Origin of the sequence: Streptococcus sp. Marseille-Q4154, assembly GCF_916700545.1 — a bacterium.
GTDB classification, from domain to species: domain Bacteria; phylum Bacillota; class Bacilli; order Lactobacillales; family Streptococcaceae; genus Streptococcus; species Streptococcus infantis_I.
Map to the genome: position 1 here is coordinate 576,715 of NZ_CAKAKN010000001.1, position 57,671 is coordinate 634,385.

Genomic DNA, 57,671 nt, shown 5'->3' on the forward strand with positions numbered 1-57,671 from the left:
AAAGATTCAACAAAAAGCAGAAGAAGCTGGCATCACGCCTCAAGCCTATGTTGACGGAATGGCAGTTGGAGTTAAAGAACTCTGGAAATTGCTTGATATCTCATACGATAAATTCATCCGTACCACAGATGACTACCATGAAAAAGTAGTAGCACAAGTTTTTGAACGCTTGCTAGCTCAAGATGACATCTACTTAGGTGAATACTCTGGCTGGTACTCAGTATCCGATGAGGAATTCTTTACAGAAAGCCAACTTGCGGAAGTTTTCCGTGATGAAGATGGAAATGTGACGGGTGGTATCGCTCCATCAGGTCACGAGGTTGAATGGGTTTCAGAAGAGTCTTATTTCCTTCGCCTCAGCAAATACCAAGATCGCTTGGTCGAATTTTTCAAATCACATCCTGACTTCATCACTCCAGATGGTCGCCTTAATGAAATGTTGCGTAACTTCATTGAGCCAGGTTTGGAAGACTTAGCAGTATCTCGTACAACCTTTACCTGGGGTGTACCAGTCCCATCAAATCCGAAACACGTCGTCTACGTTTGGATCGATGCACTTCTTAACTATGCGACAGCTCTTGGTTATGGTCAAGATGAACATGGTAACTTTGATAAGTTCTGGAATGGAACAGTCTTCCATATGGTTGGGAAAGACATCCTTCGTTTCCACTCCATCTACTGGCCAATCCTTCTTATGATGTTGGATGTTAAATTGCCTGACCGTTTGATTGCCCACGGTTGGTTTGTCATGAAAGACGGCAAGATGTCTAAGTCTAAAGGGAATGTCGTTTATCCTGAAATGTTGGTAGAGCGCTATGGTCTCGATCCACTTCGTTACTACCTCATGCGTAGCCTTCCAGTTGGTTCAGATGGCACCTTCACTCCAGAGGACTATGTAGGTCGTATCAACTATGAATTGGCAAACGACCTTGGAAACCTCCTCAACCGTACGGTTTCAATGATTAACAAGTACTTTGATGGTCAAATCCCTGCCTATGTAGAAGGTGTAACAGACTTTGACAATGAACTTGCTCAAGTGGCAGAACAATCAATTGCTGACTACAATACCTACATGGAAGCAGTTGACTATCCACGTGCACTTGAAGCAGTCTGGACTCTTATCTCACGTACTAATAAATACATCGATGAGACAGCTCCATGGGTACTGGCTAAGGATGAAGCTCACCGTGACCAATTGGCAAGTGTGATGAGTCACTTGGCAGCTAGCCTTCGTGTCGTAGCTCACTTGATTGAGCCATTTATGATGGAAACCAGTCGTGCAGTCTTGACACAACTTGGTCTAGCAGAAGTTTCTAGCCTTGAGAACTTGAGCTTGGCTGATTTCCCTGCAGGTGTATCCGTAGTTGCCAAAGGAACACCAATCTTCCCACGTCTGGATATGGAAGAAGAAATCGCTTATATCAAGGAACAAATGGAAGGCAACAAGCCAGCAGTCGAAAAAGAATGGAATCCAGATGAAGTCGAACTCAAACTAAACAAGGAAGAAATCAAGTTTGAAGACTTTGACAAGGTTGAAATTCGTGTTGCTGAAGTAAAAGAAGTTTCTAAAGTAGAAGGTTCTGATAAGTTGCTTCAATTCCGCTTGGATGCTGGAGATGGTGAAGACCGTCAAATCCTTTCTGGTATTGCAAAATACTATCAAAACGAACAAGAATTGGTCGGTAAGAAAGTACAAATCGTTGCCAACCTCAAACCACGTAAAATGATGAAAAAATATGTCAGCCAAGGGATGATTCTCTCAGCTGAACATGATGGAAAATTAACCCTTCTAACAGTTGATCAAGCTGTACCAAACGGAAGTGTGATTGGCTAAGATTTAAAAAGAACCAGTTTAAACTGGTTCTTTTCTTTTGTAAGGTATCAGTTGATAAAAGTGGCATTCTACTTTATAATGAAGAAAAACGGAGGAAATTGCCATGAAATATATTCCATTTGGTCAAGAGAAAAGAGAATTGTCCGAAATCGTTCTAGGCATGATGCGAATCAGTGACAAGTCGGTTAAAGAGGTTGAGGAGTTGGTTGAAACAGCCCTATCTGTAGGAATCAATGCCTTTGACTTGGCAGATATCTACGGTGGAGGTCGTTGCGAAGAATTACTGGGTCAAGTGTTAAAGCATCGTCCTGACCTGCGAGAAAAGATGTGGATCCAGTCCAAGTGTGGCATTCGCATAGAAGAATTTACCTATTTTGATTTTTCAAAAGATTATATTTTAGAATCAGTAGACGGGATTCTAAAAAGATTGCAGGTTGATTATCTAGATAGCTTGCTTCTCCATCGTCCAGATGCTTTGATGGAAGCTGATCAAGTGGCCCAAGCCTTTGAAATTCTACACAAATCAGGTAAAGTTCGAGACTTCGGTGTGTCCAATCAAAATCCTATGATGATGGAATTACTGAAGAAAGAGGTCAAACAACCTTTATCTATCAATCAATTACAACTAAGCGCAGCTTTCACGCCAGGATTTGAATCAGGTTTCCATGTCAATATGGAAGGTGACAAGGCAGCTTTGCGTGATGGTAGCGTCTTTGAATACTGCAAATTAAATGACATGGTTATTCAGGCCTGGTCAGTCTTGCAGTTCGGATATTTCAAAGGGAATTTTGTCGGCAATGAGAAGTTTCAACAACTAAACCAAGTCCTAAATCGATTAGCCTTAAAATACGGTGTGAGCCCATCGGCTATTGCTATCGCTTGGGTGTTACGCTATCCAGCTAAGATGCAGGCAGTAGTGGGAACAACTAACCCTAAACATTTGATAGAAGCCAGCCAAGCAAGTAATGTTAATCTAACTCGAAAAGAATGGTATGAGATATACCTAGCAGCAGGAAATGATTTGCCATAGAAATTAAAACGTAATCCATTCAAGAGCGAGGTTCTATCTCTCTCTTTTTGTTTTAAAAATTTATATAATTGTTTGAAAAAGCAAACTATATATGGTAGAATTTTATAAAATAACAATATAATAAATATTTTAATAAAATAGGGGCATTTGAAATGAAAAGAATAGTTTTGACTTCTGTTGTTTTTCTCTCGCTGCTGACATCAGTTGGTTGCTCGAAACATAAGGAAGAGGCGAAAGTAACTGAACCTGTAACGACTGTAGTGACTACGCAGGATAATACAAAGTTGTACAAGAATGCTGGTTTACTTACTTTTAGAAACGAAAAGCAGCTTGAACTTGGAGAACTGGATTCCAAATCTCGCGCAACTTATGCCCATATTCAGCTGAAAGATAGTGATGAGCCTAAAGAAAAGAGAGAAGCTAAATTAACCTTTGATCCAGTTGGTTGGCATAACTATAAATTTTATTATGGTGATGGAACAAAGGAAGCCTGGCTAATGAATCGAGGTCATTTAGTTGGTTATCAATTTAGCGGACTAAACGATGAAGGTCGTAATCTAGTTCCTATGACAGCCTGGTTAAATACAGGGGCCTTTACTGGAACAGATGACAAAAATCAAAGTAGCATGCTTTATTATGAAAATGGTCTAGATTCATGGCTTGCAAATCATCCAAACTATTATCTAGATTATAAGGTAACAGCAGTCTATAAGGATAATGAATTGATTCCAAGACAGATTATCTTACAGTATGTAGGAATTGATCAGGATGGAAAATTGCTTGAAATTAAATTAGGTAGTAGCAAGGAAAAAATTGATAAGTATTCTGTAACCCATGTCGCCTTGGATAATGTTTCAGAAAATGCTGAAATAAATTATGCTGATGGTACTGCAAAAAATACGGTCAAATCAGCTGAAGAACGCGCTGCTGAAGTTAAAGCAGCCGAGGAAAAGGCTAAGAAAGAGGCTGAAGAAAAAGAAGCACAAGAAAAAGCTAAAAAAGAGGCAGAAGAGAAGGCTAAAGAAGAACAGACACAGCAGGAAACTGAAGCCCCAGCAGAAGAATCACAAAGCAGTAATTCAGGTGGTTACTTTAGAGATAGAAAAGGAAGATGGCATCGACCAAATGGGAAATATGCCTCTAAAAAGGAAATCAGAGAAGCGGGTTTGCAGTGGTAATCTACTAAGACTTAAGAAATCATGAAAAATAATTGTCAAAAAGCCGTTGAAAAACGGTTTTTTGTTATAATAAAACAAGAAAACTATAAAGGAGAATATCATGACATTTGAAGAAATCTTGCCGGGGCTAAAGGCTAAAAAGAAATACGTCCGTACTGGCTGGGGTGGGGCTGAAAACTATGTCCAGCTCTTTGATACTATCGAGCAAAACGGGTTTGCCCTTGAAGTGACACCTTATTTCCTCATCAACGTATCTGGAGAAGGGGAAGGTTTTTCTATGTGGAGTCCAACCCCTTGTGATGTCCTAGCAACAGACTGGGTGGAAGTCCATGACTAAACGTGTACTCATTACGGGTGTTAGCTCAGGGATTGGCCTAGCACAGGCTCGACTCTTTTTAGAAAAAGGTTATCAGGTTTTCGGAGTGGATCAGGGTGAAAAGCCTGACTTACAAGGCGACTTTCACTTTTTACAACGTGATTTAACGCTTGACTTGGAACCAATTTTTGACTGGTGCCCTCAGGTGGATATTTTGTGTAACACAGCTGGGGTTTTGGATGACTACAAACCTATACTAGAACAAACAGCTCAAGAAATCCAAGAAATTTTTGAAATCAACTATGTGACACCTGTGGAGTTAACTCGCCATTATTTAACACAAATGCTGGAGAATAAAAAAGGGATCATCATCAATATGTGTTCCATTGCTTCAAGTCTAGCAGGCGGGGGTGGTCACGCCTATACCTCGTCCAAACATGCCTTGGCAGGCTTTACCAAGCAGTTGGCTTTAGACTATGCTGAAGCTGGGATTCAGGTCTTTGGCATTGCTCCTGGTGCAGTTAAGACTGGTATGACAGCAGCTGACTTTGAGCCAGGTGGTCTGGCAGACTGGGTAGCAAGTGAAACACCTATCAAACGCTGGATTGAGCCAGAGGAAGTGGCAGAAGTCAGCCTCTTTTTAGCAAGCGGAAAGGCAAGCACCATGCAAGGACAAATCTTGACTATTGATGGTGGCTGGAGCTTGAAGTAGGAGAATCTGATGGAAATCAAAAATCACTTTGGGGTATACGGAGTCTGTCTTCAAGAGGGAAAACTGCTCTGTATTGAAAAAACAAGAGGCCCCTATCAGCATCGTTTTGACCTACCAGGTGGTAGCCAGGAAGTAGGGGAGGGACTGACTGAAACCCTCAAGAGAGAAGTTCTGGAAGAGACGGGTTATATGCTTAGTCAGTATTCAAATCCTAGGATTTATGATGTGCTGGTTCATGAAGAAGGGCAAGACTTCGCAGTACACCATATTATGGCCTTTTATGATATCGTACTCGATTTCGAAGGCTCTCAAAAATTCCTACCTCATGAAGTTCTTGATGGAAGTAATGATTCAGCAAATGCCATTTGGCTTCCTCTTGAGCAGTTGACCGAAGAAAATGCCTCACCCTTAGTATTGAAGGTGAAGGCAGAGTTACTAGGATTTCCAGAATTAGAACTGATAAGCTATAAGAATTGGAAGGTAAAACATGCAAAATCAACTGGCTTTTAGTGGCGAAAGAATTGATGAAAAAGTTTATCCACATTTATTGCACCACGTCGGCTTGATTCGTGGGGAATACTTGCTAAGAGAGCTCAATCAAAACATACTATTACCAAATTGTCAGCAATTTGTGAAAGATTATCTAGACACTATTTGTCATTTGTACTCATATGAAGAAGTTTGGTATCGCTTTTCAGAGTTAACAAATGCAGAAGCAAATAGTCTAGACGGGACTAAAGAGTATTTTGACGAACGCCACCCCTTATTTGGATACAGAGGTATCAGGCGTTTGTTGGCGTGTCCAGATGAATTTCAGGCTGAGGCAAATGTCGTTACAGATGTTTATCAAAATAATCCCAATTTGTCTGTTATTTTTTCTTTTGTTAATGATGCCGACCAATTAAAACGAGCTATTACATTGTTACGTCAGCATGGTTTTACTGGAAAAGTTGGCACAATGATTGAATTGCCTTCAGCTTATTTTGACTTGGACAGGATACTGGAAACTGGCATTTCAAAGATTGTAGTGGGAATGAATGATTTGACTTCATTTATTTTTGCGACTGTAAGAAACAGTCAATGGCATGATATGGAAAGTCCCATTATGTTAGAAATGCTGAGACAGATGCAGGATAAAGCAAGGATGAAAAAGATAGATTTCGCTGTAGCAGGCTATCTGAATCCTTCTTTCATACAAAAAATGAATCAGATGGGGATTGAGTGCATTATCCACTACAGTTCTATTCCGGAGATTTTTAATTTAGATATTGACTATCCAGATCATCTCAAACGTGTAAAAGAAGAAAGTAAAAAAATACAAAGGAGAACTCATGACACCGCAAGAAATGTGGAATGCATACAAGAAAATCAATCCCTCTATCGGTGATGAGATAGACGCCTGGGCTTTTGGAGTAGAGGCAGATCTCTTGGCTGATTTGGTTCTAAGAGGCAAAAAAACAGCAACAGCCTCAGCTTACGATCTCTACGCATTAGAGGACGAACCTCTTCCACAAGAAGGGACCTTTGATATTATTTTAGACAGCCAAGACCAGGCTGTCTGCATTGTCGAAATTACAAAGGTTTCTGTTCAGCCTTTCTATCAAGTGTCAGCCGACCATGCCTACAAGGAAGGTGAAGGCGATAAATCCTTAGCCTACTGGCGTCAGGTTCATGAGGAGTTTTTCACGGAGTGGCTGGAGGAAGCTGGTCTGACTTTCACACCCGAAAGTAAGGTTGTTTTAGAAGAATTTCGCAAGGTTTACCCTCTGTAGCCTGCTATAAGGAAGAAAGTTTTGGGAATCATTGTCCAGGGCTTTTTTCAATCTATCAAGTGAAGTTGTGGATAAAGTATTTCAAAGATGTTTATCTTTTGAATCCCTATTCAGTCACTTCTACATTGGTTGATTATTTTTCTATAAAAAAGAGAGAGCGTTGCTCTCTCTTTTTTATAGAAAATTATCTAATATTATTTAGAAAATTTGCGTTTCATGATTACAGTACCTGACAAGATTACCACACCTGCCAATACAAGTACTAGGCTTGTAGCTTCACCAGTAAATGGAAGAGTTGGTCCTTCTTCTGTTGTAGTTGAACGACCTGGTTCTGGAGTTGTAGTTGTTCTACCAGCACCATCTCCATCTCCGTTTCCTGGACGACCTGGTTCTTCAGTAGTAGTGGTTGTTGTAGTTGTTGTAGTGCCACCGTCACCACCACCGTTTCCATTATTTGGAACATATGGGTAAGGCGGTGTAGTTGGTTCTGGTGTTGTAGTAGTCGTTGTAGTAGTTGTGTCTTCTGAAGGAGCTACAGTTGTAGTAGTTGTAGTAGTTGTAGTAGTTGTAGTAGTTGTAGGAGCTTCAGTAGACTTAGGAGCCTCAGTAGTTGTAGGAGCCTCAGTAGTTGTTGAAGCTGCAGTAGTTGTAGGAGCCTCAGTAGTTGTTGAAGCTGCAGTAGTTGTAGGAGCCTCAGTAGTTGTTGAAGCTGCAGTAGTTGTAGGAGCCTCAGTAGTTGTTGAAGCTGCAGTAGTTGTAGGAGCCTCAGTAGTTGTTGAAGCTGCAGTAGTTGTAGGAGCCTCAGTAGTTGTAGGAGCCTCAGTAGTTGTTGAAGCTTCAGTAGTTGTTGGGGCTTCAGTAGTTGTTGGGGCTTCAGTAGTTGTTGGGGCTTCAGTAGTTGTAGGAGCCTCAGTAGTTGTTGGGGCTTCAGTAGTTGTTGGGGCTTCAGTAGTTGTTGGGACTGCAGTAGTTGTAGGAGCCTCAGTAGTTGTTGTAGTTGGTTTGTTTGATGTGTTGACGACCTTAATCACGTTTGCATCATCAATTTTTTCAACCTTAGAAGTGTAACCTTCAGGTGTATTTGTTTCCACTACTGAGTACTCAATCTTCTTACCGTCTTTGATACCTGGTAATTTAGTAAATTCTGCTTTCCAACCAGAAGCTTTTGTAAGAGTTTGTGTCAACCCTTCTAAGGCTTGGCCGTCAGCATACAATTGAACAGTGATATCTTTACGGTCAGATTCTTCGTCACCAACCCACTCTTTCTGAACGGTCACAGTTGTATCACCAGATACCCAGAATTTCAACTCATTATTGTTCCAGAAAGCTGGATCAGTTTGAGGTGTTGTGATTTCATCAGCTGTCAAGGTTGCATTGTTGTCAACACGGATGGTTGTTTTAGGAATTAATGTTTGGTATTCAACGATTAATTCTTCGTCCGTAGCTGTTTTGAAAACATCACTTACGTCTGATAAATTAACGGTAAATCCATTTCCGTCTGCATCGAATTTAACATGTTTCCAGAAATCCCATCCTGAAGCAACCACTTGTCCACCTTTTCTTAAAGTGAAGGATGGTTTCAAGTAAGTTCCTACAAAGAATTCATTTGCAGCGTGGTTTGCAGCAGGAGCAAAAGTGATTTTTGAGTAATCGACGGCTGGAGCTTGGATTTTATCTGATACAACAGGGTTTGTGATGGCTTGTTTTTTACCATCTCCATTGATACGGATAAACCATTTTGTTAGATAGTAGTCATCTCCAACATTCATCCAAGCATAGTTTTCAGAAACATCCAATTTGAATGTCTTAGATACATAGTCACCTGTAAGGTTGTATTTATTCAAGACTGATTCAAATACGCCAGGTCCATCAGGGCGTGTAATGATGACAGATTCTGAACCGACTTTAGAAGTGGCGGTCTTGTTTCCAGGATTTCCTGGAGTGCTATCCCACACTGCTCGGTATTGGAATCCACCCTTAACATTTTGGTTCATGGCTTCGATTGCTTTTTTAAAAGTAAAAGTAATCTTCTTGTTTGTCATTGACAAGGTAGCTACTTCAGCACCGTTGGCTTGAAGTGATTGCGTTGCGAGTTCTGTGATATTTAAACCTTCGGGAGCGTCGATGGTAAAAGTATCTCCTTCTTTAACAGATTTACTTGTTAAATCCCAGTCAAAAGAAAATGTGACCTTTTGACCAGATGTATCTGCTTTAAGGTTTGTAATAGTGGGAGTGACAGTTGCTGCAGAAACTGGCTTGATGATTGACAAACCAAGAGCAACTACACTGAACATTGCTACAAACGCGAATAATTTTTTATAGAAAGTTTTCACTTGTTCCTCCATTCCTTTCTTCCATAAAATCTTCTTGTTTGGTAATAACACCCAAAATGTTGATTGATATCATTTAATAAAATTGACAGTCCTATTCTGACGAAAAATCCTTTCTTTATTGCAGTTTACTCCAGCTCCATTGAAGATAAATTAATGCAATAGTTTTAAGACTCCGTATGTTATTAACTAATTTACATTTAGAGTGACTTTTTAACGTAAAAGGGATTTTCTGCTAGTTTATTTCATGGACGTGAATCCAATATTTAAAAAATAACCAATGAATTTTTTAAATATTGGATTCACTTCTGAAGAAAACTAATAATAGAAGTGCAATATATTAAAAAAACATAATGATTGTCATAGATTAAGTATTAATATACCAAACACACTAATTTTAGCACTAACGTATGCATTAGTCAACGAAATAGGTGCGAATTTCCTATAAATTTTGGAGTCTTTTGACTTTTTTTGACAAAATACCAAAACAGGCTTAAAATATAGAAATTCTAGGTGTTAACAAAAATATTTTCTTATTATTTTGGTTAAAAAAGACAATAATTATATAAATGAACTTTCAAAGCTTTTTTCTGACTTAAAATATGATAAAATAGGTATGTTTGAACTAGAGCATATGCTCAGAAATTTAGAATAGGAGAATATGATGCAAGCAGTAGAACATTATATCGAAACATTTGTTCCTGAACATTATGATTTATTTTTAGACTTGAGTCGTGAGACCAAGACGTTTTCAGGAAAAGTAACCATTACTGGTCAAGCTAAAAGTGACCGTATTTCCCTTCACCAAAAAGACTTGGAAATTGCTTCAGTTGAAGTAGCAGGTCAAGCTCGTCCATTTACAGTTGATAACGAAAATGAAGCCCTTCATATCGAACTTGCAGAAGCAGGTTCAGTTGAATTGGTTATTGCTTTTTCAGGTAAAATCACAGACAACATGACAGGAATCTATCCATCATACTACACAGTTGATGGTGTCAAGAAAGAAGTTTTGTCTACGCAGTTTGAAAGCCACTTTGCCCGTGAAGCCTTCCCATGTGTGGATGAGCCAGAAGCGAAAGCAACCTTTGACCTAGCTCTTCGTTTTGACCAAGCAGAAGGCGAACTTGCCTTGTCAAACATGCCTGAGATTGACGTTGAAAATCGCAAAGAAACTGGCATCTGGAAGTTTGAAACTACACCTCGTATGTCCTCTTACTTGCTAGCTTTCGTAGCTGGTGATTTGCAGGGGGTAACTGCTACAACTAAAAACGGTACCTTGGTAGGTGTATACTCAACCAAGGCCCATCCACTTTCAAACCTTGATTTCTCACTAGACATCGCTGTTCGTTCTATCGAATTTTACGAAGACTACTACGGAGTCAAGTACCCAATCCCTCAATCTCTTCACATCGCCCTTCCTGACTTCTCAGCAGGTGCTATGGAAAACTGGGGTCTCGTGACCTACCGTGAAGTCTACTTGGTTGTGGATGAGAACTCTACCTTTGCCAGCCGTCAACAAGTAGCCCTCGTCATTGCCCACGAGCTTGCTCACCAATGGTTCGGTAACCTTGTTACTATGAAATGGTGGGATGACCTCTGGCTCAACGAAAGCTTCGCCAATATGATGGAGTACGTCTGTGTGGATGCCATTGAGCCAAGTTGGAATATCTTTGAAGATTTCCAAACAAGTGGAGTGCCAGCCGCACTTAAACGTGATGCGACTGATGGTGTTCAGTCTGTTCACGTCGAAGTCAAACACCCAGATGAAATTAATACTCTCTTTGACTCTGCTATCGTTTATGCCAAAGGAAGCCGTCTCATGCACATGCTTCGTCGTTGGTTAGGAGATGCTGATTTTGCTAAAGGTTTGCATGCTTACTTTGAAAAACACCAATACGGAAACACTATTGGTCGTGACCTTTGGAATGCCCTTGGTCAAGCATCAGGCCGTGATGTAGCAGCCTTTATGGATTCTTGGTTGGAGCAACCTGGTTATCCAGTTTTGACTGCTACAGTTGAAAATGATGTCTTGAAGATCTCACAAAAACAATTCTTCATCGGTGAGCATGAAGACAAGAACCGTCTCTGGGTAGTACCCCTTAACAGTAACTGGAAAGGTTTGCCAGATACACTCGAAACTGAAAGCATCGAAATTCCAGGTTATGCAGCCCTTCTTGCTGAAAACAAAACAGCGCTTCGTCTCAACACTGAAAACACTGCCCACTACATTACTGACTATCAAGGTGAATTACTGGATGCTATCCTTTCAGAATTAGTTGAACTTGATAACACAAGTAAGCTTCAAATCGTCCAAGAACGTCGTTTGCTTGCTGAAGCAGGACATGTATCATATGCAGACTTGTTGCCAGTACTTGATAAACTTGCTAAGGAAGAGTCTTACCTGGTTGTTGCTGCAGTTTCTCAGGTTATTGGTGCCCTTGAGCGCTTTATCGATGAAGGAACAGAAGCTGAGAAAGCCTTTAACACTCTGGTTGCTAAATTGGCCCGTCACAACTATGAACGACTTGGTTTTGAAGCTAAAGACGGAGAATCAGATGAGGATGAATTGGTTCGTCAATTGACCATTTCTATGATGATTCGTTCAAATGATGAGAAAGCTAGTCAGGTAGCAAGTCAAATCTTTGCAGCCCATAAAGAAAATCTTGCAGGACTTCCAGCAGCCATTCGTGCTCAAGTCCTTATCAATGAGATCAAACACAATGAGACTAAGAACTTGGTTGCAACTTATCTAGACCTATACACTCATGCAACAGATGCCGTTTTCAAACGTCAATTAGCAGCTGCGCTTGCATACAGTACAGATGCAGAAAACATCCAAACTCTTCTTGCAACTTGGAAGGACAAATTTGTCGTGAAACCACAAGACCTTTCAGCATGGTACCTCCAATTCCTTGGACACCAAGCTACCCAAGAAACTGTTTGGGTTTGGGCTCGTGAAAACTGGGATTGGATCAAGGCAGCCCTTGGTGGAGATATGAGCTTTGATAGCTTTGTTATCTTCCCATCACACATCTTTAAAACAGAACAACGTTTGGCAGAGTATAAGGCCTTCTTTGAACCACAACTTTCTGATCTTGCCCTTAGCCGTAATATCAGCATGGGTATCAAGGATATCGCAGCGCGCGTTGAATTGATTAAACGTGAAAAAGCAGCGGTTGAAGCAGTTGTTGCACAATATGGCAAGGCTTAAAAACTTCTTGACTAAATAGTATATAAAAACTCAACTTTCTCTTAGAAAAACAAGGAAAGTTGAGTTTTTTTTAAGATATTTTTGCTATAATGGATATAATAAGGAGGAATTTTTGATGATTAAAATTCTATTAGTGGAAGATGACCTAGGCCTGTCAAATTCAGTCTTTGATTTTTTGGATGATTTTGCAGATGTTATGCAGGTATTTGATGGCGAAGAAGGTCTCTACGAGGCTGAAAGTGGCGTCTATGATTTGATTCTCCTTGATTTGATGTTACCTGAAAAAAATGGTTTCCAAGTCTTGAAAGAACTACGTGAAAAAGGTGTTTCGACTCCTGTTCTCATCATGACAGCCAAGGAAAGTCTCGATGACAAAGGACATGGGTTTGAGCTGGGAGCAGATGATTATCTAACCAAACCATTTTATCTAGAAGAACTCAAGATGCGTATTCAGGCCCTCCTCAAACGCTCAGGGAAATTTAACGAAAATACCTTAACGTACGGTGATTTGACAGTCAATCTATCTACGAATGAAGTTAAGGTTCAAGATGCCTCTGTTGAGCTACTTGGTAAAGAATTTGAACTCTTGGTCTATTTCCTCCAAAACCAAAATGTCATCTTACCAAAAACCCAAATCTTTGACCGTTTATGGGGATTTGACAGTGACACAACCATTTCCGTTGTAGAAGTTTATGTATCAAAAGTTCGTAAGAAATTGAAAGGTTCAGCCTTTGCTGAAAATCTCCAAACTTTGCGTAGTGTTGGGTATATTTTAAAACATGTTTAAGAAATTAAAAAAGAATTGGTACGCAGAAGATTTTAGCTACTTTATCCGTAATTTTGGTGTTTTCACCCTAATTTTCTCTGCCATGACCTTGATTATCTTGCAGGTTATGCACTCCAGTCTCTACACATCAGTGGATGAGAAACTGCTATCTCTCAGCAACAATCCTCAGGACATCATTCAATTGGCGGTCAATCGTGCAACTGAAGATGTTAAGGATTTAGATAGTGGCAGTGTCGCTTCAGCATCTGATAAAAAACCAAATGTGAGTTCCAATACTGAAGTGATTTTGCTAGATTCAAATTTGAATCAATTAGTGACTGGCAATCGCTTTTTGGGATTAGACAGAATAACGTTCAATAAAAAGGATTTAAACCATATCCGACAGCTTCATGTTGTGAATAGCTACGGCCAGGATGAGATTTATCGGGTGGTCTTAACGGAAATGAATATTGATTCTGTTTCGACTAATATTAAGTATGCTGCTATCCTGATTAACACAAGCCAACTAGAGCAAATTAGTCAAAACCACGAGCAGTTAATCGTGGTGGTGATGGCAAGTTTTTGGATTCTATCTATCTTAGCCAGTCTCTATCTTGCACGTGTCAGTGTTAAACCCTTACTTGAAAGTATGCAAAAGCAGAAAAGCTTTGTGGAAAATGCCAGTCATGAATTACGGACTCCGTTGGCAGTTCTTCAGAACCGTCTGGAAACTCTTTTTAGAAAACCAGAGGCGACTATTATGGAGTCAAGTGAGAGCATCGCTTCTAGTTTGGAAGAAGTTCGAAATATGAAGTTTCTAACGACTAACCTTCTCAATCTGGCACGTAGAGATGATGGAATCAAGCCTGAGTTTGGAGAGGTAGAGCCAGACTTCTTTAATACAACCTTTACTAACTATGAGATGATTGCGTCCGAGAATAATCGTGTTTTTCGTTTTCAAAATCGTGTTCATCGCACCATTATCACGGATAAACTCCTCCTCAAGCAATTGATGACCATTCTGTTTGACAATGCGGTCAAGTATACAGAAGAAGAAGGAGATATATATTTTGAGATTTCAACGAAAGAACGAAGCCTTTATCTAACGGTAGCTGATAATGGGATCGGTATTTCTGCAGCCGATAAAAAGAAAATCTTTGATCGTTTTTATCGTGTTGATAAGGCACGTACACGGCAAAAGGGTGGTTTCGGTTTAGGCTTGTCTTTAGCTAAGCAGATCGTCTATGCCTTAAAAGGCTCTATCAGTGTGAAAGATAACAAACCTAACGGAACAATTTTTGAAGTCAAGATAGCTATCACAACACCATCAAAACGAAAGAATAAATAAAAAAACCTTCGATTCATCGAAGGTTTTTATTTGAATTTTTTCTTGATAAAAGTGCGCTGAAATTGTAAAGCTACAAGACTGAGGCCGATAGCCAAAGCAAATGATAAAACAGTGTTCAATTTAAGCGATAAGAACATAAAGCTAAAGATAGCTAAAAAGACACAGAAGCAAGCAATGTTTACAAAAAATAGGACTTCCTTTACACTAGCAACAGAAGTATTTTCTGGGATATAATCTTGAAACTGAGTAGTTTTTATACTTTCTTGTTCTAACTCATACGGGTGTAGTTTTCTTGCGGGCATATTTCTCTCCTTAACAGTACATTACTATTTTATCATTTTTTAAAGAGAGAATTATTACAGGATTGTTACAAATTGCATAAAATCTGTTATCAATGCCAATTTCGGTTTTCTTGACATGCTGATGGGAAAATGATAGGATGAGTAAACCGTTTAAACTTTATTATTTTTCTCTTATTTCAACGAGGGGAAATTTGATGGTTAAAACGAATAAAAATCATACACAGATGCAAATAAATTCAATTTTGAAGTAAGGACAGGATTCTTTTAAATTGATTCTAGTTGTTCATGTCGAGATAGTTTTCTATCTTTAGTGCTATGGTAAAGAGGAGATTTGTTCCCTCGACAACAGAATACTTAAAGGAGATTGGCATGTATCTTGCTATCAAAGAAATTTTACAGAATAAACTGCGTTACAGTTTAATTCTAACAACTATTTTTCTCATTGCTTTTATGGTCTTTTTTATGACCAGTTTGGCTCTCGGGCTTGTTCGAAATAACAGGGCTGCTATTGATAATTGGCAAGCAACAGGAGTTGTGCTATCCGATTATGCAAATGATAATTTGACTGCATCCTTTATACCAGAAAAAGACTACAAAGATAAAGTGTCTGGGGATGCTGTTCCTCTAAGCTACATGTTTGCCGTGACAAACCTTGTCGATAGTAGTGACAAGATGAATGTCTCTATTTTCGGTCAAGAGTGGGACAGTTTTATCTCTCCGTCCTTGATTGAAGGGCGTTACCCAGAAAATGACCAAGAAGTTGTTGTGGATCAGTCTTTTGAAAATTACGGCATCAAACTTGGGGACGCAATTCAACTCAACGGAAGTGAGACAAGTTTTAAGATTGTAGGTTTGACAAAAGGAAATAAATTTTTCACAGAACCTGTTGTTTTTACGAGCCTAACAACCTATTGGAATTTACAAGGAACAACAAAAGCTAATCGCTCTATCTCTGCATTGGTATTGCAAAATGATGTAGAAGTGACTGGCGATGGCTTGAAGCAGATTTCTATTAAAAAAATGATTTCGAAAATTCCTGGCTATACCCCTCAGGTCAATGTATTCTCAGGAATGATTCTGGCTATGATTGTCATTACAGGTCTGATTGTAGGCATTTTTATCTACATCATTACCATTCAAAAATTAGGCCTCTATGGCATTATGCGAGCGCAAGGGATTCAGATAAAATCTATCGTATGGTCCCTTTTCTGTCAGATTTTTCTTCTATCTGGTTTGGGTATAGGATTGGCTTTATTAGCCATTTGGGCTGTCATTTTAGTCTTACCTGCAACCTTCTTTTTCTACCCTAGTTGGTTGGCATACTTTATGCTAAGCCTGGTCATTTGCTTGATGGCACTACTAGGTGGCGTCATTTCGCTTCCGCGTCTACTTAAAGTAGATCCAATTACAGCGATCGCAGAATGATAAGGAGAATGATATGACGACATTAATTGAGATGATTCAGGTGACAAAAACTTATGGCGAAGGCAATATGAAAGTTACAGCTCTCCATGAGACCAATTTTCAGCTAAACGCTGGGGAGTTTGTAGCGATTGTGGGACCTTCCGGTTCAGGGAAAACTACTTTTTTAACAACTCTAGGACAACTTCAGGAAGCTTCAAGTGGAAAGATTCTAGTAAAGGGAAAAGAGACTGGGCATTTATCTGAAAAAGAAAAAACGGATTTGCGCTTTAGTGAATTTGGTTTTATCCTCCAGGCTTCAAATCTGATTCCCTTTTTAACGGTTAAGGAGCAATTAGATTTAATTGACCGTTTGGATAAAAAGAAATCTATAAAAAGTGACCGACAAGAGTTGTTCAGTTTGTTGGATTTGGACAAGGTTCAAAACCACTATCCCAAAGCTCTCTCAGGTGGAGAACGCCAACGAGCCGCAATTGCTAGAGCCCTATACAATAATCCGAGTATTGTACTTGCAGATGAGCCAACAGCCAGCTTGGATACACAACGTGCTTACCAGGTTACAGATATGCTGGCTTCAATTGCCCATGAGCAAGGCAGGGGAGTTGTCATGATTACACATGATACTCGCTTACTAGATAAGGTTGACCGTATTTATGTGATGAATGACGGACGACTTGTTGAAAAGACACAAGTATAATACGAAAAAGTGAACTGCCTTTGATGCAGTTCACTTTTTTGAAATTTCGCATCATAAGACTCACTTTTCTATATAGCTGATTTTTTAGAAATATGGTATAATTTTGTCTATGGAAAAGATTATTATTACAGCGACTGCTGAAAGTATTGAACAAGTGAAACAGCTGCTTGAAGCTGGTGTCGACCGTATTTATGTTGGTGAAAAAGATTTCGGACTTCGTTTGCCGACTACCTTTAGTCATGAAGAATTGCGTGAAATCGCAAATATCGTTCATGATGCAGGGAAGGAATTAATCGTTGCGGTCAATGCCCTCATGCACCAAGATATGATGGACCGCATTAAGCCATTCTTGGACTTTTTAGAGGAAATCAAGACGGACTACATTACTGTTGGAGATGCAGGGGTATTTTATGTGGTCAACCGTGATGGCTATTCTTTTAAAACCATCTATGACGCATCAACCATGGTCACAAGCAGTCGTCAGATTAACTTCTGGGGACAAAAAGCAGGAGCGTCAGAAGCAGTTTTGGCGCGTGAAATCCCATCTGCAGAACTTTTCAAAATGCCTGAAATTTTAGAAATTCCTGCTGAGCTCTTGGTATACGGTGCTAGTGTCATCCACCATTCCAAGCGTCCACTCTTGCAAAACTACTATAATTTCACACAGATTGATGATGAAAAATCTCGTCAACGTGACTTGTTCTTGGCTGAGCCAAGTGATCCAGAGAGCCATTATTCTATTTTTGAAGACAATCATGGGACTCATATCTTTGCTAACAATGACCTTGATTTGATGACCAAGTTAACTGAATTGGTTGAACATGGTTTCACTCATTGGAAGCTTGAAGGTCTCTACACTCCAGGCCAAAACTTTGTAGAAATTGCAAAACTCTTTATCCAAGCGCGTAATTTGATTCAAGAGGGTAACTTTACACATGACCAGGCCTTCTTGCTTGATGAAGAAGTTCGCAAGCTCCATCCTAAAAATCGTTTCTTGGATACTGGTTTCTACGATTACGATCCTGATATGGTTAAATAAAATTCACAAAACCCGACATAAAATGTTCGGGTTTTTCTAGTGCAAGGATGAATTTGAAGCGTATTCATGATATAATAGAAGTAGCTCTATTTGGAGGTGTATAAGTGGAAAATCTGAAAAAGATGGCAGGGATTAAAGCTGCCGAGTTCGTCAAAGATGGTATGCTTGTCGGGCTTGGAACAGGCTCAACTGCCTACTATTTCGTAGAAGAAATAGGTCGTCGTATCAAGGAAGAGGGCTTACAGATTACAGCTGTAACGACTTCTAGTGTGACCAGCAAGCAGGCAGAAGGACTCAATATTCCTCTTAAGTCTATTGATCAAGTAGACTTTGTAGACCTGACAGTTGATGGTGCAGATGAAGTAGACGGTCAGTTTAACGGCATCAAAGGCGGTGGTGGGGCCCTTCTCATGGAAAAGGTTGTCGCAACTCCATCTAAAGAATATATCTGGGTAGTTGATGAAAGTAAGCTAGTAGAGAAACTTGGTGCCTTTAAATTACCAGTAGAGGTTGTTCAATATGGTGCCGAACAGGTCTTCCGTCGATTTGAACGAGCTGGCTATAAACCGAGCTTTCGTGAAAAAGATGGCCAACGCTTTGTGACGGATATGCAAAACTTTATCATCGATTTAGCCTTGGAAGTGATTGAAGACCCAATTGCTCTTGGACAAGAATTGGATCATGTCGTTGGTGTCGTCGAGCATGGCTTGTTTAACCAAATGGTGGATAAGGTCATCGTTGCTGGACAAGAGGGCGTTCAGATTTTAACTTCAACAAAAGCAAAATAATCAAAATATAAAGGAGACACACTATGCCAAAATTTAATCGTATTCACTTGGTGGTACTAGATTCTGTAGGAATCGGTGCAGCACCAGATGCTCATAACTTTGTCAACGCTGGTGTTCCTGATGGTGCATCAGACACGCTTGGACACATCTCAAAATCAGTAGGTTTGAATGTTCCAAATATGGCAAAACTTGGTCTTGGGAACATTCCTCGCGAAACACCATTGAAGACAGTTCCAGCTGAGAGCAATCCAACAGGTTATGCGACTAAGCTTGAAGAGGTATCTCTAGGTAAAGATACCATGACTGGTCACTGGGAAATCATGGGACTTAATATCACTGAACCTTTCGATACTTTCTGGAATGGATTCCCAGAGGAAATCCTTACTAAAATCGAAGAATTTTCAGGACGTAAGGTTATTCGTGAAGCCAACAAACCATACTCAGGAACAGCTGTCATCGATGACTTTGGACCACGCCAAATGGAAACTGGCGAGTTGATTATCTATACATCAGCTGACCCTGTTTTGCAGATTGCTGCCCACGAAGACGTTATTCCTTTGGATGAACTCTATCGTATTTGTGAGTACGCTCGTTCAATTACCCTTGAGCGCCCAGCTCTTCTAGGACGTATCATTGCTCGTCCTTATGTTGGTGAGCCTGGAAACTTCACTCGTACGGCTAACCGTCGTGACTTGGCTGTATCTCCATTTGCCCCAACTGTTTTGGACAAATTGAATGAAGCAGGTATTGATACATATGCAGTTGGTAAGATCAACGATATCTTCAACGGTGCTGGTATCAACCACGATATGGGCCATAACAAATCAAATAGCCACGGTATAGATACCTTGATTAAGACCATGGGACTTCCTGAGTTCCAAGAAGGCTTCTCATTTACCAACTTGGTAGACTTTGATACTCTTTACGGACACCGTCGCAATGCGCACGGCTATCGTGATTGTTTGCATGAGTTTGATGAGCGCTTGCCAGAAATCATGGCAGCAATGAGAGAAGACGATCTTCTTTTGATTACTGCTGACCACGGAAATGACCCAACCTATGCTGGTACAGACCATACGCGTGAATATATTCCACTTTTGGCATACAGTCCATCCTTCAAAGGTAGCGGCTTGATTCCAGTCGGACACTTTGCCGACATCTCAGCAACAATTGCGGATAACTTTGGCGTTGAAACTGCCATGATTGGTGAAAGTTTCTTAGATAAATTAGTTTAAGATGATTCGCTACGCACTACTAGTTAGAGGAATTAATGTCGGTGGAAAGAACAAGGTGGTCATGGCTCAATTGCGTCAAGAATTGACGGAGTTAGGATTAGAAAATGTAGAAACCTACATCAATAGTGGCAATATTTTCTTTAATAGCATTGTGCCTAGAACTAAATTAATAGAGAATTTACAGGCTTTCTTTGAAAGACGCTATCCATTTATTCAGAGTTTTTCCTTGCTGAGTCTTGAAGACTATGAAAAGGAGCTTAGAAATCTTCCTGATTGGTGGAATCATGAGATGGCTCGAAAAGATGTGCTCTTTTACACCGAGGGCTTGGATGTGGATCAAGTCATCAAGAAAGTGAACAGTTTGGAACTGGTCGATGAAGTGCTTCATTTTGGGAAATTAGGGATCTTCTGGGGTAAATTGTCAGAAGCTAGCTACTCTAAAACAGCTTATCACAAGCACTTGCTTAAGATGCCTTTCTATGGCAATATTACCATTCGTAACGCTAATACCTTTGACAAAATTGGTCAATTTTTAAAACATAAAGAAGGAGATACCTAATGACATTATTAAATAAAATCAATGAAACAGCAGTATTTTTGAAGGGCAAAGGAATCGAAGCTCCTGAGTTCGGTTTGATCCTTGGTTCAGGTCTTGGAGAATTGGCTGAAGAAATCGAAAATGCAGTCGTAGTAGACTACTCTGATATTCCAAACTGGGGTCAATCCACAGTAGTCGGACATGCTGGTAAATTGGTTTATGGTGATCTTGCTGGACGTAAAGTCTTGGCTCTTCAAGGTCGTTTCCACTTCTACGAAGGAAATCCTCTTGAAGTGGTGACTTTCCCAGTTCGTGTCATGAAAGTTTTGGGATGTGAAGGAGTGCTTGTAACCAACGCTGCTGGAGGTATCGGCTTCGGTCCTGGTACCTTGATGGCTATTACTGACCACATCAATATGACTGGTCAAAACCCATTGATTGGTGAAAACTTGGATGACTTTGGTCCACGTTTCCCTGATATGTCGAAAGCTTACACTCCAGAATACCGTGAGACTGCTCATCAAGTAGCAGACAAATTGGGCATTAAACTGGATGATGGGGTTTATATCGGTGTGACAGGTCCAACTTATGAAACTCCAGCTGAAATCCGTGCCTATAAGACTCTTGGTGCAGATGCTGTCGGTATGTCAACTGTTCCTGAAGTTATTGTGGCAGCCCACTCAGGCTTGAAAGTTCTAGGAATTTCATGTATCACTAACCATGCTGCTGGTTTCCAAGAAGAACTCAACCACGAAGAAGTAGTGGAAGTGACAGAACGCGTCAAAGGCGACTTCAAAGGATTGCTGAAAGCGATTCTTGCTGAATTATAATCATGGTACATGAGTTGAGGAGGAGTCTTCAGAAGATCCCATATAACCTCAAATTAGTCCTAGCGGTTATCATGCTAGGGCTAGTTACAGGTATATTCGGAATTTTGCTCCATTATCTTTTAGAGCTGGTTGAAGGGATTGCTTTTGGTCAGTCAGAACATAACACTGGATTCTTGACAGATGGGGTTGCCTCATCACGAATAGGCTTCAGTTTAATCATCGTGGGTGTCAGTTCTGCCTTGGTCTGGTATTTCTTGCAAAGAAAAGCAAAGATTTTTTCCATCAAAGCGCAGATGAAAGATGAAACATCACAATACAAACTTCATTTTTTAAAACAGCTAGTTCATTCAATTTGGCAGATTGTTGCAGTTGGGGGAGGAGCGCCTATCGGTAAGGAAGCTGCGCCGCGGGAGATTGGAGCTTTATTTGCAAGACCTATTGCCAATATTTTCTCTCTATCCGTGAAGGACCAAATCTTTCTCATTGCCTGTGGAGCTGGTGCGGGTTTAGCAGCTGTCTATCAGGTTCCGTTAACGAGTGTGTTTTTCGTTTTTGAAACCTTGGGAATTGCTTTATCTGTCAAACGTTTTTTCCTGGTCGGTCTGACTACATATGTATCAGCCTTTACAGCAGGCTTTGTTGTTTCAGATCATGCTCTCTACCAGATTCCAGCCATGACTTGGCCACTAGGTGATATGTGGCTTGTTCCCCTATTAGTTCTTTTCCTGACTCCACTCGCTTGGCTTTTTAGTCGCTTCAACAAACAAGTTTCTTCAAAGAGAATAAAGGACAAGCGGATACTCTATACTCTGCCTGTAACATTCCTTTTCCTTGTTGGATTGGCTAGCCATTTGCCTCATCTACTTGGTAATGGGCGTATGATGGCTCAGGAAATTTTAAATGGCAGTAATGCCAAGATGGTAATCCTCTTATTTGTCTTGAAAGCCTTGGTCGTTTTAGTTACCCTTTGGGCAGGTGCCTATGGCGGTACCTTGACCCCATCTTTTGCCTTGGGGATGGCAGGAGCTGCACTCTTGACCATGATTTTAGGTAGTGGCAACCAGCCAGTAGTCTTACTATTAGGTTCGGTTTGCTTTTTAGCAGTGACCTTGAAGGCTCCCTTGTCTGCAACTGGATTGGTAATGGGCTTCACTGGTCAATCATTAGAGGCTATACCTTTTCTTTTGGTGACTGCTTACTTGGCATTTAGTTTTGCTAAAATGCTGGACCGAATCCCTTGGGAGAAATACTTACGACCAAAGACAAGGATAAAAGAAAATTAATAAGAATACTCTAGTTTTTCTAATCCAAAGTATATTTTAAATTTATAATCAATATCATTTAATAAAGAAAGGTAGAGCATGTGTTCAGATTTGAACACAAGCGGAAAGCTTTTCTGAACAAAATACACACAGAAAGGAAGGGTTAACCGTATTCGCTGAACTGAATACGGGTGGAGAACTGTGTAAAAAAGAAAAACTGTCTAGCATCTGCGATGCGTCGTCAGTTTCCTATTTTTACTTTGTTCTCTGTCGCCCTTTATATCTTAATTATGTCTATCCATATTGCTGCTAAGCAGGGTGAAATTGCTGATAAAATTCTTCTTCCTGGGGATCCTCTTCGTGCGAAATTTATCGCTGAGAATTTTCTTGAAGATGCTGTTTGCTTTAACGAAGTTCGTAACATGTTTGGTTACACGGGTACCTATAAGGGTCACCGTGTTTCTGTCATGGGAACAGGTATGGGGATGCCATCCATCTCCATCTATGCGCGTGAATTAATTGTCGACTACGGTGTGAAGAAATTGATCCGTGTGGGAACGGCTGGATCTTTGAATGAGGATGTTCACGTCCGTGAATTGGTCTTGGCTCAAGCAGCTGCAACCAACTCAAACATCATCCGCAACGATTGGCCTCAATACGATTTCCCACAAATTGCAAGTTTTGACTTGCTAGACAAGGCTTACCACATTGCCAAAGGCCTTGGTATGACTACTCACGTTGGAAATGTCTTGTCATCAGACGTTTTCTATTCAAACTATGGTGAAAAGAACATCGAGCTTGGTAAATGGGGAGTGAAGGCTGTCGAAATGGAAGCAGCAGCTCTTTACTATCTTGCTGCTCAACACCATGTCGATGCTTTAGCTATTATGACGATTTCTGATAGCTTGGTTAATCCAGAAGAGGACACTACAGCAGAAGAACGTCAAAACACCTTCACTGATATGATGAAGGTTGGTTTGGAAACATTGATTGCTGACTAAAAGAGAACACAAAAGGAAGACTTTCTAGATGAAAATCTTCCTTTTTTAGTCATTCAGTCCATACTGTGACCTTAATGAAATGTTGCTCTATCATCTATTTTGAAGAGATTGTAAGAAATAATCAATCTCTGCTTGAGAATGGAGAATGCGCATCTTCTTAGGGTATGTTTTGTTTAAGTATTGGTATCTATCTTTAGCATTTTTCGTTCGTCCATCCCAAAGAATCCAGCGGATAAACTCCCAGTCAAAACGTTCAGGACAACCGTCTGCCATACTTTCTCTAACTTTTCCTCTGTATCTTAGATAGCGTTTAAAGGCTCTTGCTAAACAATTCCATGCTGAGAAGTTTAAAAAGATAATCTGATCAGCTTGCACCATTCTTTCCTCATAGCAACACCAGCTATAGTTGCCGTCGATAACCCAATCCTCATGTTTAGAAAGGAAAGTCTTCATCTCCTTTAACATCCAATCACGATCGCTATCTTGCCACCCAGGCTGAAATTGCAATCGGTCTATATGGAGTTTAGGAATGGAGTAGTAGTTGGAAAGTTTTTCTGCCAGAGTAGATTTACCTGAGCCTGAATATCCTATAATAGCAATTTTCATGATAACCTCCAGAAAAATGTGTACAAAAAAAGCTCCGAAGAGCTCATTTTGTATCCAGTTAAAGATTAACCAAGTTTAGCTGCAAGACGTGCTTTATCACGGTTAGCTTTATTCTTGTGGATCAAACCTTTAGTTTCTGCTTTATCGATGGCTGAGCTAGCAGCACGGTAAAGTTCTTCAGATGGGTTTGCTTCAAAAGCTTTGATAGCAGTACGCATAGCTGATTTTTGAGCTGAGTTCTTTTCGTTTTGTTTAACGTTCAATTCAGCGCGTTTGATAGCTGATTTAATGTTTGCCAATGTTCTTACCTCCATATTTACTAACTATACCATTATATCTGAAAACTATTATTTTGACAAGGGGAAATCACTTTTTTAAATAAATTTCATCAATTTCATGATTTTTAGATTTATGAAGAATGACTTCAGCCCGATTTCTGGTCGGTTCGATGTAGTTTTGTAGATTGGTCAAATTAATACTTGTCCAAACCTGATGGGCAAAATCTTTGACTTCACTAATTGGTTGCTGGGTGAAACGATAGTAATAGTTGTTTGGATCATCTTGTGCAAAGCTAAGGAGTTTCAAGAAACGGTCCAAATACCAGCTCTCGATATCCTCAACTGCAGCATCTACATAGATTGAAAAATCGAAGAAGTCTGTAATATAAAGACGGCTGTTATGTGGTGTTTGAAAGACGTTGATACCCTCTACGATGACAAAATCCGCTGCTTGGACTCTTTGTGTTTTATCAGGTACGATATCGTAGATTTCGTGAGAATAAACGGGAATATCTACATCCTGCCCGTTTTTAAGTTGATCAAGGAAATCGAGCAAGCTTTCCATATCATAACTCTCAGGGAAACCTTTTCGATTTAGGATATTTCGCTCATTTAAGATACTGTTGGGATACAGAAATCCATCAGTTGTCACTAATTCAACACTTGCTTCTGGAAAAATACGGGAAAGCAAAATTTGTAAGAGTCGGCTAGTAGTTGATTTGCCAACAGCGACACTACCTGAAATTCCGATAATAAATGGCTGATTTTTACTCTCCCTTTGGAGGAAAATCCCTTTTGAAAAGGCTAGGTCTTCTTTGGAGCGTTTGTAAATTTGAATCAGATGAGCTAGCGGCAGGTAAATATCAGTTACATCTTGGAGACTAATCTGGTCATTAAAACTCTTAATCGAATCCAATTCCTCCTCGGTTAAAGGAGGTGTAGTTTTACGATGTAAAGATTGCCAAGTTCCGCGACTGATTTTTTCATAATGTATAAATTCGTTGGTCATAAAATTTCCTCGTTTGATACCTCAGTATACCATAATTTACAAAGAAAGACATCTGAATCATTTGAGAAAAAGCGCTCTCTTTGTTAGAATAGAAGTAGAATAAACATCAAAAGAGGTGGTGTTATGAGACTAGTGGTGAGTGATAAAATTCTAAAACTGACTAGCTTACTAGCAGTGATTCTGTGGTTATCTCCGACTTTGATTGAGTTTACCGTTAGTTTAGGAAGTCAAACCTATAGTTGGTCTGCCTTTGTCTTGTTGTTATTGCTACCAATTATTGGTTTTATCTACTTGATTCTCGCCATTTTAACAAGAAAATGGTGGCTTTTCTTGTTTGGTCTAGCCTGTATTTTTTCCTTTGCTATCACTATGGCATTGGGTTCTTACTTGCTCGGTCCTTAAAAGGAAATTCAACTTATATTATTTTTCAATAAATCGATGGCAAAGAAAAGCCTTTGTTGTCATGTAAACGATTTACAATTAACTTATTTATGTGGTAAAATGAAACTATGAGTAAAATGTATTATGCAGAAAATCCAGATGCAGCCCATGATGTTCATGAACTTAGAGTTGAGCTACTTGGGCAAAATATGACCTTTTTGACAGATGCTGGTGTCTTTAGCAAAAAAATGATTGATTTCGGAAGCCAGTTGTTGTTAAGATGTCTAGATATCGAAAAAGATGAAAAAATTCTTGATGTTGGTTGTGGCTACGGTCCAATAGGCTTGTCTTTGGTTAAAGCTTATGGTGCCCAAGCGACCATGGTGGATATCAATAATCGTGCCCTGGATTTAGCCCAGCAAAATGCAGTAAAAAACAATGTTCAAGCGACTATCTTCCCGTCCAATATTTATGAGCAGGTAGAAGGTCAATTCGATCATGTCATTTCGAATCCGCCCATTCGTGCAGGCAAGCAGGTCGTTCATGAAATCATCGAGAAAAGTATTGATTATCTTGTTGATGGTGGAGATTTGACCATTGTCATCCAGAAAAAACAAGGTGCTCCTAGTGCCAAAAACAAGATGGAAGAAGTCTTTGGTAATTGTGAGGTTGTGAAGAAAGACAAGGGATATTATATCCTTAGAAGTGTGAAAGAATGAGAGCAGTAGATCTAATCCTGAAAAAAAGAGACGGTCAAGAACTAACCTCAAGTGAAATCCAATGGTTGGTTGAAGGCTATGTTGCTGGAACTGTTCCTGATTACCAGATGTCAGCCTTTGCTATGGCTGTATATTTTAAAGGCATGACCATTAGAGAGATTTCTGACTTAACCATGAATATGGTCAAGACAGGTCAGGAATTTGATTTATCCGCTATAAATGGTGTGAAGGTCGATAAACACTCCACCGGGGGAGTAGGAGATAAGGTTACCTTGATTTTAGCTCCATTAGTCGCTAGTTTTGACGTACCAGTTGCTAAGATGAGTGGTAGAGGTCTGGGACATACTGGCGGAACAATCGATAAACTAGAATCTATCAAAGGATTCCAGGTAGAACGCAGTCAGGATGACTTTATCAAACAAGTTCAGAATATTGGAGTTTCAGTTATCGGTCAATCTGACCAACTAGTCAAAGCGGATAAGTTACTCTATGCACTACGTGATGTGACAGCAACAGTTGATGCTATTCCACTGATTGCTAGTTCTGTCATGAGTAAAAAGATTGCAGCTGGAGCGGATGCTATTTTGCTGGATGTTACTGTCGGTGAAGGTGCCTTTATGAAAACAGTCGGCGAGGCACGTGAACTAGCTCAAACCATGGTGAATCTCGGGAAAGCTGTTGGTCGCAAGACAGTAGCAGTCATTACGGCTATGAGTCAACCTTTAGGACGTGCTATTGGGAATCGCTTGGAAATTCTAGAAGCACTAGAAATTCTTCAGGGTAAAGGACGCGAGGATATTAGCCGCTTTATCTGTGAGTTAGCCCAGATTATGCTTTCTCTGGCAAATGTTGAAAAAACAGTCGAGGAAGTAAGGCAACATCTTGAAAATGGTCAGGCGCTTAAGAAGTTCGAAGAGATGGTTGCCGCTCAAGGTGGAGATTTAGAAGATCTTTATCGACCTGTAAAAGTTGACCATGTAATTGATATTCCTGCTCAAGAGGATGGTATTATCGCAGAACTTCCAGCCATGGAGTTTGGTCTTTTTGCCATGAGATTAGGTGCTGGTCGTGCAGTCAAAACAGATGCTCTTGATTATGAAACAGGAATTGTTTTTGAGAAGAAAGTCGGAGAATCAGTCAAAAAAGGTGAAATTGTCGCAAAAGTATATGCAAATGGCAAAATTTCTCCGGAACTAGTTACAGATTTCCAAAAATATGTTAAAATTAAAATGAGTGATGAAACGCTAAAAATGCGTGAAATCATCGAAATTATCTCCTAATTTAAGGAAAATCCGAAATGAAATTAAATAAATACATTGATCATACGCTTTTAAAGCAAGATGCAACCGAACAACAAATCGATCGTTTGCTATCTGAAGCAAGAGAGTACGATTTTGCCAGTGTTTGTGTGAATCCTTGCTGGGTTTCGCATGCAAAAGCTGGTCTAACAGATACTGATGTCAAGGTTTGTACAGTTGTAGGTTTTCCTCTTGGAGCTACAACTTCAGCTGTCAAAGCCTATGAAACCAAAGAAGCCATCCAAAATGGTGCTGATGAGATTGATATGGTTATCAATGTTGGAGCGCTTAAGTCTGGGAATCCTGACTTGGTCGAATCAGATATTCGAGCTGTTGTTGAGGCTAGCGGTGACAAACTTGTTAAGGTTATTATTGAAGCTTGTTTGTTAACGAATGAAGAAAAAGTTCTGGCTTGCCAACTTGCTCAAAAAGCTGGTGCAGACTTTGTCAAGACTTCTACAGGTTTCTCAACAGGTGGAGCAACTTTGCCAGATGTTCAATTAATGCGTCAGACAGTTGGACCTGATATGGGGGTCAAAGCAGCTGGTGGAGCTCGTTCTTATGCAGATGCAGTTGCCTTTGTTGAAGCAGGAGCTACTCGTATTGGAACATCTTCTGGTGTTGCAATCTTAAAAGGAGAATTAGCTGATGGCGACTACTGATTTGATTGAATTAGCGATTGAAACTAGTAAAAAAGCTTACGTTCCCTACTCACATTTTCCGATTGGCGCTGTTTTGGTAGCCAAGAACGGAAGTATCTATACAGGGGTTAACATTGAAAATGCTAGCTACCCCTTGACCAACTGTGGCGAAAGAACTGCAATCTTTAAGGCGGTTTCTGAAGGACAACGAGACTTTTCAGAATTGATTGTCTATGGTCAAACTGAGAAACCAATTTCGCCTTGCGGTGCTTGTCGTCAAGTTATGGTCGAATTTTTTAAACCAGATCTAAAGGTGACTCTAGTCGCCAAAGATAAAACGACGGTCGAGATGACGGTCGGGGAATTACTTCCATATTCTTTTACAGACTTGCAATAGTCTGTGTCACTCTCTGAGTGGCAAGGTCCTTGTGACCAATCAATCCATACTTGCAACTTAGTTGCGCATCTTATTTAGGAGGTTCAGTAATGAACAAGAAACAATGGCTAGGCCTCGGTCTAGTTGCAGTAGCAGCATTTGGACTTGCTGCATGTGGTAATCGCTCTTCTCGTAACGCAGCTTCATCTTCTTCTGATGTGAAGACTAAAGCAGCTATCGTTACAGATACTGGTGGTGTTGATGATAAATCATTTAACCAATCAGCTTGGGAAGGTCTTCAAGCTTGGGGTAAAGAACACAACCTTTCAAAAGACAATGGTTACACTTACTTCCAATCAACAAGTGAAGCTGATTACGCTAACAACTTGAACCAAGCAGCTGGAAGCTACAACTTGATTTTCGGTGTTGGTTTTGCCCTTCACAACGCTGTTGAAGAAGCAGCAAAAGAACATTCAGATAAAAACTATGTTTTGATTGACGATGTGATTAAAGATCAAAAGAACGTTGCTAGCGTTACTTTCGCAGACAACGAAGCAGCTTACCTTGCAGGTGTTGCAGCTGCTAAAACTACAAAAACTAAACAAGTTGGTTTTGTAGGTGGTATGGAATCTGAAGTTATTTCTCGTTTCGCAGCTGGTTTTAAAGCTGGTGTTGAGTCAGTTGACCCATCTATCAAGGTTCAAGTGGACTATGCTGGATCATTTGGTGATGCGGCTAAAGGTAAAACAATCGCTGCAGCTCAATATGCTGCAGGTGCAGACGTTATCTACCAAGCAGCTGGTGGTACTGGAGCAGGTGTCTTCTCTGAAGCTAAATCATTGAACGAAAGTAAAAATGAAAACGAAAAAGTTTGGGTTATCGGTGTAGACCGTGACCAAGTTGATGAAGGTAAATACACTTCTAAAGACGGTAAAGAAGCTAACTTCGTGCTTGCTTCTACATTGAAACAAGTTGGAACAACAGTTCAAGATATCTCAAACAAGGCTGAAAAAGGTGAATTCCCTGGTGGTCAAGTTATCGTTTACTCATTGAAGGATAAAGGTGTTGACTTGGCAGTGACAAACCTTTCTGAAGAAGGTAAAAAAGCTGTTGAAGATGCAAAAGCTAAAATCCTTGATGGTAGCATCAAAGTTCCTGAAAAATAATTGAAGGAAGTCATTTCTTAGGAAGCGGTCTTGGGCCGCTTCTTTAAGAATTGAGACAAATGATTTTGTCTCAATAGAGCTTGCTAAATTTCTTTAGCAGGTTTTATTGAAATAAAATAAAACTCTGAAAGGAAGAGCACATGGCACACGAAAATGTCATTGAAATGCGTGAAATTACCAAAGTTTTTGGTGAATTTGTTGCTAACGACAAGATTAACCTTGAACTTCGTAAAGGTGAAATTCATGCACTTTTAGGAGAAAATGGAGCTGGGAAGTCCACTCTTATGAACATGCTAGCGGGGCTTCTAGAACCAACTAGTGGTGAAATTGTGGTCAACGGTCAAGTTGTGGAGCTAGATTCGCCATCAAAAGCAGCTAGCTTAGGAATTGGGATGGTCCACCAACACTTTATGTTGGTAGAAGCTTTCACTGTTGCTGAAAATATCATTTTGGGGAATGAATTGACCAAAAATGGTGTTCTAGATATTGCTCGTGCAACTCGAGAAATCAATGAGTTGTCTGAACGTTATGGCCTTGCTGTGGATCCTTCTGCCAAAGTTGCAGACATCTCTGTTGGGGCTCAACAACGTGTTGAAATCCTAAAGACACTTTATCGTGGAGCAGATATTCTTATCTTTGACGAACCTACTGCTGTTTTGACGCCATCAGAAATTGATGAATTGATGGCTATTATGAAGAACTTGGTTAAAGAAGGTAAATCAATTATCTTGATTACCCATAAGTTGGATGAGATTCGTGCTGTATCTGACCGTGTTACAGTCATCCGTCGTGGTAAATCTATTGAAACAGTTGAGATTGCTGGTGCAACTAATGCTGACTTAGCTGAGATGATGGTGGGACGTTCTGTTTCCTTTAAAACTGAGAAACAGGAAGCTCAACCTAAAGAAGTTGTTCTGTCTATTAAAGACTTAGTAGTAAACGAAAACCGTGGTGTCCCTGCTGTTAAAAATCTCTCACTCGATGTTCGAGCTGGTGAGATTGTCGGAATTGCCGGTATTGATGGAAATGGTCAATCTGAATTAATCCAAGCTATCACAGGACTTCGTAAGATTGAGTCTGGTAGTGTGGAATTGAAAGGCCAGTCTATCGTAGGTCTACACCCTCGTCAAATTACAGAAATGAGTGTAGGACACGTTCCAGAAGACCGCCACCGTGATGGTTTAGTTTTAGAAATGATGATTTCTGAAAATATCGCTCTTCAAACCTACTATAAGGAACCTCATAGCAAGAAGGGAATCTTAAACTACACCAATATCATTGGGTACGCTAAACAGTTAATGCAAGAATTCGATGTGCGTGCTGCTAGTGAGATTGTTCCAGCCTCAGCTCTTTCTGGAGGAAATCAACAAAAAGCAATTATCGCTCGAGAAGTCGATCGAAATCCTGATCTCCTCATCGTCAGTCAACCTACTCGTGGTTTGGACGTCGGTGCCATTGAGTACATTCACAAACGCTTGATTCAAGAACGTGATAATGGGAAAGCTGTCCTTGTAGTCAGCTTTGAACTAGATGAGATTCTAAATGTCTCTGATAGAATTGCTGTTATCCATGATGGTAAGATTCAAGGGATTGTAACGCCAGAAACAACCAACAAGCAAGAGCTTGGTGTCTTGATGGCTGGTGGTGAATTGGAAAAGGAGAAGAGTGATGTCTAAAAAATTACAACAAATTTCGGTTCCTTTGATTTCTGTTATTCTAGGAATTCTACTCGGAGCCATCGTCATGTGGATTTTCGGCTACGATGCTATCTGGGGTTATGAAGAACTATTCTACACAGCATTTGGTAGTGTTCGTGGAATCGGTGAAATCTTCCGTGCTATGGGACCTTTAATTCTGATTGCCCTTGGATTTGCAGTTGCAAGTCGTGCTGGTTTCTTTAACGTTGGTCTTCCAGGACAAGCTCTCGCAGGTTGGGTTATGAGTGGCTGGTTCGCTCTCTCTTTCCCAGATTTGCCACGACCATTGATGATTCTTGCGACGATTGTAATTGCCTTAGTTGCAGGAGGGATCGTTGGTGCTATTCCTGGTATCTTAAGAGCCTACCTTGGGACATCTGAAGTTATTGTAACCATCATGATGAACTACATTGTTCTTTATGTGGGCAATGCCTTTATTCATCACTTCCCTAAAGAAATCATGCAAAGTACTGACTCATCCATTCGTGTTAGTGCAAATGCAACCTACCAGACACCATGGCTTGCTGAGTTGACTGGAAACTCTCGTATGAACATTGGGATTTTCTTTGCCATCATAGCAGTAGCGGTTATCTGGTTCTTGCTCAAGAAAACAACTCTTGGTTTTGAAATTCGTGCAGTTGGATTAAACCCAAATGCTTCTGAATATGCAGGTATTTCTGCAAAACGCACCATTATTCTATCAATGATTATTTCTGGTGCTCTTGCAGGACTTGGTGGCGCAGTAGAAGGACTTGGTACCTTCCAAAACGTTTATGTTCAAGGTTCATCATTGGCAATCGGATTTAACGGTATGGCAGTAAGCCTACTTGCTTCAAACTCACCAGTTGGAATTCTATTTGCAGCCTTCCTTTTCAGTGTTCTTCAAGTTGGAGCCCCTGGTATGAATGCTGCACAAGTACCATCTGAGCTTGTAAGTATCGTTACAGCCTCAATTATCTTCTTTGTCAGCGTTCACTACATCATCGAACGCTTTGTCAAACCAAGAAAGCAACTTAAAGGAGGTAAATAAGGATGTCGATTACAACAATGTTAACCCTTATGGTTTCTTCGATGTTGATTTATGCAGCACCACTTATTTTCACAAGTATCGGAGGAGTTTTCTCTGAACGTGGTGGAGTTGTTAACGTTGGTCTTGAAGGAATCATGGTCATGGGTGCCTTTTCTGGAGTTGTTTTTAACCTTGAATTTGCTCAAGATTTGGGAGCATTAACTCCTTGGTTAGCTCTTCTAGTTGGTGGATTAGTCGGAGCTATCTTCTCGCTCATTCACGCAGTAGCTACAGTTCATTTCCGTGCAGACCATGTTGTCAGTGGTACTGTGCTTAACTTGATGGCGCCAGCCTTGGCAGTTTTCTTGGTGAAGGTGCTTTATAATAAGGGACAAACGGATAACTTAACGCAAACTTTTGGTCGTTTTGACTTCCCGGTTTTAGCTAATATCCCTGTTATCGGAGATATCTTCTTCAAGTCAACTAGTCTACTAGGTTACCTAGCAATTGCTTTCTCATTCCTAGCTTGGTTTATCCTCTTTAAGACTCGCTTTGGACTTCGCCTTCGTTCAGTTGGTGAACACCCACAAGCAGCAGATACTTTGGGTATCAATGTCTACAAGATGAGATATCTTGGAGTTGTGATTTCAGGCTTCCTTGGAGGAATCGGAGGAGCTATTTACGCTCAGTCAATCTCCGTCAACTTCTCAGTTACAACTATCGTAGGACCTGGATTTATCGCTCTTGCAGCCATGATTTTTGGTAAATGGAATCCTGTTGGTGCTATGCTTTCAAGTCTTTTCTTTGGGCTATCACAAAGTTTGGCAGTTATCGGTTCTCAGCTTCCATTCTTGCAAGGAGTACCAGCCGTTTACTTGCAAATCGCACCATATCTCTTGACCATTATCGTCCTAGCAGCCTTCTTTGGTAAAGCTGTTGCGCCGAAGGCAGATGGTATCAACTATATCAAGTCTAAATAACATAAAAAAACGTCAGTTGAAACTGACGTTTTATTTTTTTGGTTCTTGGTGCGTTAGGTTAAGTCCCCAAGGAATGAGATTTTCTGTTTTACTTTGGATACGTTTGATATTGTCCTTGTGTCGTACAATTACTAGACTTGCAAGACCAATAATAATCACAGTAAAAAGTTGGTCATAACTAGTTAAAATAAATCCAAAGAGAGGAAACAGAAGGACGCCAATAATTGCAGCAATAGCAGCTGAAATACTAGAGAGGGAAATCATACTTCCTAGATAAAGGATTCCAAAGAAAATGACTGCAAGGTAAAGGCAAAAGAGAGGAGCAAAACCAAAAATAACTCCAGCACTGGTTGCAACAGCCTTACCACCCTTAAATTTGGCAAAGATAGGGAAGGTGTGGCCAATGACTGCTAAAAGTCCAAAGACGATTGGTGAAACTCCCTGCACATGGAAGATTAGTGGAAGTAGAGTGGCCAAAGTACCTTTAAAGAAGTCAATTACAAAGGTTACCATTCCAGCTTTTTTGCCTAGGATTCGGAAGGTATTGGTCGTTCCAGTATTCCCAGATCCATGTTCTCTTAGATTGATGTTAAAGAATATTTGTCCAATCCACAAGCCTGAAGGAATTGAACCCAATAAATAAGCTAAAATTAATAATACTATTGTCATCATGTTTCTATTATACCATGAATTAGGAGAGAAACGGAACTGAATCTGTTTACTAGCTGTGACATCTGATACTTTGCCAAAATTGATAAGTTTATCATTAGTACCATTTTTATTCAAAAACAAAGGCTAAAGTTTTAAAAATTCATGAAAATTTCTGAAAAACTTGATTTTGTGTTTATTTATGCTATAATAGGAACAATTATTTTTAGGAGGTGGAATATGTCTTACTTATTTGAGATTTTACCTAGTTTATTGAATGGTGCGGCAATGACTTTACAAGTATTTGCACTGGTCTTACTCTTTTCAATTCCTTTAGGTATTTTGGTTGCCTTTTGTTTACAGGTCCATTGGAAACCCCTCCATTACATGATTGATGTTTATATCTGGGTGATGCGTGGGACACCCTTGCTCTTGCAGTTAATCTTTATCTATTATGTTTTGCCAAGTATCGGGATTCGACTTGATCGGGTACCAGCAGCGATTATTGCCTTCACGCTTAATTATGCAGCCTACTTTGCAGAAATATTCCGTGGAGGTATTGCAACGATTCCTCAAGGACAATATGAAGCAGCTAAGGTCTTGAAATTTGAACCTTTTGATACCGTCCGCTATATTATCTTGCCACAAGTAACCAAGATTGTTTTACCAAGTGTATTCAACGAGGTTATGAGTTTGGTTAAGGATACTTCTTTGGTTTATGCACTCGGTATTTCAGATTTAATCCTAGCTAGTCGTACTGCAGCCAATCGTGATGCGAGCTTGATTCCAATGTTTTTAGCAGGAGCTATCTATCTGCTTATGATTGGTATTGTTACGATTATAGCTAAGAAGCTTGAGAAAAAGTTTAGCTACTATAGATAGGAGGTTATCCATGTTAGAGTTAAAAAATATCAGCAAAAAATTTGGAAAAAAAGAAATTTTATCCAATTTCAATTTAACAATTCCTGAAAAGCAGATTTTGGCTATTGTTGGACCTTCTGGTGGTGGGAAGACTACCTTGCTTAGAATGTTGGCTGGACTTGAGACCATTGATTCAGGTGAGATTTTTTATAATGGAGAATCCTTACCTTTGGATGAACTTGAAAAGCGCCACTTGTTAGGTTTTGTATTTCAAGATTTTCAACTTTTTCCTCACTTATCCGTTTTGGAAAACTTGATTTTGTCGCCAATCAAAACTATGGGGATGTCTGAAGCAGATGCTAAGAAGAAGGCGGTAGAATTACTAACTCGTCTAGGTCTCGAAGCACACGCAGATGCTTATCCATACTCATTATCTGGTGGTCAAAAGCAACGGGTTGCCTTAGCACGCGCTATGATGATAGATCCTGAAGTGATTGGGTATGACGAACCAACTTCAGCCCTTGACCCTGAGTTGCGTCTCGAGGTTGAAAAACTGATTCTACAAAATCGAGAATTAGGTATGACTCAGATTGTCGTGACTCACGATCTCCAGTTTGCAGAGAATATTGCTGACCAGATTCTCAAAGTAGAGCCTAAGTAGGAGGTGTCTATGAATCGAAAGAAAATCAGCCTTGTTTTTGTATTCTTTCTGGCTTTTTTCCTGGTAGGATGCACACAAAAAGCTAGTGATCCCAAAGTCGATAATTGGGATAAATACCAAGAACAGGGTACAATTACTATCGGGTTTGACAATACCTTTGTTCCCATGGGCTTTGAAGAAAAGAATGGGCAATATGCTGGATTTGACATTGATTTAGCACAGGCTGTTTCTGAGAAACTTGGTTTCAAGGTACAGTTTCAACCCATTGATTGGGATATGAAGGAAACCGAACTTCAAAACGGCACCATTGATGCTATCTGGAATGGATATTCCGCAACAGATGAACGCCGTGAGAAGGTTGCTTTTAGCATCCCTTACATGGAAAATCAGCAGGTTCTTGTCTCTAAGAAATCACAAAATATCCAAACAGTGTCTGATATGACAGGTAAGATTTTGGGTGCTCAGGCAGGTTCTTCTGGCTATCTAGACTTTGAAGCTCAGCCTGAACTCTTGAAAAATATCGTAAAAGATCAAAAGGCTAACCAGTATCAAAGTTTTAATGAAGCCTTGATTGACCTGCAAAATGATCGGATTGATGCCCTTTTAATTGACCGTGTGTATGCCAACTATTATCTTAAAACTGAAGGGATATTAGACCAGTATGAGATTTTCCCAGCTGGTTTTGAGAGTGAATCCTTTGCAGTTGGAGTGAGACCGGCTGATAAGACCTTGCTAGAAAATTTTAATAAAGCTTTTAAGGAACTCTATCAAGAAGGGAAATTCCAAGAAATCAGCCAGAAATGGTTTGGTGAAGATGTGGCTACAAGCCAAATTAAAGGAAAAGAAAACTAAGATGTATATCTTGGTTTCTTTTTTTGGTGAAGATGGACGATTTTTTGCTAAAAAGGACTTGTGAATAGGCTTTTTAACTAGAAAATTTTGCAAAATCCTTCGAAAACCTGTAAAATAGAAAAGATGAATAAATAGGAGGTTCCTTGTGTCAAAAAAGGAAATCAATATTAACAATTATAATGATGATGCCATTCAAGTGCTAGAAGGGTTGGATGCGGTCCGAAAACGTCCAGGGATGTATATCGGATCGACCGATGGTGCAGGTCTCCATCACCTAGTCTGGGAAATCGTCGATAATGCGGTCGATGAGGCCTTGTCTGGATTTGGTGACCGTATCGATGTGACCATTAATAAAGACGGAAGTTTAACGGTTCAAGACCACGGACGTGGAATGCCGACTGGAATGCACGCTATGGGAATTCCAACGGTTGAGGTCATCTTTACCATTCTCCACGCTGGAGGAAAATTCGGTCAAGGTGGTTACAAGACCTCTGGTGGTCTTCACGGGGTTGGATCTTCAGTCGTCAATGCCCTCTCTAGTTGGCTGGAAGTAGAAATTACTCGTGATGGAACAGTTTATAGACAGCGTTTTGAAAATGGTGGGAAGCCAGTAACAACTCTTGAAAAGGTTGGCTCAGCACCTAAGTCTAAGACAGGTACAAAAGTGACCTTCATGCCGGATGCTAGTATCTTTTCTACGATTGATTTCAAGTACAATACCATTTCAGAGCGTCTCAATGAGTCTGCCTTTCTCTTGAAAAATGTAACCTTGTCATTAACGGACAAGCGAACAGACGAGTCAATCGAGTTCCATTATGAGAATGGAGTTCAGGACTTTGTTTCCTACCTCAACGAAGACAAGGAAACCTTGACACCAGTTCTCTACTTTGAAGGGGAAGACAATGGTTTCCAAGTGGAAGTAGCCCTTCAGTATAACGATGGATTTTCAGATAACATTCTATCCTTTGTCAATAATGTTCGCACTAAGGATGGTGGAACGCATGAGACAGGGCTTAAGTCTGCCATTACCAAAGTCATGAACGACTATGCGCGAAAAACTGGCCTTCTCAAAGAAAAAGATAAAAATCTTGAAGGGTCTGATTACCGTGAAGGATTAGCGGCCGTTCTTTCTATTCTAGTCCCTGAAGAACACTTGCAGTTTGAAGGACAGACTAAGGATAAACTAGGAAGTCCCCTTGCTCGTCCTGTTGTAGATGGAATTGTGGCTGATAAGTTGACCTTTTTCCTTATGGAAAATGGTGAACTGGCTTCCAATCTCATTCGCAAGGCTATCAAGGCTCGCGATGCTCGTGAAGCAGCACGTAAGGCGCGTGATGAGAGCAGAAATGGCAAGAAGAATAAGAAAGACAAGGGCTTGCTTTCTGGTAAATTAACGCCAGCCCAGTCAAAAAATCCAGCTAAAAACGAACTCTATCTGGTCGAGGGGGACTCTGCCGGTGGTTCTGCCAAACAAGGTCGTGACCGCAAGTTCCAGGCTATCTTGCCTCTTCGTGGTAAGGTCATCAATACAGCCAAGGCCAAGATGGCAGATATCCTCAAAAACGAAGAAATCAACACCATGATTTATACCATTGGTGCTGGTGTAGGGGCAGATTTCTCTCTTGAAGATGCCAACTATGACAAGATCATTATCATGACTGATGCGGATACCGACGGTGCCCACATTCAAACTCTTCTCTTAACCTTCTTTTATCGCTATATGCGTCCACTAGTCGAAGCTGGACATGTCTATATCGCCCTTCCTCCACTTTACAAGATGTCTAAAGGGAAAGGCAAGAAAGAAGAAGTGGCCTATGCTTGGACGGATGGTGAGCTAGAAGAACTTCGCAAGCAGTTTGGTAAAGGGGCTACCCTTCAACGCTATAAAGGTCTTGGTGAGATGAATGCGGACCAACTCTGGGAAACAACCATGAATCCAGAAACTCGTACCCTCATACGTGTTACCATCGAAGACCTAGCACGCGCAGAACGTCGTGTCAATGTCCTCATGGGTGATAAGGTCGAACCACGTCGTAAGTGGATCGAAGACAATGTCAAGTTTACGTTGGAAGAAGCGACTGTGTTTTAAGTAGATCTTCCTTCTTAATAATCTTGGCTCTCTAAAAGAGGTATACATCATGATAAGTTTATTGTATCATACTCCTTTTCTTGCGATAGTTTTAGCTATAGGTGCAGTTATGTTTATAACAGCTAAACAAGGAAAACCTGAGAAAATTCGCTTTCTTGAATTCTTACTATTAGCTATAGTAACCGCCTGTGTCTTTTTATTTGATAATCCTTTTAGATCCAATCCTTATGCAGGTTTGCTATTCTATACTTTTGACATTTTTATTTTCACACCAGCTAGCTTAGCTTTTGGATTCACAGCTATTTATAAGAGCAATAAAAATCTCAAACATTATCCTAGTAGTTACTCAAAATTTCTTAAGATAAATGCCTGGTTTTTAGAAATATTTTCAGTTATTAATTTCCTATTTTTAATGCTGACGGAAGAAATGGGAATTATGTTGCTGCTACCATTTTTTGGAATTAGTTCTATCATTCAATTTATAGTCGGAGAGCTTGAAAGAAAAAGAGTTCAGAAGCTTCTTCAGCAAAGAAATGAAGATGCTATTATTCAGAACATAGAGACCACTGAGGAAGAACCACATGAGAACTGACAAGGAAATACTTGAACTGATTTTAGAAACAGCTAAAAAGTTACAGATTGATGCTGTGGCACTATCTGGTTCACGTACTGATACAAAAGCACCAAAAGATGAGTTTCAGGATTACGACGTAGTCTATGTTGTGGACGACTTAGACACTCTAACAAGAGATCTTGCTTGGTTGCACCAGTTTGGTACACGTAACATTGAGCAACATAATATCCTAGGACATCGCTGTCTTTATCTCATGCTTTTTGAAGATGGGAATCGCATTGATCTAGCCCTCTGTCCTAAAGAACATATCAACGAGTGGGTGGATAGTGAGGCAGGATTCACAGTTTTAGTAGATGAGAAGGGTTTGTTTGAATCTTATTCTCCCAGTCCTCAGCGTTTCTGGATAAGCCCAGCTAGTAAGACGGATTTTGAAAAATCTTGTAATGAATTTTGGTGGGTGTCAGCCTACGTGGTCAAAGGAATTTGTCGTAAGCAAGTCATCTATGCGACTGACCATCTCTATGGTATTTGTCAGCAAGAACTCTTGAAAATCTTAGCTTGGCAGGTCGCAAGTGATAGAGGAGTAGTCGACATCGGTAAGAACTACAAGTATCTTTTCCAGTATTTACATACAGAGAAAGAGAAGGAGTTCTCTGCTCTTCTTGATTTATCAAGTTTAGACAAAATCACTCAGTCTTTATTTGCTACCATGCAACTTTTCCATCAAGAAGCTCAAAGACTTGCTCAAAAGATGGGATTTAAGTATGAAAAAGAAGTAGCTGAGAAGATGATTGAGTATGCTGAGGAAAACCTTCTAAATCACTAAGAAAATACAGAACACAATTCAAAACTTTAAACTACAGAAAGGATAGTTTGGTTCTATAAAGTAACTGAAATCCTTTTCTATAAAATCTACTCTACATTTTTTGAAAGGAGTTGAACACGCCCTAAATACTGTGTGAAAACTCCTGACGCTTCTTTTAAAACGTATTTTAAACTACAGAAAGGATAGTTTGGTTACTAGAGGTAACTGAACACGGGACTAATTTCTTATGAAAAAAGATAAATCGTCTAGGGTTCATTGAACCCTGCATCGATTTCCTATTTTTCTTCAGAAATTTTCGGCAGGCCGAAACGTCCCTTTGTATCTTATATGAGTAATATCCAAAATATGTCCTTGGAGGACATCATGGGAGAGCGCTTTGGTCGCTACTCCAAGTACATCATTCAAGACCGGGCTTTGCCAGACATTAGGGATGGATTGAAGCCGGTTCAACGCCGTATTCTTTATTCTATGAATAAGGATGGCAATACTTTTGATAAGAGCTACCGTAAGTCGGCCAAGTCTGTCGGGAACATCATGGGTAATTTCCACCCACACGGAGATTCTTCTATCTATTATGCCATGGTCCGTATGTCTCAAGACTGGAAAAACCGTGAGATTCTAGTTGAAATGCACGGAAACAACGGTTCAATGGACGGAGATCCACCTGCGGCTATGCGTTATACAGAGGCTCGTTTGTCTGAGATTGCAGGCTATCTCCTTCAAGATATCGAGAAAAAAACAGTTCCCTTTGCTTGGAACTTTGACGATACGGAGAAAGAGCCAACTGTCTTACCAGCAGCCTTTCCAAACCTCTTAGTCAATGGTTCAACTGGGATTTCAGCTGGGTATGCCACAGATATTCCACCGCATAATTTGGCTGAAGTTATTGATGCGACAGTCTACATGATTGATCACCCAACTGCCAAGGTTGATAAGTTGATGGAATTTCTGCCTGGACCAGACTTTCCTACAGGAGCCATTATTCAAGGACGAGACGAAATCAAAAAGGCCTATGAAACTGGTAAGGGGCGCGTGGTTGTTCGTTCCAAGACTGAAATTGAGAAGTTAAAAGGTGGTAAGGAACAAATCGTTATCACTGAGATTCCTTATGAGATTAATAAGGCTAACTTAGTCAAGAAAATTGATGAAGTTCGTGTCAATAACAAGGTAGCAGGTATCGCTGAGGTTCGTGATGAGTCCGACCGTGACGGTCTTCGTATTGCTATCGAACTCAAGAAAGATGCGAACACAGAGCTTGTTCTCAACTATCTTTTTAAGTATACTGACTTGCAAATCAACTACAACTTCAACATGGTTGCGATTGACAATTTCACCCCTCGTCAGGTTGGAATTGTGCCTATCTTATCTAGCTATATTGCCCACCGTCGTGAGGTCATCTTGGCACGTTCTCGCTTTGACAAGGAAAAGGCTGAAAAACGTCTCCATATCGTGGAAGGTTTGATTCGTGTCATCTCTATTTTAGATGAAGTCATTGCTCTAATCCGTGCTTCTGAGAACAAGGCTGATGCCAAGGAAAACCTCAAGGTCAGTTATGATTTTACTGAAGAGCAGGCTGAAGCTATTGTTACCTTGCAACTATATCGTTTGACCAATACAGACGTAGTTGTCTTGCAGGAAGAAGAAGCAGAACTTCGCGAAAAAATTGCTATGCTGGCGGCTATCATTGGTGACGAACGGACTATGTACAATCTCATGAAAAAAGAACTTCGTGAGGTCAAGAGACAGTTTGCGACACCTCGTTTGAGTTCTTTAGAAGATACAGCGAAAGTGATCGAAATTGATACAGCTAGCCTTATCGCAGAGGAAGATACCTATGTCAGCGTGACGAAGGCTGGCTATATCAAGCGTACTAGCCCTCGTTCTTTCTCAGCTTCAACGTTAGAGGAAATTGGTAAACGGGATGATGACCGATTGCTATTTATCCAATCTGTTAAGACAACTCAACATCTCTTAATCTTTACGACACTAGGAAATGTTATCTACCGTCCTGTCCATGAATTAGCAGATATTCGTTGGAAGGATATCGGGGAGCACTTGAGCCAAACGATTACAAACTTTGAAACCAATGAAGAAGTGTTATACGTAGAAGTTGTAGATCAGTTTGATGATGCGACGACCTACTTTGCAGCGACTCGCCTTGGGCAAATCAAGCGTGTTGAACGCAAAGAATTCTCTCCATGGAGAACCTATCGTTCTAAATCGGTTAAATATGCCAAGTTGAAAGACGATAGTGACCAGATTATAGCTATTGCACCAATCAAACTTGATGATGTTTTGTTGATTAGTAAAAATGGATATGCCCTTCGCTTTAATATCGAAGAGGTTCCAGTTGTTGGAGCCAAGGCTGCAGGTGTTAAAGCTATGAATCTGAAAGCAGATGATGAGCTTCAAGCTGCCTTTATCTGCAACACTTCATCCTTCTATCTGTTAACGCAACGTGGTAGCTTGAAACGTGTATCAACAGAAGAAATTCCAGCAACCAGTCGTGCTAAGCGTGGTCTTCAAGTTCTGAGAGAATTGAAGAACAAACCACATCGCGTCTTCTTGGCCGGTGCTGTTTCTGAACAAGGATTTGTTGGAGATCTCTTCAGTACAGAAGTAGAAGATGGCGAACAAACTCTTGTTATCCAATCAAATAATGGAACGATTTACGAAGCAATTCTGCAAGATTTGAATCTATCAGAGCGCACAAGTAATGGAAGCTTTATCTCTGATACTATTTCAGACGAGGAAGTTTTCGATGCCTATCTCAAAGAAGTCTTTAAAGAAGAAAAAGATAATTAATAAGAAAATCAGTCCTAGTGACTGATTTTTTATAAGCAAAATTTTCAGAAAATTACAAATAATACTTGAATTTTTAGGAGAATAGTGTAGAATAGAACACAAAGCTTGATTAGAATAAAGGAGATTGTCATGACAGTTACGATCGATTGGGAAAATCTCGGTTTTTCCTATATGAAACTACCTTATCGTTATATCGCTTATTTTAAAAATGGACAATGGACTCAAGGAGAATTAACAGAAGATGCAACCTTGCATATTTCAGAATCATCTCCAAGCCTTCACTATGGACAGCAAGCATTTGAAGGATTGAAAGCCTATCGTACAAAGGATGGCAGTATTCAACTCTTCCGTCCAGATGAAAATGCTAAACGTCTGCAACGTACCTGTGATCGTCTCTTGATGCCACAAGTGCCAACAGAAATGTTTGTAGAGGCTTGTAAGTCAGTAGTTCGAGCTAATGAAGAATACGTACCACCTTGCGGAACTGGTGGAACCCTTTATCTTCGTCCGCTCTTGATTGGTGTCGGAGACATCATCGGGGTAAAACCAGCCGAGGAGTATATTTTCACTATCTTTGCTATGCCAGTTGGAAATTACTTTAAGGGTGGATTGGTTCCAACAAACTTCTTGATTCAAGATGAGTATGACCGTGCTGCACCCAATGGAACAGGAGCTGCCAAGGTCGGTGGGAACTATGCAGCCAGTCTTTTACCAGGAAAAATGGCTAAATCCCGTCATTTCTCAGATGTTATTTATCTAGATCCCTCAACCCACACCAAGATTGAAGAAGTCGGTTCAGCAAACTTCTTTGGAATTACAGCTGATAATGAGTTTGTAACCCCATTGAGTCCGTCAATTTTGCCATCGATTACCAAGTATTCATTGCTTTACTTGGCAGAGCATCGTTTAGGCTTGAAACCTGTCGAGGGGGATGTACCAATTGATAGTCTGGATCGATTTGTAGAAGCAGGTGCCTGTGGAACAGCAGCGGTAATTTCACCTATTGGGGGAATCCAACACGGTGATGATTTCCATGTTTTCTACAGTGAAACAGAGGTTGGTCCAGTGACTCGTAAACTATACGATGAATTGACAGGTATCCAATTTGGTGACATTGAAGCACCAGAAGGTTGGATTGTAAAAGTAGATTAAAAATTATTAAAGGAGATCTTTATGAAAACGAAAAAGTGGATGTTAACAGCAGGAGTGGTCCTGAGTACAGCAGTTCTTCTTGTGGCTTGTGGTAAAGCTGATAAGGAAGCAGATGCACCTACAACCTTCTCTTATGTCTATGGAGTAGACCCATCATCTTTGGACTACAGTATTGCAACTCGTACTTCAACAACGGATATCATTGGTAACGTTGTTGATGGATTGTTGGAAAACGACGAATATGGAAATTTGGTTCCTTCACTAGCTGAGGATTGGAGTGTCTCACAAGACGGTTTGACCTATACTTATAAACTTCGTAAAGGAGTTAAATGGTACACGTCAGAAGGTGAAGAATACGCTGAAGTAACAGCGCATGACTTTGTTACAGGACTAAAACACGTAGCAGATGGTAAATCAGACGGTGTCACTCTTATTCAAAACTCAATTAAGGGCTTGAATGAATATATGACTGGTGAGACTAATGACTTCTCTACAGTTGGGGTTAAGGCATTGGATGACTACACAGTCCAGTATACTCTTAATGCACCTGAAAGTTTCTGGAATTCGAAAGTGACTTCAGCAACCATGTTGCCGGTAAACGAGGAATTCCTCAAAGCTTCAGGTAAGAACTACGGAGCAGTAAGTCCATCTGGAATTCTTTATAACGGTCCGTATATCCTGAAGACATTGACTTCAAAATCTTTAATCGAATACGAAAAGAACCCAAATTATTGGGATAAAGAGAAGGTTAAAATCGAGAAAGTAAAATTGACCTACTATGATGGTTCAGACCAAGAATCATTAATCCGTAGCTTCTCTTCAGGTGTTTATACAACCGCTCGTATCTTCCCAAGTAGCTCAAACTTTGCTTCTACATTGGAACAATACGGAGATAAAATCACATACAGTCCACAGGATTCAACTAGTTATTACTTTACCTTTAACGTAAACCGTCAATCTTACAATAAGACTGCGAAAACAAGTGAAGAACAGAAAACTTCTACAAAAGAAGCGATGTTGAACAAGGACTTCCGTCAAGCAATTAACTTTGCCTTCAACCGTCATTCTTATGCTGCACAGCTCAATGGTGAAGATGGTGCGGACAAGATTATTCGTAACAGTCTAGTTCCAGATAACTTTGTACAATCTGGCGGTAAAAACTTTGGTGATATCGCTCAAGCAGAATTGGTCAACTATGGAGAACAATGGAAAGGCGTTGAGCTTGTAGACGGAAAAGATACTATCTACAATCCTGACAAAGCTAAGGCTTCATTCGAGAATGCTAAGAAAGAATTGGAAGCAAAAGGTGTAACCTTCCCAATTCACTTGGATGTTCCAGTTGAACAGACAGATACAATTGCCGTTCAACAAAGCAATTCCTTCAAACAATCAATCGAGTCGACTCTTGGTTCTGAAAATGTCGTGATCGATGTTCTCCAAATGACCGATAACGAAAAGGAAAGTATTACATCGCAAGCGCGTGTTCCAGCTCAAAAAGACTATGACTTGAACAGTACTGGATGGGCTCCAAGCTACCAAGACCCAGCAAGTTATCTTAATATCATGGATCCTAAGACTGGTTCTGCTATGAAACACCTTGGTATTACGAAAGGTAAAGACAAGGAAGTAGTAGCTCAACTTGGTCTGGACGAATATAAGAAACTCTTGGATGATGCAGTTTCTGAGACAAACGATTTGGATAAGAGATATGAAAAATATGCTAAAGCTCAAGCATGGCTCACTGATAGCTCTCTCTTGATGCCAACCGCTTCATCAGGTGGTTCACCAGTTGTCAGCAACGTTGTTCCTTTCTCTAAACCATACTCACAAGTAGGAATTAAGGGTGATCCATATATCTTCAAGGGAATGAAATTGCAAAAAGAAATTGTATCTGCTAAAGAATATCAAGCAGCTCTTGAAAAATGGCAAAAAGAAAAATTGGAATCAAACAGTAAATACCAAAAAGAACTAGAAAGTCATGTCAAATAAAACAGACTAGTATTTTTGGAATAAAGGGGCCTATATGGAATGGATTAAACTAATAGGGATAGTTATCATTGTGGTTGGTTTTATCTATAAATTAGATACCATCGCAACGGTAGTCTTAGCTAGTTTAGTTACAGCTCTAGTTTCTGGAGTTTCTCTTGTTGAGTTCTTGGAAATTTTAGGAAGAGAATTTAGCAATCAACGAGTTCTTACGATTTTTATGGTAACCTTGCCCTTGGTTGGTTTATCTGAAACTTTTGGCCTCAAGCAACGTTCGATTGACTTAATTCAAAAGATTAAAGGACTGACCGTAGGAAGTTTTTATACAATTTATTTCTTTTTTCGGGAACTCGACGGGTTCTTTGCCATTCGTATCGGAGGGCAGCCGCAGTTTGTAAGGCCTCTGGTTCAACCCATGGGACAAGCAGCGGCAGAATCACAATTAGGTAGAAAATTAACGGAGCAGGAGAGCGAAGCGCTAAAAGCGCGTGCAGCAGCAAATGATAATTTTGCAAATTTCTTTGCTCAGAATACTTTCGTTGGTGCAGGTGGTGTCCTCTTAGTTGGGGGCACTCTGGACCAATTAGGTTACGAAAGTAATTATGCTGGGATCGCTTCGGCTTCTCTTATTGTTGCAGGAGTTGCCTTGCTTGTGGTAGGGCTGTACAATTACTTATTTGATAGAAAATTGCTAGCGAATAAGCTTAGTAAAGGAAAAGAAGAATGACCAATCTAGCAAGACAGTTATTAGAGTTAACCTATATTGTGATTGGTTGTCAATTTCTTCACACGGCCTATTGTAGCTACAAAGACAAAACAAACCCAGTTCGATATGGAACAGCTGGGTTTTGGGCTTTATTGGGAATCAGTTTTATTGGTGGTTCCTATCTACCATCTATCTGTATTGGAATTATCGTAGTGCTCTTAGCCCTACTAACACTCTTTAAACAGGTTCGTATCGGAACCTTGCCGTCTCTGAATGAAGTCAAGGCAAATATTGAAGCTAAACGGTTGAAGAATAAAATTTTTATTCCGGTCATGTTGATGGCTTTGATTGCTTTAGTATTAGCAAAAATGATCCCTGAGTTTAGTAAGATTGCTATCAGCCTTGCAGCATTTCTTGCAACCATCTCTCTTTTATTGATTACTAAAAGTTCTCCTAAAAGCTTGCAGGCAGAAAATAATCGCATGGTTCAGCAAGTCTCAACTAGTGGGATTGTGCCCCAACTTTTAGGGGCTTTGGGAGCGATTTTTACCGTAGCAGGAGTTGGAGATTTAATGTCACATCTGATAAGTGGTTTTGTTCCTTCGGGGAGTCGGTTGATGGGTGTAGTGGCTTATGTGTTGGGAATGGTTCTATTTTCAATGATTATGGGAAATGCCTTTGCGGCCTTTACTGTCATTACTGCTGGAATTGGTGTTCCCTTTGTATTTTCCTTGGGAGCAGATCCAATCATGGCGGGTGCTCTTGCTATGACAGCAGGTTGTTGTGGGACTCTATTAACCCCAATGGCTGCCAATTTCAATACTCTACCTGTGGCCCTTTTGGATATGAAAGATCCAAATGGCGTTATCAAAGCGCAAATAGGAGTAGCTATTGTCATGATTATCATACATGTATTTCTGATGTACTTTTTGGCATTTTAGTAAAGGAAATAAAATGAGAATATTAGTTACAGGATTTGATCCTTTTGGTGGTGAAAAAGTCAATCCAGCTCTAGAAGCAGTTAAATCATTACCGTCTGTAATTCATGGAGCTGAGATACGCTGGGTAGAGATTCCAACAGTCTTTTATAAATCAGCAGAGGTTTTAGAAGCAGAAATAAATCGATACCATCCAGATGTTGTGCTTTGTATCGGACAAGCAGGAGGAAGAGCGAGTTTAACTCCTGAGAGAGTTGCTATCAATCAAGATGATGCTAGAATTCCAGATAACCAAGGAAATCAACCGATTGACACTCCAATTCGCCTTGATGGAGAAGCCGCCTATTTTAGTACACTCCCTATCAAAGCAATGGTACAAGCCATAAAAGAAGAAGGGCTACCTGCTTCAGTATCCAATACAGCTGGAACCTTTGTTTGCAATCATCTGATGTATCAGGTTCTCTACTTAGCGGATAAGAAATTTCCCAATATGAGAGCAGGATTTATGCATATTCCCTATATGACAGAGCAAGTGGTAAATAAGCCTAATACTGCATCCATGTGCTTAAGAGATATTGTCCGAGGTATCGAAGCTGCTATTGGTGCTATCGTGGACCATAAAGATAAAGATTTGAAGTTGGTCGGAGGGACGACTCACTAATGATTCAATTTTCAAATTAAAAAAATTTCTATTTTATTCCTTAAACTCTCTGTCAAGATAAGCATGATAGAGAGTTTTTTCTTGCTAGATTAGGGAATTTCTTGTAAAATAGAAAAAGTGAAAAGAGGTATGGTATGAGTAAAAAAGACAAAAAAATTGAGATTCAATTATCAGATGCTAAAGTAGTAGTTGGAAAAGATAAGTACGATGGTTATACTTTAATGATTGGTAAAAAAATAATCGGTGAAATTGCCGAACTAGATGACCAATTTGCAATCATAAAGAATGGAAATGTCGATAGTTTTTATAAAAATCTTGAAAAAGCTGTGGAAATATTGATTGAAAACTATAATTTAGCAAAATAGTGCTTGTTTTTTGCAATTTTTCATGATATAATAGATTTTGTTCATTATCGGAGAGATAGCGAAGAGGCTAAACGCGGCGGACTGTAAATCCGCTCCTTCGGGTTCGGGGGTTCGAATCCCTCTCTCTCCATTTCACTTTTGGGGTATAGCCAAGCGGTAAGGCAAGGGACTTTGACTCCCTCATGCGTTGGTTCGAATCCAGCTACCCCAGTTTCTAGGTAATAAATTCAAGATAAAAAGAAAAATATCTTAGGGTATTTTATTTTTATAATTGAAGGACGTTCGAGATATTCATGTCGTTGCGGGTGCTTAGGAAAAAAATTATAAGTATGTCAAGTTGAAAAAACTTGATTGTTGGAGGATTTTTTAGATGAACGAATTTGAAGATTTGCTAAATAGCGTTAGCCAAGTTGAACCTGGTGATGTTGTTAGTGCTGAAGTATTGACAGTTGATGCTAATCAAGCTAACGTTGCAATCTCAGGAACTGGTGTTGAAGGTGTCTTGACTCTTCGCGAATTGACAAACGATCGCGATGCAGATATCAATGACTTTGTAAAAGTAGGTGAAGTATTTGATGTTCTTGTACTTCGTCAAGTAGTTGGTAAAGATACTGATACAGTGACATACCTTGTATCTAAAAAACGCCTTGAAGCTCGCAAAGCATGGGACAAACTTGTAGGACGCGAAGAAGAAGTTGTTACAGTTAAAGGAACTCGCGCTGTTAAAGGTGGACTTTCAGTAGAATTTGAAGGTTTGCGTGGATTTATCCCAGCTTCAATGTTGGACACTCGTTTTGTACGTAACACTGAGCGTTTTGTAGGTCAAGAATTTGAAGCTAAAATCAAAGAAGTTGATCCTAAAGAAAACCGCTTCATCCTTTCACGTCGTGAAGTTGTAGAAGCAGCTACTGCTGCAGCTCGTGCTGAAGTATTCGGTAAATTGGCTGTTGGTGATGTTGTAACTGGTAAAGTAGCACGTATCACAAGCTTCGGTGCTTTCATCGACCTTGGTGGTGTTGATGGATTGGTTCACTTGACTGAATTGTCACACGAACGTAACGTTTCACCTAAATCGGTTGTAACTGTTGGTGAAGAAGTTGAAGTGAAAATCCTTGATCTTAACGAAGAAGAAGGACGTGTATCACTTTCACTTAAAGCAACAACACCTGGACCATGGGATGGCGTTGAGCAAAAATTGTCTAAAGGTGACGTTGTAGAAGGTACAGTTAAACGTTTGACTGACTTTGGTGCGTTTGTTGAAGTATTGCCAGGTATCGATGGACTTGTTCACGTATCACAAATTTCACACAAACGTATTGAAAATCCAAAAGAAGCTCTTACAGTTGGTCAAGAAGTTACTGTTAAAGTTCTTGATGTTAACGCTGACGCAGAACGCGTTTCACTTTCTATCAAGGCTCTTGAAGAACGTCCAGCTCAAGAAGAAGGACAAAACGAAGAAAAACGTGCTCCACGTCCACGTCGTCCAAAACGTCAAGAAAAACGTGACTTTGAACTTCCAGAAACTCAAACTGGATTCTCAATGGCTGACTTGTTCGGTGATATCGAACTTTAATCAATTAGATTTAATTACAAATCCTTTGTTGTTAAAACAAGGGATTTTTCTTTTTTCAACTAGTATTTTTTGATATAATGGTTTTATGTTATATTCCGAAAAAGAATCAGTTTATCAGATGGTAAATGCCCAACTCGCTGCGCTTTTAGATACCGAGTCAAATGTGTTAGCTAATCTTTCAAATGCCAGTGCACTCATAAAAATGAACTTTCCTCATACTGTTTTTGCAGGATTCTATTTATATGACGGGAATGAGCTTATTTTAGGGCCTTTTCAGGGTGGAGTTTCATGTGTTAGAATCGCCCTTGGAAAAGGAGTTTGTGGGGAGTCTGCGGCTAGCCGTCAAACAGTTATCGTTGGGGATGTAAAGACCTATCCCAACTATATTTCTTGCGATAGTAGTGCTCGTAGTGAGATTGTTCTTCCAATGGTAAAAGATGGACAGCTTCTCGGAGTGTTAGATTTGGATTCATCTTATGTAGATGATTATGATCACATTGATCAACAGTATTTAGAAGAGTTTGTTGCCATTTTGTTAGAAAAAACAGAATGGACATTTTCAATGTTTGAGGAGAAAGCATAATGTATCAGGCGCTTTATCGAAAGTATAGAAGTCAAAATTTTTCACAGCTAGTGGGCCAGGAAGTTATTGCTCGAACCCTTAAACAGGCTGTGGAACAAGATAAAATCAGTCATGCCTACCTATTTTCAGGCCCTCGTGGAACAGGTAAAACCAGTGTAGCCAAGATTTTTGCCAAGGCGATGAACTGTCCGAATCAAGAAGGGGGAGAACCTTGCAATAACTGTTATATCTGTCAAGCTGTCACAGAAGGAAGTTTGGAAGATGTTATCGAGATGGATGCGGCTTCTAATAATGGAGTTGATGAAATCCGTGATATTCGTGACAAATCAACTTATGCTCCGAGTATAGCTCAGTACAAGGTCTATATCATTGACGAGGTCCACATGCTTTCAACAGGTGCCTTTAATGCCCTTTTGAAAACACTGGAAGAACCTACTCCAAATGTCGTTTTTATACTGGCGACTACAGAGTTGCATAAAATTCCTGCAACTATCCTGTCTCGCGTTCAACGCTTCGAGTTTAAGTCTATTAAGACGCAGGATATTCGTGATCATATCTTCCAGATTTTGGAAAAGGAAGGGATTGATTATGAAACAGAAGCTGTTGAAATTATTGCTCGACGAGCTGAAGGCGGGATGCGGGATGCCTTGTCAATTCTAGACCAAGCATTAAGCTTAACACAAGAACCTACTCTTACAACAGCTGTTTCAGAAGAAATTACGGGTACTATTAGTCTAAGTGCCTTAGATCATTACGTGGCTGCTTTAGCTCAAAAGGATGTAACAGCTGCCTTAGAAAATCTGGACTTAATATTTGAGAATGGAAAGAGCATGACACGGTTTGTAGTGGATTTACTACAATACTTACGTGATATCTTAATTGTTCAAGCAGGTGGAGAGAATACTCACCATAGTGATGTATTTGAGAGAAATTTAAACCTTCCGCAGGATATCTTGTTTGAGATGATTAGTCTTGCTACTAAAAGTCTGGCTGATATTAAGGCTAGCTTACAACCTAAGATTTATGCTGAAATGATGACTATTCGTTTGGCAGAAATTGATTCCCAACCAGAACTTTCGGGTGAGGTTGCTGAAGAGCTATCTTCTCTTCGAGAAGAAGTTGCACGATTGAAACAAGCGCTTGCTAATGTAGGGTCTACCCCAAAACAATCTGTTTCGACACCGAGTCGTCCAACGAACAGTAAGTCCATCTATCGTGTAGACCGAAATAAGGTACAGTCTATTCTTCAAGAAGCGGTAGAAAATCCAGACTTAGCTCGTCAAAACCTAATTCGTCTTCAGAACGCTTGGGGAGAAGTCATTGAAAGCTTATCTGGGCCAGACAAGGCACTTTTAGCTGGTTCCCAACCTGTTGCAGCAAATGAACATCATGCTATTTTAGCTTTTGAGTCTAACTTCAATGCTGGTCAAACCATGAAACGAGACAATCTTAACACCATGTTTGGCAATATTCTTAGTCGTGCTGCTGGATTTTCTCCAGAGATTCTTGCTATTTCTATGGAAGAATGGAAGGAAGTTCGAGCAGCATTTTCAAGCAGAGCTAAAGGTTCTCAAGAACAAGTCTCTAAGGAGGAGTCAGAGGAATCAATTCTTCCTCAAGGATTTGAATTTTTAGCAGATAAAGTGACGATAACAGAAGACTAAAAGGAATTTGTGGTAGAAGACTATGAACAGACAACAATTCATTATCATGGCCTTATTTACTGCTGCTGAGACTTATTTCTTTAATGAATCCATCATGGAGCAACGGTATATCGTGGCCTTACTTTGGGCTATTTTGATCCTGAGAAATCTTCGAGTAAGCTATATCATGGGTAAAATTGTGAGCGCTATAGATAATCATTTTCAAGGGAAGAAGTAGCTCCTAGCTTCTAGACAAAATAAAAGCCTTTTAGGCTTTTTTTTGTTATACTATTAAGGTATATTTATTGACATTTTACCGTGTTTTTCTAGGGATTTAAAAAGGTTAAGTTTCAGGTGAATACAGTAAAAAGGATAAAAAGAAAGGAACAATCATGTCAGTATTAGAGATCAAAGATCTTCATGTTGAAATTGAAGGAAAAGAAATTTTAAAAGGGGTCAATCTGACTCTTAAAACAGGAGAAATTGCAGCTATCATGGGACCAAATGGTACAGGTAAGTCTACTCTCTCAGCTGCAATTATGGGAAACCCAAACTATGAAGTCACTAAAGGTGAAGTCTTGTTTGACGGTGTAAATATCCTTGAATTGGAAGTGGACGAGCGTGCTCGCATGGGACTCTTCCTTGCTATGCAATACCCATCAGAAATTCCAGGAATTACCAATGCAGAATTCCTTCGTGCAGCTATGAATGCTGGTAAAGAAGATGATGAGAAGATTTCAGTGCGTGAGTTTATCACTAAGCTAGACGAAAAAATGGAATTGCTCAACATGAAAGAAGAAATGGCAGAGCGTTACCTCAACGAAGGTTTCTCAGGTGGTGAGAAAAAACGTAACGAAATTCTTCAACTCTTGATGTTGGAACCAACTTTTGCCCTCTTGGATGAGATTGACTCTGGTCTTGATATTGATGCTCTTAAAGTTGTCTCTAAAGGTGTTAATGCTATGCGTGGTGAAGGTTTTGGTGCTATGATCATTACTCACTACCAACGTCTCTTGAACTATATCACACCAGATGTGGTACACGTTATGATGGAAGGTCGTGTTGTTCTTTCTGGTGGTCCAGAATTGGCTGCACGCTTGGAACGTGAAGGATACGCGAAACTAGCTGAAGAACTTGGCTATGACTACAAGGAAGAATTGTAATCCCTTCGTATCTTTTAGGAGAAGTAAATGACTAAAGAAACTATTAAACTTTTTTCAGAAATGCACGCTGAACCAAGCTGGTTGTCAGACCTCCGTCAAAAAGCTTTTGATAAGATTGAGAGTTTGGAATTGCCAGTCATTGAGCGTGTAAAATTTCACCGTTGGAATCTTGGTGATGGAACCATCACGGAAAGTGAACCATCAGCAAATGTTCCTGATTTCACTGCTTTAGATAATCACTTGAAATTGGTGCAGGTTGGAACTCAAACTGTTTTCGAACAAATTCCAGTTGAGTTGGCTGAACAAGGAGTGGTCTTTACAGACTTCCATTCGGCTTTAGAAGAAATTCCAGAACTTGTAGAAGAATTTTTCATGTCATCAGTAAAATACGACGATGACAAATTGGCAGCCTACCACACAGCTTACTTTAATAGTGGCGCTGTTCTCTATATTCCAGACAATGTCGAAATCACAGAACCAATCGAAGGAATTTTCTACCAAGATAGTGATAGTGATGTGCCATTTAACAAGCATATTCTGATTATTGCTGGTAAAAACTCTAAAATCAGCTACCTCGAACGTTTAGAATCACGCGGTGAGGGCAGTGCTAAGGCAACTGCTAATATCACTGTTGAAGTGATTGCACGTTCTGGTGCTCAAGTGAAATTTGCGGCGATTGACCGTCTTGGTGAGAATGTCACTGCCTACATTAGCCGTCGTGGTAAATTAGGCAATGATGCAAGTATTGACTGGGCTATCGGTGTTATGAATGAGGGAAATGTTGTTGCTGACTTTGATAGTGACCTACTTGGAAATGGTAGCCATGCAGACCTCAAGGTCGTAGCTCTTTCAAGTGGTCGTCAGGTGCAAGGGATTGATACTCGAGTGACTAACTACGGCTGCAACTCCATTGGTAATATCCTTCAACATGGGGTTATTCTTGAAAAAGCAACCTTGACCTTCAATGGTATTGGCCACATTATTAAGGGTGCTAAGGGAGCAGATGCTCAGCAAGAAAGTCGAGTTCTCATGCTTTCAGACCAAGCACGTTCCGATGCCAACCCAATTCTTTTGATTGATGAAAATGATGTCACTGCAGGTCACGCGGCTTCTATTGGTCAAGTTGATCCAGAAGACATGTACTACCTCATGAGCCGTGGATTGGACAAGGCAACTGCAGAACGTTTAGTTGTTCGTGGTTTCCTTGGATCCGTTATCGTTGAGATCCCTGTCAAGGAAGTTCGTGATGAAATGATTGCGACGATCGAAGAAAAATTGTCAAAACGCTAAGGGGAAGCCTATGTTAGATGCAGAAGCTATTCGCAAGGATTTTCCAATTTTAAACCAGATTGTTAATGACGAACCTCTGATTTATTTGGATAATGCTGCGACGACACAAAAACCACTAGCTGTTCTGGAAGCCATTAACCGCTACTATAAACAGGACAATGCCAATGTCCACCGAGGTGTTCACACCTTGGCAGAGCGTGCAACAGCATCTTATGAAGCTGCTCGTGAAACCATTCGCAAGTTCATCAACGCAGGTTCGACAAAGGAAGTACTCTTCACTAGAGGAACTACGACTAGTCTCAACTGGGTGGCACGTTTCGCTGAGGAAATCTTGACTGAAGATGACCAGGTCTTGATTTCAGTCATGGAACACCATTCCAATATTATTCCATGGCAGGAAGCTTGCCGAAAGACTGGGGCAGAGCTTGTTTATGTCTATCTCAAAGATGGAGCTCTGGATATGGATGACTTGCGAGCTAAATTGACGGATAAAGTTAAATTTGTTTCACTAGCACATGCTTCCAACGTTCTTGGAGTGGTCAATCCTATCAAAGAAATTACGCAAATGGCTCATGAAGTTGGAGCTATTATGGTGGTGGATGGTGCTCAGTCTACACCACATATGAAGATTGATGTCCAGGACTTGGATGTGGACTTCTTTGCATTTTCAGGTCACAAGATGGCTGGTCCGACTGGTATTGGTGTTCTTTACGGTAAAGAAAAATATCTGGAACAAATGTCACCAGTTGAATTTGGTGGCGAGATGATTGATTTCGTTTATGAACAATCTGCAAGTTGGAAGGAATTGCCTTGGAAATTTGAGGCTGGAACTCCCAATATGGCAGGTGCGATTGGACTTGCTGCTGCAGTAGATTATCTTGAAAATCTTGGTATGGAAGCCATTGAAGCTCATGAACAGGAATTGATTGCATATGTTTTTCCAAAATTGCAGGCAATTGAGGGATTGACCATTTATGGTTCGCAAGATTTGGCTCAACGTTCAGGTGTCATTGCCTTTAACCTAGGAGACCTTCACCCTCACGACCTTGCGACTGCATTGGATTATGAAGGAGTAGCAGTTCGGGCAGGTCACCATTGCGCTCAACCTTTGCTCCAGTATTTGGAAGTTCCAGCAACAGCTCGTGCAAGTTTTTATATCTATAATACCAAGGCGGATTGCGACAAACTGGTCGATGCCTTACAAAAGACAAAGGAGTTTTTCAATGGCACTTTCTAAACTAGATAGCCTTTATATGGCAGTGGTAGCGGACCATTCGAAAAATCCCCATCATCAAGGAAAGTTGGAAGACGCAGAGCAAATTAGCCTCAACAATCCGACTTGTGGCGATGTCATCAATCTCTCTGTTAAGTTTGATGCAGATGATCGTTTGGAAGATATCGCTTTTCTAAACTCTGGTTGTACGATTTCAACGGCCTCTGCTAGTATGATGACAGATGCAGTTTTAGGAAAGACCAAGCAAGAAATCCTAGAGCTTGCGACCATTTTTTCTGAAATGGTTCAAGGTCAAAAGGATGAGCGTCAAGATCAACTTGGAGATGCAGCTTTCTTATCAGGAGTTGCCAAATTCCCTCAACGAATCAAATGCGCAACCTTAGCTTGGAATGCCCTTAAAAAAACAATTGAAGACCAAGAAAACAAATAAGACAAGCTTTCTTTGTCTTATAAATCATTAGAAATAAAGAATGAAAGAAAGGATATTATGGCTGAAGAAAGAGTAGAACCAAAACCAATTGATCTTGGTGAATATAAATTTGGTTTCCATGACGATGTAGAGCCTGTCCTATCGACAGGAAAAGGATTGAATGAAGATGTCATTCGTGAACTATCAGCTGCTAAGGGAGAACCTGAGTGGATGTTGGAATTCCGTTTGAAGTCTTATGAAACCTTCAAAAAAATGCCCATGCAAACTTGGGGAGCAGACTTGTCAGAGATTGACTTTGATGACTTGATCTACTACCAAAAACCATCTGATAAACCAGCCCGTTCTTGGGATGACGTTCCTGAAAAAATCAAAGAAACTTTTGAACGGATCGGGATTCCTGAAGCTGAGCGTGCCTATCTAGCTGGAGCTTCTGCCCAGTATGAGTCAGAAGTGGTTTACCATAACATGAAGGAAGAATTTGAGAAGTTAGGAATTATCTTTACAGATACAGATTCTGCCCTCAAGGAATACCCAGACTTGTTTAAGCAATACTTTGCGAAATTGGTACCGCCGACAGATAACAAGTTGGCCGCCCTCAACTCAGCAGTATGGTCAGGTGGAACCTTTATCTACGTGCCAAAAGGTGTCAAGGTAGATATTCCACTTCAAACCTATTTCCGTATCAATAACGAAAATACTGGACAGTTTGAACGTACCTTGATCATCGTTGATGAGGGAGCAAGTGTACACTACGTAGAAGGATGTACAGCGCCAACTTATTCAAGCAACAGCTTGCACGCTGCTATTGTAGAAATCTTTGCTTTGGACGGAGCTTATATGCGTTATACGACTATTCAAAA

General features: G+C 40.2%; 57 protein-coding genes and 2 tRNA genes (2 of these 59 only partly in view). 53 read left to right on the forward strand and 6 right to left on the reverse strand.

Features of this window, described 5'->3' with window-relative positions; genetic code table 11:
* From metG to LG369_RS02955, 8 genes are all read left to right on the forward strand, one after another.
* Positions 1-1,834 carry the 3' portion of a methionine--tRNA ligase gene (metG, locus tag LG369_RS02920; RefSeq protein ID WP_004253089.1) on the forward strand. It extends 164 nt beyond the left edge of the window, so 1,834 of the gene's 1,998 nt are visible here — the last part of the coding sequence; its start codon lies off the left edge, out of view; its stop codon occupies positions 1,832-1,834.
* A 103-nt stretch (positions 1,835-1,937) separates the two neighbouring features.
* Complete coding sequence (locus LG369_RS02925; RefSeq protein ID WP_004253092.1) at positions 1,938-2,864, forward strand: aldo/keto reductase; 927 nt, start codon at positions 1,938-1,940, stop codon at positions 2,862-2,864.
* Positions 2,865-3,016: 152 nt separating this feature from the next.
* Positions 3,017-4,042, forward strand: a complete 1,026-nt coding sequence (locus tag LG369_RS02930) for a DNA/RNA non-specific endonuclease (protein ID WP_225750183.1) — start codon at positions 3,017-3,019, stop codon at positions 4,040-4,042.
* Positions 4,043-4,142: 100 nt separating this feature from the next.
* The gene (locus LG369_RS02935; RefSeq protein WP_074324209.1) at positions 4,143-4,379 is read left to right on the forward strand and encodes a DUF2829 domain-containing protein; all 237 of its coding nucleotides are present in this window, start codon (positions 4,143-4,145) and stop codon (positions 4,377-4,379) included.
* Positions 4,372-5,070, forward strand: a complete 699-nt coding sequence (locus tag LG369_RS02940; protein ID WP_225750184.1) for a 3-oxoacyl-ACP reductase — start codon at positions 4,372-4,374, stop codon at positions 5,068-5,070. Before LG369_RS02935 ends, LG369_RS02940 begins: the two co-directional genes overlap by 8 nt.
* Before the next feature lie 9 nt (positions 5,071-5,079).
* Positions 5,080-5,580: an NUDIX hydrolase gene (locus tag LG369_RS02945; protein ID WP_070677481.1), complete on the forward strand. Its 501-nt coding sequence runs from the start codon at positions 5,080-5,082 to the stop codon at positions 5,578-5,580.
* On the forward strand, positions 5,558-6,457 hold the full coding sequence (locus LG369_RS02950; RefSeq protein WP_070677479.1) for a putative PEP-binding protein: 900 nt from the start codon (positions 5,558-5,560) through the stop codon (positions 6,455-6,457). The genes LG369_RS02945 and LG369_RS02950 overlap by 23 nt, the downstream gene beginning before the upstream one ends.
* Complete coding sequence (locus tag LG369_RS02955) at positions 6,402-6,842, forward strand: ASCH domain-containing protein (RefSeq protein WP_070677477.1); 441 nt, start codon at positions 6,402-6,404, stop codon at positions 6,840-6,842. The genes LG369_RS02950 and LG369_RS02955 overlap by 56 nt, the downstream gene beginning before the upstream one ends.
* Before the next feature lie 194 nt (positions 6,843-7,036).
* Here LG369_RS02955 and LG369_RS02960 read toward each other — a convergent pair whose 3' ends face one another.
* Entirely contained in the window at positions 7,037-9,187 is a 2,151-nt protein-coding gene (locus LG369_RS02960; RefSeq protein WP_225750185.1) for a Cna B-type domain-containing protein, read from the reverse strand.
* 649 nt (positions 9,188-9,836) lie between these two features.
* On the opposite strand from LG369_RS02960, the gene LG369_RS02965 reads away from it, so the two are divergent.
* The 3 genes from LG369_RS02965 (at position 9,837) to LG369_RS02975 (ending at position 14,497) form a co-directional block, all read left to right on the forward strand.
* Positions 9,837-12,383: a M1 family metallopeptidase gene (locus tag LG369_RS02965; RefSeq protein ID WP_070677148.1), complete on the forward strand. Its 2,547-nt coding sequence runs from the start codon at positions 9,837-9,839 to the stop codon at positions 12,381-12,383.
* Between the two features lie 115 nt (positions 12,384-12,498).
* The gene (locus tag LG369_RS02970) at positions 12,499-13,170 is read left to right on the forward strand and encodes a response regulator transcription factor (RefSeq protein WP_004253103.1); all 672 of its coding nucleotides are present in this window, start codon (positions 12,499-12,501) and stop codon (positions 13,168-13,170) included.
* Positions 13,163-14,497, forward strand: coding sequence for a sensor histidine kinase (locus LG369_RS02975; protein ID WP_070677149.1), 1,335 nt, complete (start codon positions 13,163-13,165; stop codon positions 14,495-14,497). The genes LG369_RS02970 and LG369_RS02975 overlap by 8 nt, the downstream gene beginning before the upstream one ends.
* Positions 14,498-14,523: 26 nt before the next feature.
* Here LG369_RS02975 and LG369_RS02980 read toward each other — a convergent pair whose 3' ends face one another.
* Entirely contained in the window at positions 14,524-14,799 is a 276-nt protein-coding gene (locus LG369_RS02980) for a DUF3270 family protein (RefSeq protein WP_036754234.1), read from the reverse strand.
* Positions 14,800-15,168: 369 nt separating this feature from the next.
* On the opposite strand from LG369_RS02980, the gene LG369_RS02985 reads away from it, so the two are divergent.
* From LG369_RS02985 to deoD, 9 genes are all read left to right on the forward strand, one after another.
* Entirely contained in the window at positions 15,169-16,224 is a 1,056-nt protein-coding gene (locus tag LG369_RS02985) for an ABC transporter permease (RefSeq protein ID WP_225750186.1), read from the forward strand.
* Between the two features lie 13 nt (positions 16,225-16,237).
* Positions 16,238-16,918: an ABC transporter ATP-binding protein gene (locus LG369_RS02990; RefSeq protein WP_225750187.1), complete on the forward strand. Its 681-nt coding sequence runs from the start codon at positions 16,238-16,240 to the stop codon at positions 16,916-16,918.
* 109 nt (positions 16,919-17,027) lie between these two features.
* Complete coding sequence (locus LG369_RS02995) at positions 17,028-17,957, forward strand: peptidase U32 family protein (protein WP_225750188.1); 930 nt, start codon at positions 17,028-17,030, stop codon at positions 17,955-17,957.
* Between the two features lie 104 nt (positions 17,958-18,061).
* On the forward strand, positions 18,062-18,745 hold the full coding sequence (gene rpiA, locus LG369_RS03000; protein ID WP_225750189.1) for a ribose-5-phosphate isomerase RpiA: 684 nt from the start codon (positions 18,062-18,064) through the stop codon (positions 18,743-18,745).
* A gap of 23 nt (positions 18,746-18,768) precedes the next feature.
* On the forward strand, positions 18,769-19,980 hold the full coding sequence (locus tag LG369_RS03005) for a phosphopentomutase (protein ID WP_225750190.1): 1,212 nt from the start codon (positions 18,769-18,771) through the stop codon (positions 19,978-19,980).
* A gap of 1 nt (position 19,981) precedes the next feature.
* Positions 19,982-20,539: a DUF1697 domain-containing protein gene (locus LG369_RS03010; RefSeq protein ID WP_225750191.1), complete on the forward strand. Its 558-nt coding sequence runs from the start codon at positions 19,982-19,984 to the stop codon at positions 20,537-20,539.
* Complete coding sequence (locus LG369_RS03015; protein WP_225750192.1) at positions 20,539-21,348, forward strand: purine-nucleoside phosphorylase; 810 nt, start codon at positions 20,539-20,541, stop codon at positions 21,346-21,348. Before LG369_RS03010 ends, LG369_RS03015 begins: the two co-directional genes overlap by 1 nt.
* A 2-nt stretch (positions 21,349-21,350) precedes the next feature.
* Positions 21,351-22,631: a chloride channel protein gene (locus LG369_RS03020; protein WP_225750193.1), complete on the forward strand. Its 1,281-nt coding sequence runs from the start codon at positions 21,351-21,353 to the stop codon at positions 22,629-22,631.
* Positions 22,632-22,900: 269 nt separating this feature from the next.
* The gene (gene deoD / locus LG369_RS03025) at positions 22,901-23,611 is read left to right on the forward strand and encodes a purine-nucleoside phosphorylase (RefSeq protein WP_225750490.1); all 711 of its coding nucleotides are present in this window, start codon (positions 22,901-22,903) and stop codon (positions 23,609-23,611) included.
* 90 nt (positions 23,612-23,701) lie between these two features.
* Here deoD and LG369_RS03030 read toward each other — a convergent pair whose 3' ends face one another.
* The 3 genes from LG369_RS03030 to coaA form a co-directional block, all read right to left on the reverse strand.
* Positions 23,702-24,217 (reverse strand): DNA topology modulation protein, encoded by a 516-nt coding sequence (locus LG369_RS03030; RefSeq protein WP_225750194.1) that lies wholly within the window; start codon positions 24,215-24,217, stop codon positions 23,702-23,704.
* 65 nt (positions 24,218-24,282) lie between these two features.
* On the reverse strand, positions 24,283-24,531 hold the full coding sequence (rpsT, locus tag LG369_RS03035) for a 30S ribosomal protein S20 (RefSeq protein WP_029689886.1): 249 nt from the start codon (positions 24,529-24,531) through the stop codon (positions 24,283-24,285).
* Positions 24,532-24,583: 52 nt separating this feature from the next.
* Positions 24,584-25,504, reverse strand: coding sequence for a type I pantothenate kinase (gene coaA / locus LG369_RS03040; RefSeq protein ID WP_006148720.1), 921 nt, complete (start codon positions 25,502-25,504; stop codon positions 24,584-24,586).
* 123 nt (positions 25,505-25,627) lie between these two features.
* Between coaA and LG369_RS03045 the strand changes: the two genes are divergently transcribed.
* The 9 genes from LG369_RS03045 (at position 25,628) to LG369_RS03085 (ending at position 33,771) form a co-directional block, all read left to right on the forward strand.
* Positions 25,628-25,906: a 1,4-dihydroxy-2-naphthoate prenyltransferase gene (locus LG369_RS03045; protein WP_225750195.1), complete on the forward strand. Its 279-nt coding sequence runs from the start codon at positions 25,628-25,630 to the stop codon at positions 25,904-25,906.
* A gap of 107 nt (positions 25,907-26,013) precedes the next feature.
* Entirely contained in the window at positions 26,014-26,604 is a 591-nt protein-coding gene (locus LG369_RS03050; RefSeq protein ID WP_225750196.1) for a class I SAM-dependent methyltransferase, read from the forward strand.
* Entirely contained in the window at positions 26,601-27,884 is a 1,284-nt protein-coding gene (locus tag LG369_RS03055; RefSeq protein ID WP_225750197.1) for a pyrimidine-nucleoside phosphorylase, read from the forward strand. The genes LG369_RS03050 and LG369_RS03055 overlap by 4 nt, the downstream gene beginning before the upstream one ends.
* A 17-nt stretch (positions 27,885-27,901) precedes the next feature.
* Positions 27,902-28,564 (forward strand): deoxyribose-phosphate aldolase, encoded by a 663-nt coding sequence (deoC, locus tag LG369_RS03060; RefSeq protein WP_225750198.1) that lies wholly within the window; start codon positions 27,902-27,904, stop codon positions 28,562-28,564.
* Entirely contained in the window at positions 28,551-28,940 is a 390-nt protein-coding gene (locus tag LG369_RS03065; RefSeq protein WP_225750199.1) for a cytidine deaminase, read from the forward strand. Before deoC ends, LG369_RS03065 begins: the two co-directional genes overlap by 14 nt.
* 89 nt (positions 28,941-29,029) lie before the next feature.
* The gene (locus LG369_RS03070) at positions 29,030-30,085 is read left to right on the forward strand and encodes a BMP family lipoprotein (protein ID WP_049495883.1); all 1,056 of its coding nucleotides are present in this window, start codon (positions 29,030-29,032) and stop codon (positions 30,083-30,085) included.
* 140 nt (positions 30,086-30,225) lie between these two features.
* On the forward strand, positions 30,226-31,761 hold the full coding sequence (locus LG369_RS03075) for an ABC transporter ATP-binding protein (RefSeq protein ID WP_225750200.1): 1,536 nt from the start codon (positions 30,226-30,228) through the stop codon (positions 31,759-31,761).
* Positions 31,754-32,812, forward strand: a complete 1,059-nt coding sequence (locus LG369_RS03080) for an ABC transporter permease (protein WP_225750201.1) — start codon at positions 31,754-31,756, stop codon at positions 32,810-32,812. Before LG369_RS03075 ends, LG369_RS03080 begins: the two co-directional genes overlap by 8 nt.
* 2 nt (positions 32,813-32,814) lie before the next feature.
* Entirely contained in the window at positions 32,815-33,771 is a 957-nt protein-coding gene (locus LG369_RS03085) for an ABC transporter permease (RefSeq protein ID WP_225750202.1), read from the forward strand.
* A gap of 30 nt (positions 33,772-33,801) precedes the next feature.
* On the opposite strand, the gene plsY is transcribed toward LG369_RS03085, so the two are convergent.
* Positions 33,802-34,443, reverse strand: coding sequence for a glycerol-3-phosphate 1-O-acyltransferase PlsY (gene plsY, locus LG369_RS03090; protein ID WP_225750203.1), 642 nt, complete (start codon positions 34,441-34,443; stop codon positions 33,802-33,804).
* Positions 34,444-34,659: 216 nt separating this feature from the next.
* Here plsY and LG369_RS03095 point away from each other — a divergent pair, with 216 nt between their 5' ends.
* The 24 genes from LG369_RS03095 to sufB form a co-directional block, all read left to right on the forward strand.
* The gene (locus LG369_RS03095) at positions 34,660-35,301 is read left to right on the forward strand and encodes an amino acid ABC transporter permease (protein ID WP_225750204.1); all 642 of its coding nucleotides are present in this window, start codon (positions 34,660-34,662) and stop codon (positions 35,299-35,301) included.
* Positions 35,302-35,311: 10 nt separating this feature from the next.
* Positions 35,312-35,941, forward strand: coding sequence for an amino acid ABC transporter ATP-binding protein (locus LG369_RS03100; RefSeq protein ID WP_225750205.1), 630 nt, complete (start codon positions 35,312-35,314; stop codon positions 35,939-35,941).
* A 9-nt stretch (positions 35,942-35,950) separates the two neighbouring features.
* Positions 35,951-36,793, forward strand: a complete 843-nt coding sequence (locus LG369_RS03105; protein ID WP_225750206.1) for an amino acid ABC transporter substrate-binding protein — start codon at positions 35,951-35,953, stop codon at positions 36,791-36,793.
* Between the two features lie 145 nt (positions 36,794-36,938).
* The gene (parE, locus tag LG369_RS03110) at positions 36,939-38,882 is read left to right on the forward strand and encodes a DNA topoisomerase IV subunit B (RefSeq protein WP_225750207.1); all 1,944 of its coding nucleotides are present in this window, start codon (positions 36,939-36,941) and stop codon (positions 38,880-38,882) included.
* Positions 38,883-38,931: 49 nt separating this feature from the next.
* Entirely contained in the window at positions 38,932-39,474 is a 543-nt protein-coding gene (locus tag LG369_RS03115) for a hypothetical protein (protein WP_225750208.1), read from the forward strand.
* Positions 39,464-40,282, forward strand: coding sequence for an aminoglycoside 6-adenylyltransferase (locus tag LG369_RS03120; protein WP_225750209.1), 819 nt, complete (start codon positions 39,464-39,466; stop codon positions 40,280-40,282). Before LG369_RS03115 ends, LG369_RS03120 begins: the two co-directional genes overlap by 11 nt.
* A gap of 327 nt (positions 40,283-40,609) precedes the next feature.
* Positions 40,610-43,087: a DNA topoisomerase IV subunit A gene (gene parC, locus LG369_RS03125; protein ID WP_225750210.1), complete on the forward strand. Its 2,478-nt coding sequence runs from the start codon at positions 40,610-40,612 to the stop codon at positions 43,085-43,087.
* Between the two features lie 129 nt (positions 43,088-43,216).
* Positions 43,217-44,239 (forward strand): branched-chain amino acid aminotransferase, encoded by a 1,023-nt coding sequence (locus LG369_RS03130; RefSeq protein ID WP_225750211.1) that lies wholly within the window; start codon positions 43,217-43,219, stop codon positions 44,237-44,239.
* Positions 44,240-44,260: 21 nt separating this feature from the next.
* Complete coding sequence (locus tag LG369_RS03135; RefSeq protein ID WP_225750212.1) at positions 44,261-46,228, forward strand: peptide ABC transporter substrate-binding protein; 1,968 nt, start codon at positions 44,261-44,263, stop codon at positions 46,226-46,228.
* Between the two features lie 34 nt (positions 46,229-46,262).
* Entirely contained in the window at positions 46,263-46,952 is a 690-nt protein-coding gene (locus LG369_RS03140) for a DUF969 domain-containing protein (protein ID WP_225750213.1), read from the forward strand.
* Positions 46,949-47,872, forward strand: coding sequence for a DUF979 domain-containing protein (locus LG369_RS03145; protein ID WP_225750214.1), 924 nt, complete (start codon positions 46,949-46,951; stop codon positions 47,870-47,872). Before LG369_RS03140 ends, LG369_RS03145 begins: the two co-directional genes overlap by 4 nt.
* Positions 47,873-47,885: 13 nt before the next feature.
* Complete coding sequence (pcp, locus tag LG369_RS03150) at positions 47,886-48,530, forward strand: pyroglutamyl-peptidase I (RefSeq protein WP_225750215.1); 645 nt, start codon at positions 47,886-47,888, stop codon at positions 48,528-48,530.
* A 134-nt stretch (positions 48,531-48,664) separates the two neighbouring features.
* Positions 48,665-48,895, forward strand: a complete 231-nt coding sequence (locus LG369_RS03155; RefSeq protein ID WP_225750216.1) for a DUF2969 domain-containing protein — start codon at positions 48,665-48,667, stop codon at positions 48,893-48,895.
* Positions 48,896-48,944: 49 nt separating this feature from the next.
* A tRNA-Tyr gene (locus LG369_RS03160) sits at positions 48,945-49,025 on the forward strand.
* A 9-nt stretch (positions 49,026-49,034) separates the two neighbouring features.
* Positions 49,035-49,106 (forward strand) — tRNA-Gln (locus tag LG369_RS03165).
* A gap of 159 nt (positions 49,107-49,265) precedes the next feature.
* Positions 49,266-50,468: a 30S ribosomal protein S1 gene (gene rpsA, locus LG369_RS03170; RefSeq protein ID WP_225750217.1), complete on the forward strand. Its 1,203-nt coding sequence runs from the start codon at positions 49,266-49,268 to the stop codon at positions 50,466-50,468.
* A gap of 85 nt (positions 50,469-50,553) precedes the next feature.
* Complete coding sequence (locus LG369_RS03175) at positions 50,554-51,051, forward strand: GAF domain-containing protein (protein WP_045615103.1); 498 nt, start codon at positions 50,554-50,556, stop codon at positions 51,049-51,051.
* Entirely contained in the window at positions 51,051-52,715 is a 1,665-nt protein-coding gene (gene dnaX / locus LG369_RS03180) for a DNA polymerase III subunit gamma/tau (RefSeq protein WP_045615102.1), read from the forward strand. The genes LG369_RS03175 and dnaX overlap by 1 nt, the downstream gene beginning before the upstream one ends.
* A 22-nt stretch (positions 52,716-52,737) precedes the next feature.
* Entirely contained in the window at positions 52,738-52,932 is a 195-nt protein-coding gene (locus tag LG369_RS03185) for a DUF3272 family protein (protein ID WP_045615101.1), read from the forward strand.
* A 154-nt stretch (positions 52,933-53,086) separates the two neighbouring features.
* Positions 53,087-53,857 carry a Fe-S cluster assembly ATPase SufC gene (gene sufC, locus LG369_RS03190; RefSeq protein ID WP_000114489.1) on the forward strand — a complete coding sequence of 257 codons (771 nt, stop codon included), beginning with the start codon at positions 53,087-53,089 and terminating at the stop codon, positions 53,855-53,857.
* Between the two features lie 27 nt (positions 53,858-53,884).
* A complete protein-coding gene (sufD, locus tag LG369_RS03195) occupies positions 53,885-55,147 on the forward strand; it encodes a Fe-S cluster assembly protein SufD (RefSeq protein WP_225750218.1) in 1,263 nt (420 codons plus the stop codon).
* A 10-nt stretch (positions 55,148-55,157) separates the two neighbouring features.
* Positions 55,158-56,384 carry a cysteine desulfurase gene (locus LG369_RS03200; RefSeq protein WP_225750219.1) on the forward strand — a complete coding sequence of 409 codons (1,227 nt, stop codon included), beginning with the start codon at positions 55,158-55,160 and terminating at the stop codon, positions 56,382-56,384.
* Complete coding sequence (gene sufU / locus LG369_RS03205) at positions 56,371-56,811, forward strand: Fe-S cluster assembly sulfur transfer protein SufU (RefSeq protein ID WP_049503779.1); 441 nt, start codon at positions 56,371-56,373, stop codon at positions 56,809-56,811. Before LG369_RS03200 ends, sufU begins: the two co-directional genes overlap by 14 nt.
* Positions 56,812-56,868: 57 nt before the next feature.
* A protein-coding gene (gene sufB / locus LG369_RS03210; protein ID WP_000797046.1) for a Fe-S cluster assembly protein SufB crosses the window boundary here: on the forward strand, positions 56,869-57,671 show its 5' portion. It continues 610 nt past the right edge of the window; only the first 803 of its 1,413 coding nucleotides appear in the window; its start codon is at positions 56,869-56,871; its stop codon lies beyond the right edge, outside the window.

Coding starts and splice junctions, on each gene's coding strand:
- parC (WP_225750210.1), top strand. CDS start 40,610: ATGAGTAATATCCAAAATATGTCCTTGGAGGACATCATGGGAGAGCGC.
- sufC (WP_000114489.1), top strand. CDS start 53,087: ATGTCAGTATTAGAGATCAAAGATCTTCATGTTGAAATTGAAGGAAAA.
- rpsT (WP_029689886.1), bottom strand. CDS start 24,531: ATGGAGGTAAGAACATTGGCAAACATTAAATCAGCTATCAAACGCGCT.
- deoD (WP_225750490.1), top strand. CDS start 22,901: ATGTCTATCCATATTGCTGCTAAGCAGGGTGAAATTGCTGATAAAATT.
- coaA (WP_006148720.1), bottom strand. CDS start 25,504: ATGACCAACGAATTTATACATTATGAAAAAATCAGTCGCGGAACTTGG.
- LG369_RS03135 (WP_225750212.1), top strand. CDS start 44,261: ATGAAAACGAAAAAGTGGATGTTAACAGCAGGAGTGGTCCTGAGTACA.
- LG369_RS02925 (WP_004253092.1), top strand. CDS start 1,938: ATGAAATATATTCCATTTGGTCAAGAGAAAAGAGAATTGTCCGAAATC.
- LG369_RS03095 (WP_225750204.1), top strand. CDS start 34,660: ATGTCTTACTTATTTGAGATTTTACCTAGTTTATTGAATGGTGCGGCA.
- LG369_RS03020 (WP_225750193.1), top strand. CDS start 21,351: ATGGTACATGAGTTGAGGAGGAGTCTTCAGAAGATCCCATATAACCTC.
- LG369_RS02940 (WP_225750184.1), top strand. CDS start 4,372: ATGACTAAACGTGTACTCATTACGGGTGTTAGCTCAGGGATTGGCCTA.
- LG369_RS03015 (WP_225750192.1), top strand. CDS start 20,539: ATGACATTATTAAATAAAATCAATGAAACAGCAGTATTTTTGAAGGGC.
- sufD (WP_225750218.1), top strand. CDS start 53,885: ATGACTAAAGAAACTATTAAACTTTTTTCAGAAATGCACGCTGAACCA.
- LG369_RS02975 (WP_070677149.1), top strand. CDS start 13,163: ATGTTTAAGAAATTAAAAAAGAATTGGTACGCAGAAGATTTTAGCTAC.
- LG369_RS02935 (WP_074324209.1), top strand. CDS start 4,143: ATGACATTTGAAGAAATCTTGCCGGGGCTAAAGGCTAAAAAGAAATAC.
- pcp (WP_225750215.1), top strand. CDS start 47,886: ATGAGAATATTAGTTACAGGATTTGATCCTTTTGGTGGTGAAAAAGTC.
- LG369_RS03075 (WP_225750200.1), top strand. CDS start 30,226: ATGGCACACGAAAATGTCATTGAAATGCGTGAAATTACCAAAGTTTTT.
- LG369_RS02950 (WP_070677479.1), top strand. CDS start 5,558: ATGCAAAATCAACTGGCTTTTAGTGGCGAAAGAATTGATGAAAAAGTT.
- LG369_RS03120 (WP_225750209.1), top strand. CDS start 39,464: ATGAGAACTGACAAGGAAATACTTGAACTGATTTTAGAAACAGCTAAA.
- LG369_RS03065 (WP_225750199.1), top strand. CDS start 28,551: ATGGCGACTACTGATTTGATTGAATTAGCGATTGAAACTAGTAAAAAA.
- LG369_RS02945 (WP_070677481.1), top strand. CDS start 5,080: ATGGAAATCAAAAATCACTTTGGGGTATACGGAGTCTGTCTTCAAGAG.
- LG369_RS03145 (WP_225750214.1), top strand. CDS start 46,949: ATGACCAATCTAGCAAGACAGTTATTAGAGTTAACCTATATTGTGATT.
- LG369_RS02995 (WP_225750188.1), top strand. CDS start 17,028: ATGGAAAAGATTATTATTACAGCGACTGCTGAAAGTATTGAACAAGTG.
- LG369_RS02965 (WP_070677148.1), top strand. CDS start 9,837: ATGCAAGCAGTAGAACATTATATCGAAACATTTGTTCCTGAACATTAT.
- LG369_RS03115 (WP_225750208.1), top strand. CDS start 38,932: ATGATAAGTTTATTGTATCATACTCCTTTTCTTGCGATAGTTTTAGCT.
- deoC (WP_225750198.1), top strand. CDS start 27,902: ATGAAATTAAATAAATACATTGATCATACGCTTTTAAAGCAAGATGCA.
- LG369_RS02960 (WP_225750185.1), bottom strand. CDS start 9,187: ATGGAGGAACAAGTGAAAACTTTCTATAAAAAATTATTCGCGTTTGTA.
- LG369_RS03140 (WP_225750213.1), top strand. CDS start 46,263: ATGGAATGGATTAAACTAATAGGGATAGTTATCATTGTGGTTGGTTTT.
- LG369_RS03070 (WP_049495883.1), top strand. CDS start 29,030: ATGAACAAGAAACAATGGCTAGGCCTCGGTCTAGTTGCAGTAGCAGCA.
- LG369_RS02990 (WP_225750187.1), top strand. CDS start 16,238: ATGACGACATTAATTGAGATGATTCAGGTGACAAAAACTTATGGCGAA.
- plsY (WP_225750203.1), bottom strand. CDS start 34,443: ATGATGACAATAGTATTATTAATTTTAGCTTATTTATTGGGTTCAATT.
- rpsA (WP_225750217.1), top strand. CDS start 49,266: ATGAACGAATTTGAAGATTTGCTAAATAGCGTTAGCCAAGTTGAACCT.
- LG369_RS03005 (WP_225750190.1), top strand. CDS start 18,769: ATGCCAAAATTTAATCGTATTCACTTGGTGGTACTAGATTCTGTAGGA.
- LG369_RS03085 (WP_225750202.1), top strand. CDS start 32,815: ATGTCGATTACAACAATGTTAACCCTTATGGTTTCTTCGATGTTGATT.
- LG369_RS03105 (WP_225750206.1), top strand. CDS start 35,951: ATGAATCGAAAGAAAATCAGCCTTGTTTTTGTATTCTTTCTGGCTTTT.
- LG369_RS03080 (WP_225750201.1), top strand. CDS start 31,754: ATGTCTAAAAAATTACAACAAATTTCGGTTCCTTTGATTTCTGTTATT.
- sufU (WP_049503779.1), top strand. CDS start 56,371: ATGGCACTTTCTAAACTAGATAGCCTTTATATGGCAGTGGTAGCGGAC.
- LG369_RS02930 (WP_225750183.1), top strand. CDS start 3,017: ATGAAAAGAATAGTTTTGACTTCTGTTGTTTTTCTCTCGCTGCTGACA.
- LG369_RS03045 (WP_225750195.1), top strand. CDS start 25,628: ATGAGACTAGTGGTGAGTGATAAAATTCTAAAACTGACTAGCTTACTA.
- LG369_RS03155 (WP_225750216.1), top strand. CDS start 48,665: ATGAGTAAAAAAGACAAAAAAATTGAGATTCAATTATCAGATGCTAAA.
- LG369_RS03200 (WP_225750219.1), top strand. CDS start 55,158: ATGTTAGATGCAGAAGCTATTCGCAAGGATTTTCCAATTTTAAACCAG.
- LG369_RS03050 (WP_225750196.1), top strand. CDS start 26,014: ATGAGTAAAATGTATTATGCAGAAAATCCAGATGCAGCCCATGATGTT.
- LG369_RS03030 (WP_225750194.1), bottom strand. CDS start 24,217: ATGAAAATTGCTATTATAGGATATTCAGGCTCAGGTAAATCTACTCTG.
- LG369_RS02970 (WP_004253103.1), top strand. CDS start 12,499: ATGATTAAAATTCTATTAGTGGAAGATGACCTAGGCCTGTCAAATTCA.
- LG369_RS03175 (WP_045615103.1), top strand. CDS start 50,554: ATGTTATATTCCGAAAAAGAATCAGTTTATCAGATGGTAAATGCCCAA.
- LG369_RS03130 (WP_225750211.1), top strand. CDS start 43,217: ATGACAGTTACGATCGATTGGGAAAATCTCGGTTTTTCCTATATGAAA.
- LG369_RS03055 (WP_225750197.1), top strand. CDS start 26,601: ATGAGAGCAGTAGATCTAATCCTGAAAAAAAGAGACGGTCAAGAACTA.
- LG369_RS03100 (WP_225750205.1), top strand. CDS start 35,312: ATGTTAGAGTTAAAAAATATCAGCAAAAAATTTGGAAAAAAAGAAATT.
- LG369_RS03185 (WP_045615101.1), top strand. CDS start 52,738: ATGAACAGACAACAATTCATTATCATGGCCTTATTTACTGCTGCTGAG.
- dnaX (WP_045615102.1), top strand. CDS start 51,051: ATGTATCAGGCGCTTTATCGAAAGTATAGAAGTCAAAATTTTTCACAG.
- LG369_RS02980 (WP_036754234.1), bottom strand. CDS start 14,799: ATGCCCGCAAGAAAACTACACCCGTATGAGTTAGAACAAGAAAGTATA.
- LG369_RS03010 (WP_225750191.1), top strand. CDS start 19,982: ATGATTCGCTACGCACTACTAGTTAGAGGAATTAATGTCGGTGGAAAG.
- LG369_RS02955 (WP_070677477.1), top strand. CDS start 6,402: ATGACACCGCAAGAAATGTGGAATGCATACAAGAAAATCAATCCCTCT.
- LG369_RS02985 (WP_225750186.1), top strand. CDS start 15,169: ATGTATCTTGCTATCAAAGAAATTTTACAGAATAAACTGCGTTACAGT.